The sequence below is a fragment of the Luteolibacter sp. LG18 genome (assembly GCF_036322585.1).
Taxonomy (GTDB): domain Bacteria; phylum Verrucomicrobiota; class Verrucomicrobiia; order Verrucomicrobiales; family Akkermansiaceae; genus Luteolibacter.
Window position 1 is genome coordinate 5,353,134 of the sequence record NZ_AP024600.1, and the last position, 57,671, is coordinate 5,410,804.

The following is a 57,671-nucleotide window of genomic DNA, read 5'->3' on the forward strand; positions in this document are numbered from 1 at the left end:
CCGGTGGCTTTTCATGGGTTCCAACAAGCACCGGAGATCTTGTTTTCATCGTGACTGCCACGGACGGAGCAGCCGTTACCGCGAAGAAGGTGACGATCTCCATCGCCGCCGATCGCGCGGCGGCTCTTCAAAAGGCAGAGACAGGGTATGACCCGAACACGTCCTACGTCCAAACTTCATTGGAACGCTGCAAGGCGCTTCATGACCGGGCACAGAAGGAGCTGAAGTCCGCCGTGGACACAACCTTCTTCCCGCTACTGGTCCAGCTCAAGGAAGCGTTCGAAGGCCTGGAGCCGCTGACGCCCCTCCTACCTGACGGAAGCATGGATTTCCCGAAGCTGGTCGCTTCGTCGAACATCGGCCAGGCCATGAGCCTGCTGGTCGATGGAAACGATGACACCTTCGTGGGCTTTTACCTGGCCCCGGACAATTATCACGAATTCGACTTTGGAGCGGATTTCAAATTCTCCGCCAGCGCCTTCGCCATGGAAGGCCGTGTGAATTTCGAAGACCGCATGGAGGATGCCAAATTTTACGGCTCCAACGATCGGAGAACTTGGACGGAGCTCACCCCGGTTGCCACCCGACGCTCCACGGAACTGACGAAAATCCAAGTACCCGACGACCTTTCGAAATCGACGTTCCGGTTTTTACGCGTGAAGAGGCTTCGGGGCTCCATCTTTGAACCCTCCGAGATGCGCATCTTCGGCCGCCGCCACGAAAGCGGCAACAAGCTGGAAGCGATCTCGCTGCGGGCGGAGAAGAGCAATGGCATCCGGGTCGCCCTGGGACAACCGATTCGATTGGACCTGAAAACACGGGAACCGATCCGGGATCTTCGCGTTCGAATCCAAGGTATCGAGGCCACCACAAAACAAACGGCTGCTTTGACCTATGTCGCGGAAGCCCTCCTGAGCCAAGGCCAGGCAAAAGCGGGCACCGTGGAATTCAGCATCGATTACCGAAGACAGGACGGCACCCCCGGCGACTCCGGCTGCGTGACCACCGACGGTTCCCATCTGATCCTTGTCGATGAATCGCAGCTGATCCGGAACATCCCGGAGATCGCGAAACTCGTGGATCCCAACAGCGGCACGTCAACCTCCGCCACGCCGCGAATTCTGGCCGCGATGTTCGACGATAATCCCGGCACGTTCGCGGAACTCGATCTCAAGGGTCAAGGGGTCGGTGCCTACCTTCCCTTTGATTTTGGCGCGGCGCGTGTCCGGCTTTCAGGAGTGGAGCTTTTGGCACGGCCCAAGTACCGGGATAGAATCGCGGGAGCCATCGTGCAAGGATCGAACGATGGGGAAACCTGGACAAGCCTCACGGAGGAGGCCATCGGCACGGAGGAGTGGCAACGGCCTAAAATGAAACCGTCAACCGAAGCCTATCGTTACCTCCGGATCTTCAACCGGGGCAACTGGCACTGCAATGTTTCAGAAGTTCGATTCCACGGAGACCTGAAATGACCGCCCGCCCCCGCATCCACTTTGAATTCAAGTCGAGATCTCCGTCCCAGCGTGAGATCGCGGATCGTCTCGGCCTAAGCCAGGCCACTGTTGCACTGGCCCTCCGGGAACATCCTGACATTCCAGTCGTCATACGGGCGGAAGTAAAAAGGGTGGCTGACGAAATCGGGTATCGATCGCATCCGGATCTGCGGATTCTCCCCGACCACGAGCGGACAAAACTTCCTCCCTCCCGGCGGCCCTCGTTGGGATGGATCAACGCTTGGCGGGAACCAGCGCGGCTCGCCCGGCACCCAGATTACAGCGGATACTGGAGAGGAGCATGCAAGGCGGCTTCTGAAAGAGGATACTATCTGGAGGAGTTCCGCCTCTCTCCAAAGGCCACGGCGGAGGAACTGGAACAGCAACTCCAGATGAAAGGTTTCCACGGCATTCTACTCCCACCCGATGGTGACCCCACGATACTGAACCTCTTTCCGTGGAAGAACTACCGGATCGTCTGCCTGAGCCATCACACTTTGCCCTTCCCTGCAAATTTGGTTGGCCCCGATCAATTGGGAAACTTCCGGCTCGCCCTCGAAAGAATGCATAACAGTGGCTATCGCCGCATCGGTTTCCTCACCGATCGACGTCCCGAAGCCTCCAACGACAAGCTGTCGATGGCCGCATTCCCCTACAATCAGTGTGACTCCCTCTCGGAAGGACATCTGCCGATTGCCACGACCGCAGAAAATCCTGTTCCCCATCAACTCGCAGAATGGGCAAGAAGCCACCACTTGGATGCCATCCTCACGGACCTGCCCGGGGCAGGCCTTTTACTGAAACGAGCGCGCCTCCGGATACCCGAGGATCTTGGCCTCGCCTTCAGTTGCCGCGGTCAAATCCGGGGTTGGGCCGGTATTGATTGCCACCCGGAGGAAGTGGGCCGCCTCGGGGTCGAGATATTGGCTAGCTCAATCCATGGAGATCTAGATGGGATCCCCAGTATCCGCATCGCCGTGGAGGGCCATTGGCACGAAGGGAGCACCCTGCCTTTGGCCCCTGAAGGGAATTGAAGGCGGCGCGATTCAGGATTTCGGCCTGATCAACACACAAGCTCCGCCGCCGGGCGCGAGCTTAACGCGTATCATCGCGGCTTTATCCACCTCCCGCGTCTCGGCCCGATAGTCTTCCACATGGGTGCGGTAGTCGGATTGAGGGCCGTCCTGAATGACGAGGGCCTCGTATTTTCCAGCGGCCAGAAAGGACAATGGCACGCTCAATTCGCGCGGCGATTCATTGGTGGCGGCACCGATCAGCCAAGCTCCATCCGCTGCCTGCCGGGCCATCACGATGTACTCGCCGATCTCTCCGGCGAGTGTCTTGCTCTCCCGCCACGGCATGCGCTCAGCAGAGATGAAGCGCAGCAATTCAGGATGACGACTGTAGTATTCGGGAATGTCCGGGATGATGGTGGCCCCTGAGAACACGATCAGAGTACGGGCAACCTCGGCGGTGAGTGTGGACGGCACGGGCACACCGTGATCCACACGGCCAGCTTGGGTGAGATCGGCCAAACCGTTGTTCATGTCGATGGGCCCGGCGAGCATGTTGACGAACACGCTGGTCACGAACGTCTTCGGCTGAAAGACCTTATGACCGTCGAGTTGGGACTGGCAATACTCACGGGTGACCGCATTGGGCCACGTCCGCATCTGGCCGTATGGGTGAACCGGCATATCGTGGTAGTCGCACAGCAATTTGTTCTTCGCGCAAAGCTCGGTGATCATGCGGGTACGCTGGTTCTTTTCTCCAGGCGATCCATTCATGAAGCCGTACTTCACTCCCGCTGCACCCCACTCGCCATATTGTTTCAAGGTTTCATCAATGGGAAATTTGCGTCCTCCGATGTCGTTCAGATAAAGCCAAAGGCCCACGTTCCTGGTTTTCCCATAGGCGATGATTTCGCGGACCTGATCGACCTTTCCTCCCTTCACCGGGTCCGAACCGTTGCCGAACTCCGGACCGTACCAATTCGCGTCCAGAACCAGGTAGGGGATTCCATTCTCGGAAGCGAAATCGACCATGCGCTTCCAAGACGGAAGGGACATGTCGTAGCGGAAGCCGTCCACCTTTGCGCCATTGATGCGCCAGTCCCAAACGGCCACACCGGGCTTCACCCAGGAGAAATCCATGCTGGCGGGCGGCGGCGGGTTGAGCAGCTCGATGAGATGGGAGTCCACGAGGGCACCGGGCGAGCGCCCGAACATGATCACCTTCCACGACGCGCTCGGTTTGGAAGCAATCCGGAGCGACATCTTGTCCGGTGTGGCTTCCAAAGCCAACGGTTCGCCTTCGACCAGATCGGCCTCGTGCAAAGCCAAGTAATCGTTGGCGGTGGTTCTGATCGTCATCACCGGCTTCCGGAGTCCTTTCGAAGCGCTGAGTTTTTCCGGCCCGATGTTGTGATTCTCCCCGTTGTAGGACCACGCGGTGTAATCGCCAGCGAAGTTGAAAGCGGTGGCCTCCGCTCCGACCGACCTTGCGCCGGGGAAAACGTAGCGGAACGCCACACCTTCATCGTAGGCGCGCGCCTCGATCTGATAGGATCCCAGATCGATCAGCGCTTCCCGATAGCGATCCGGAACGAGCGTTCGCTTGCCCCACACGGGCTTCCACACCGAGTTTTCATTGCGTCGCTTGACGCTGGCAAACCTCCCTCCGACGAAACCCAGCGGGGAAGGCGAAATCACCGGCTTCGCATCGACTGCAAGTGAATGCGTGACGCCGCCGTCCGGTGCGACCTCGATGGTCAGCTTGAGATGGCTGTCCGGGGAATCAATGACGACGGTCTCGGCGAAAGCGGTCGGATCGCAAAGAAGTGCGACGATGGCAACGGGCACCAGACGAGTTCGTATCATGGTTTGGATGGTTGGAGAAGGATTCCACATTTCCGCCTTCCGAAGCAAAGATGGCTACCAGGGTATTGCGAATGAGCGGACAGCCTTGGCCATTCAGTATCCGCAATGAGAAGCGGCAGGGCACGACAACACCGCGAAGTACGGAAGGGATCGAAGAGTGATGCTCCGAGCATCGTAAAATCGCAGCCCACGTAAAGCACATCCCTCGATTATCCATCGCCCTCCCGTGGCCGGAAAGCAGGGCCTCGGCAAAGAGAGTCGCATCCCCCCTTTGAGGATATTGGGGCTCACAGCAAAACCTGATACGGTCCCCGTTTCCTACAGGCATATGCCTGCTGGCACCCCGCACCCAATGCTCGGTCCGAACCTCGCCGCCATTTGTAGAAGCCGCTCCGCCCGTGAACAAGAGTCACGCGGCCACCAAGCTTCTGCCGCAAATCCACTTCTTCCAGAGGGTATGGCGAGCGCAGTAGGACCAGGACTCCTCCAACCCGGCATTGGCGGAATAAAATTTCCGACCTTGGAATTCCGCAGTCTCTCCCCTCCGTCCTGATCACGCCTTCAACCCAAGGCATGCCCAAAAAAACACCCATACATGAAACCCACAAATCCAATCCGCATCGCCCGAGCCTCCCTGCTTCTGTTTGCCCTCGGGCAACCGCTGGCAGAGGCCTACACCCATCCCTGCATTCCCAATACCCTCGAGGAACTGGACACCATCAAGGCAAGCCTCAACCAACAGCCTTGGAAGCAAGGTTACGCGATACTGACGTCCGATGGTCATTCGCAGCTGACCTACCAGATGCGAGGACCGTTCGCGAATGTAAGCCGCGCGGGCGCTTACGACGCCAATCTCGGAGCATGGCAGAACGACATGGCCGCCGTGTATAACCTCGCACGCATGTGGTATTTCACCGGCAATCCCGATTATGCGCAGAAAGCCCACGACATCCTCATCCAATGGGCGACCACGCATACCAGCTTCACTGGCAACGAATCCGGCCTCGCCTTGGGCGACTATGCCATCTGCTACGGCGGGGGGGCCAGCATCCTGCGCGGCACCTGGTCCGGATGGACGGCCTCAGACACGACCACGGTCCAGAACTATTTCCGGAATGTTCTCGCGCCGGCTTCTCTCGCCTGGGGAAATATCCTTGGGCCTGCCAACAAGGGCGCCATCTATATGGAAGCCGGTATCGCCATCGCCGCTTTCTGCGACGACACCGCGAAATTCGACCAAATCGTCAACCTTTACCGCACCTTTCACGGCAGCGGCCTGATGAACACCCTGTCTACTGGACAGATGGGAGAGACAGGGCGCGACGCGGGACACGGGTTCGGCACCCTCAATGCCCTGGCCTTCGTGGCTGAATGCGCTTGGAAACAAGGCGTGGACCTCTACTCCGAATTGGACAACCGGCTGCTGACCTGTGGCGAATACTACGCCCGCAACACCTTCGCCACGGACAATCCCTACGTTCCCTACGGCACCATTGATTGGGCGTGGTTTAACAATGCGGCCGGCCCTTACACCGCTAATCGCGGCGCGTTTTACATCCTTCAAAACGCCTACAGAAACCGCCGCGGTCTCCCGACTCCCTGGATCGACCGCAAAATGGGAGAACAGGGTATCGACGGCGGCAACTTCATGTTTGCCAAGACGGCCGACTTCACCACCGCCACCGCGTCACCGGCCAGTTTCCCGACGGTTTCCCTGGCCTCGAGCGGCCTGACCCTGACTACCTTCGGCACCCAGACCACGGGCCGCAGCGCCTCGTATTCGAACGGTGTGTGGACGTTGACCGGGCTCGGGAACGGGGTCTGGAACGACACGACCGACGACTGCCAGTTTGCCTGCACCCAGATGACCGGCGACTGCGCCATGGTCGCCAAGGTCAACTCGTTCACCTATTCCGGCTCCAATAACGGCAAGGCGGGCTTGATGATCCGCGACAACCTCACGGCCACCGTTTCGCAGCGCGCCTGGATCGGGATGGTGCCCGCGGCCACCGTGCTAATGGAATCCCACATGCGGGGCTGGACGGAAAACTGGGGCGGGGGCGGATATGCCCAACGTTCGCACTCGTGGACTCCCGGCATGCCCTACTGGCTCAAGATCGAACGGCGGGATAAGCAGATCACGACCTTCGCGTCTCCGGATGGCGCCAGCTGGATGCCCGTGAACTGTACCTATTACGGCAATTTGCCGTCCACCCTCTATATCGGCCTGTTTCTCTGCAGCGGGAATACCACGTCCGTTACTGCCAACTTCGCCAACGTGGCATTCACCGGCGGAACCGGCGGCCTCCTGACCGCTCCCGTCGCCCCGTTGGGCGTGCTCGCCAGCGGCTCCAACAGAGCCATCACCGTGCGCTGGCTCACCTCCTATGGTGCCACCGCCTATGACGTGCTGCGCTCGACCACCTCGGGCTCGGGCTACACCGCTCTCGCCAGCAACCTCACCGGCACGAGCTATGTGGACACGACCGCGGCCGCGGGCACGAGCTACTACTACGTGATCCGGGCGAAGAACTCTGCCGGCACCAGCGGTGACTCACCGCAATTCGGTGCCGCTTTGCTTCCCACCGCCATGGTCAACCTCGCCCACAGCGGCACATCGACGGCCAGTTTCAATGCCACGTCCGTCACGGAAGGCTCTGCTAAGGCCTTCGACAGCGACCCTGGGTCCAAGTGGTATGGCTACAACTCGCCCACTGGCTGGCTCCAATACGACTTCGGCGCGAACAACCCGCAGGTCATCAAGCGCTACACGCTGAACAGCGCCGATGTGGCGACCCGTGATCCGAAAGATTGGACGTTCCTTGGCTCACAAGACGGAACCACCTGGACCACCTTGGATTCACAAAGCAACCAGCTCTTCGCCAATCGCTTGCAGATGAATACCTACGACATCGGCAACACCGCCGCTTACCGCTATTACCAACTCCAAGTCTCCGCGAACAACGGTGCCGCCGGGCTGGCAGTGGCCGAGCTCGGCCTGTGGAGTGACAGCGGACAAACCATTCCCAACGGCACCTATCGCGTCGTTTCCCGCAAGAGCAACAAAGTCCTCGACCTCTTCGGGGGCGGAACGGCCGATGGCACGGACGCTGTCCAGTGGGGCTGGACGGGGGGAGACAGCCAGAAGTGGACGCTCACCCACCTGGGCAATGGACACTACCAGGCGGTGGGCGTGGGAAGCGGCAAGCTGCTCGAAGTCACAGGCGCCTCCACCAGCAATGGCGCGGTCGTCCAGATCTGGCCCTCAAACAATAACAACTGCCAGAAGTGGACGGTCGCACCGGCAGGAGACGGCACCTTCAAGGTCCTGAACGTGAATAGCGGCAAGGCCATGGATGTAAGCAGCGGAAGCACCGCCAATGGAGCCGGCATCATCCAGTGGCCCTATAGCGGGGCAGCCAACCAACATTGGGCGTTTTCCATCGCACCGTAACCCGAAACCACCACCCGGCGGCACGAAACGTGCCGCCGGGTGGTCTTCCGGGTACCCTTCTCGATTTCGGATGAAACGCATCCTTCCCGATCCCCTGCCGTTCTTCGCGCTGCCCATCTAATCACCATTCATCCGCCTTCATCCGCCTTCATCCGCCTTCATCCGTCAAAATATCCAAATGTCCCGCTCCGCTTGGTTCGCCACCTCCCCTTTGCTCCGCCGCCTCAGATGCGCTTCGTCCGCCGTTCTCTCCGCTTGGTTCGCCTGTGGCACTCTCCTGGCTGCCCCTTCACCGATCGGAACCGGATTGAAGGCCAACATCACGCTCGGATCACTGCAGAACCCGGCGGTCATCAATCGCGCCTGGTCCCAGGTCGTGAACTACAATCTCGATCTAGCCAGCTGGCGATACGACGTCTTCGTTCCGGAAGGTTACGATGGAACGAAGCCATACGGGGTGATGGTGTACATTACCTCGGACCCCACTACCGGTGTTGTGCTCCAGGCTCCTTCCAATGAAAAGAATCTCATCTGGATCGCTCCACGCGCCGTCGGCAACGGTGCCAACTCGCCAGACCGTTATGGTGCCGCACTTCTTGCGATCTACCGCGCCAATGAGCTGTTCAACATCGATCCACGCCGCGTTTACCTCTCCGGCAAATCCGGTGGCGCCCGCACCGCGAGCGCACTCGCCTTCTACCACTCGGAGATTGTCCGGGGCGTCGCGCCCTCCTCGGGATTCGCTCTCCCTCGTCTCAATGAGGTCAGTCCCGATTACATTCCCAATACGAGCGGCCAGTCGGACACCTACTTTGTCTATGCGGATCAGCCGTTCTACTTCTACTACCTGAACAACAATTCCCTCCACAGCTCCATCTACACGGCGGCCAAATCGAAGAAATTGCGCTCTTACATCCTGACGCGCTACGACGACTACCGGGAGGATTACTTCGTGGAAGGCTTCCACTGTGCCTTCGAACCGCAAGGCCTTGATTGCTTCCTCTACGACGGGCCCGGGGGCCACACCGACCCCAGCGACACGGAGATGAAGGAGGCGATCGACTACCTGGACCGTGACGACACGTTCCCGGTGAACGCCAACACCAAGGCGGGCCCAGGCGGCTTCTCCGGCATGACGAACATCAGCCAAGCCGGAGCCTCGGCGGTCGAAACCACCGCGGCGGGAAAAACCACCTACACTCTCAATCCGGCGCTCACCTCGGTGGCGGCCGCGAAGAGCACCTCGGCATTCTATTGGGACAATGCCAACGGCTCGACCACCCGCTGGCTCTGGGAAGTCAAGAACCCTACACCGACGAACCAGAAGACCAGCTTCGGCCTCTGGTTCGCCAATGAGACCTGGAGTGGAGGCGTGCCGACCTCGGTGACGGGAGCGAACAACCCCGGTATCCTGATCACGGTCACCCAGAACGGATCGCTGAATCGGATGATCGTCAGCGCACGCCCTGATTCCGGCGGCGAAACCATTTTCTACGACGGCTATTTCAGCTTCGTGCCAGCCTACTCAACCGCCTGGACCACCACGCAAACCGGCTATCTCACCGGTACCGGCTCCCCTGTAGAGGTCCGCATGGATGTCAACAAGAGCCGATGGCAGCTCACATTCAACGGCATCAAGCTCGATGGCACGACGAATGCCATCGCCAGTGGAACGCAAATTTCCCGCGACAACAAGCGGATGCTTTTCGGCTACTGGGATGCGGCGGCCGGTGGCTCTTCGTTTTGGAAGCATGATCCGAACACCGCCGCCCTGAACACCTGGTCGCCATTCACCAAGTCCATCTTCACCGCCTCCACCGGTGCCCTTTCCGCCGGAGGCACAACCCCATCGCCCATGGAGCTGCGCTACGTGATCGCCAGCGATCCCGGCCTGCCGGATCCCCTTCCCCCGGGCCCTACCGGCATCACCGCTTCGGCCGCTTATGGAACGTTGAGCGTGGCATGGAATGCATATCCGGGTGCAACCAGCTACCAGGTCAAGCGCGCCATCACCGCCGGTGGCCCCTACACCACCTTGGCGAGCAGCGTCACCGCCAATTCCTACTCCGATACCACTGCCGAGGCCGGTGTGTTTTACTACTACACCGTTTCCGCGGTCACGGCTTCAGGCTCCACCGCCAATGGCACTGAATCCGGCGCCGGTTTGAACTCTCTGCGCATTCGTAACACTGGTGGCACGGCGAGCGACAGCCTCAATACGACTGGAACAGAAGGCGCGGCCAAGGCCTTCGACGGCACCACCGCGACCAAGTGGTTCAACGGCACCGGCGCGACCGACTGGATCCAATACCGTTTCGCCTCCGGCAAGCGCTTCCCGCTCAGCCAATACAAGATCTCCTCCGCGAACGACGTGCCAGTCCGTGATCCGGTGGCTTGGCAGGTGCTCGGCAGCAACGACGGCATCGGCTGGACCATACTCGACACCCGGTCGGCCCAGAGCTTCGCCGCCCGGTTCCAGACCAACACCTACAGCGTCCCCCTGACTGCCGCCTACGAGTATTACCGCCTCAACATCACGGCCAATGGCGGGGATGCGGGCATCCAGCTTTCTGAATGGCAGATCCTGTCGCCCGACATGACCCCGCCGACGATCGCCACGCCTTCCAACCTCTTGATCGGAACCGCGGGCCAAACCGGTGCGGTCGTGACCTTCAACGCGACCGCCACCGACTACGAAGACGGTCCCTTACCCGTCCTCTTTACCCCGCCATCAGGCAGTGTCTTCCCGATCGGCTCGACCACCGTGGTTTGCCGGGCCAGCGACCTCAGCGGCAACTACAGCCAGACTTCGTTCACTGTGACCGTGAACGACGACACGTTGGGAGACATTTCTCCACCCACCATCACGGTGCCCGCGAACATCACGGTGCCCGCGACGGGCACAGCGGGCGCGGCGGTTACCTTTACCACCTCCGCGGTGGACGCCGTGGATGGAACGCGCCCCACCACCAACACTCCTGCTTCCGGCTCTTTCTTCCCGATCGGCACCAGCGTGGTCACGGCCACGGCAACGGACGCAACCGGCAACACCGGGTCACGCACCTTTACCGTGGCGGTTCAGCCATTTGCCCAGGAGCGCGCTTGGTTGAAGTTCGACGAGTCGAGTGGAAATTCGGCGGCGGACGCCACGGGCAACGGTTGGACCGGCACGCTGGTCGGCAGCCCCTCCTGGACTCCCGGCAAGATCAACCGGGCTGTGGCCCTAAACGGCTCGGCTCAATATGTCACCCTGCCTTCGGGAGTGGTGGGCGGCCTCAATGACTTCTCCATCGCCGCGTGGGTGAAACTGAACGCCACAAGCAACTGGGCACGGCTTTTTGACTTCGGTACCGGCACCAGCGTTTACATGTTCCTGACTCCGAAGAACGGCGCGAACAACGTGGTCCGCTTCGCGATCAGCACGGCAGGAGGCGGCGGTGAACAGAAAATCGACGGCACCGCGGCTCTACCGACCGGCATATGGACTCACGTGGCAGTCACTCTCTCGGGTTCCACGGGCACACTCTACGTCAACGGGTCACCGGTCGGCACGAACGCCAATATGACCCTCAAGCCTTCCAGCCTCGGGTCAACCGGCAACAACTACATCGGAAAATCGCAGTACAACGATCCGTATCTCTCCGGTGCCGTGGATGATTTCCAGATCTTCGGTCAAGCGCTCACCGGCCAGCAAATCGCCGCCTTGGCCAACCCACCAACCGCCCCGGCATCGCTCACGGCCGGAGCCTTGGACACACGGTCATCATTGAGCTGGAGTGCCGCCGCGGGAGCCTCCAGCTACAACATCAAACGCGCGCCCGTGAGCGGCGGTCCCTATGTATTCGTCGCAAACACCACGGTCACGAACTTCACCGACACTAGCCTCACCAACGGCACGACGTATTACTACGCTGTCACCGCGGTGGCGTCGCTGTTGGAGAGCGCGGACAGCGCGGAAACCAGCGCCACTCCATTGTCCGCGCTTCAGCAATGGCGACAAGCAAACTTCGGCTCGATCACAGGCACAGGCAATGCCGCCGACGGTGCGGATCCGGACGGCGACGGATGGACCAACGCGCAAGAGTTTGCCTCCGGAACCAATCCCAATGACCGCGCCAGCCTCTTGAAGCTGACTCAGGTCCAAGCCAACGGAAACGACATGCGGCTCCGCTTTCCAACGGTGAACGGAAAAACCTACCGGGTGGAAAGATCCGATAGCTTGCTTCAAGGTTCCTGGACAATCGTGAAGAACAACATTACGGGCACCGGCGAGGAACTAGAGGTCACGGACAATGGGGGTGCCACCCACCTCCGGCGGTTCTATCGAGCCGTAGTGAATCAGTAGGATTGCATGTCGATTGTCTCACGAAAGAATCGAGGCGAAGAGCGTATGGCCGAGGCCGACGTGGTTACCATGGCCTGCGTTTCCGAACTGAGAACATTCCACCCCTGACAGCTCTTTGACTCCGTCAACCAGCCCTCGATTGTTGAATGGCGCTTCATCGCGCCGCCGCTTGCTGGCCTCCGAGTTCTCCTACGATCACCCCGCGACCGCTGGTTCCGAGATAGACCCGCCCGAACACGCGCGGATCACCGGTAATCGCGTGGATCGCTCCGAACTGATGGCGGTCGTCATTGATCCTCAGCCATGAGGTGCCCCCGTCTTCGCTTCGGAAGATTCCATCGATTCCTCCGATCCGGCCCCAGAGGTAAGCGGCTGGATAGGCATTGGTGGAAGCCGGTCGGCCAAAGCCCACCTGATAGGCCTGCTCCACCACTTCAGCCCGGTGAAATTTGGCTCCGCCGTCCGCGGAACGCCACAATCCGTTTCCTCCCGCCGCATACCACAAATGGCCCGCTCTTCCCGGGACCGATTCAAGGCGCTGCCCGCCTTCGGGCAACTCTCCCCCGGCGGGCGTGAAGGTGGCGGCTCCATCGTCGCTCCGATACACGCGCCGTGTCACGGAATCGAACACCGAAAGCCGCAGCCGGTTCATTCGATCGGCAGCGGGCCGGTATTTTCCCGCAGGACATCCGGCGGCAGGCTTCCAGGTCGCCCCGTCGTCGGAGGAACGATAGGGGACTCCCTCCTTGGGACACAGGAGGAGAACGGCACCGTCCGCGGAAACGGCGATTTGTCCGTTATTCGAGCCCGGTGGCGCTGACGGAAAGGCTTTCCAGGTGCGGGCACCATCGCGCGAGACCGAGCCGCTGGATTCGTGCAGGCGCGCCAGAACTCCGGGAGCCATACCCGCACCGTCGAGACTGTAGGACGTACCATGGGACGGAGAATGGCGACCGCTGATCGGAGACGCATCCAAGTCGTCATGCCGAAAGCCGTCGAAGTCCCCGATCACGCTGATCAATGGCGGGCCGGAAGCAGGGCTGACCAGGCCCAGCGGCACGCTCTCCTCGAGCCCCTTGTTGTCGAAAGACCACGCGGGTTTCTTTGCCGAGACACCAGGGTCCTGGGTCGTGTACAGTCCGTAACCAGTCACAAAGGTCACTCTGCCCGGGTCAAAGGGATCGATCTCCACATCGGTGATCCAATGGGGCTTCACCGAAGCGGCCCAGGGCGCGGAACCATGGTCGAGCGTCGCTTCCGCCAGGATTCCCGTCCAAGTCTGGCCTCCGTCGTCCGAGCGGTAGATCTCGTCGCCGGGCCACCAGCGGTCGAGTGTCGAAACGACGACTCGTCCCGGAGCCCCCGGATCGGTGGCCATCCCTCCGAATCCTCCTCCGCCGCTGGGAACCTGGAGGTCTTTCCACGCGCCTTCCGGAGAAAGTTTCCACACACCCCCTTTGGACACGTTGCTGGGTCCCAATGCGTCATTGAAGGTCACGTAGAGATTGCCCTCTCCGTCGAAGGCGGTCTGATGGGCGATCCATCCTTCAGGCTGACCCGGTACCGCGGCCCAGGAATTTCCGCCGTCCATGGATCTCCACAGGCTGGGCCCGGTGGTTTGCGCCGCACCCGCATACACGATGCCGGCACGCGAGGGATGGAAGCGGACGAAAGTGGTGGATGCCACCGGGAATGCCGGGACACGTTCCCAGTCCGCCCCGCGGCCGGTGCCGCGCCAAAGGCCGTCCTGCGAGGAGCCGATCAACAGACGTGTCCCATCGAATGGATTCACGGCCAGCCGTTCGCCGGTGCCGCGCCCATCCTGGTTGCCCCCGACCTTGAACGGAAGCTCTTTGGTGGTCCAGGTCCCCCCCCGGTCGGAGGAGGCCATGAAGGTGGCGTTCGGAGCCCACCATGCGGTGTATTGGCCACAGGCGAGATACACCCGCCCGGAATCGGCCGGATCCAGCGCCAGGCTCACCACTCCCAGCTTCATGAATTCATTGCGGGTTCCGCCGATCGAATCGTTGAGCGGGATCCACGGGCCGTTCGGCTTGTCCCTGCGGTAGGCTCCGCCCACGTCGGTCCGGACATATGCGAGCCCGGTCTGGCGCGGGTGATACTCGATACCGGCAACATACCCGCCGCCTCCGATCGCCACGTTCCGCCAAGTGTAATCCGCGCCACGGGCCAGAGGCAGGACGAACACCGCACCGCCAAGTGCGCGGAGCAGGAACCGGTGAACGGAAGGAAAGCGCGCGGGGAGGAAGCTCATGAATCGTCTGTCCTATCAACCGGATGCCAAGGATGCGATCTCGCCGACAGGGGATTTTTCACTCCCCCATTCCGGGGAGCCACCTTGCAACACATCCAGAGCCGCGGGCTCACCAGGTGACGACGATCCGATAAAAGCATGTCACGTGGTTCCCTCCCCCGGAGTCGGTGATCTGGACGACATTGCCCGTACCCGGGATTCCCCCGAGCACCGTGGTCCACGAGCCATTGGCCAGCTTCTCTGTTCGCTCGACGCGATAGGTCCTTCCAGACACCGTTGGAAAGCTGACCCGCATGTCGTTTCCGCTCTTCTTCAATTGATCGATTCTCAGCAGGCTCGATGGATTGTTCGGATCGGTGCCAGCGATGAACTCCTGCATATTGGTCCAGGTATCTCCATCGGGGTCCGCGCTATCGGCGGCGATCCCGGCGTTTGCCACCGCGCCGAAATTCCCCAGCCGCCAACTTTCCACCGGAGTGTAGGTGGCCGCGATGATTTCCGCGCCAGTAAGGACCCGGTTGTAGAGCCGCACTTCGTCGAGTGTGCCGTTCAGATAATTGTATCCCGGCTGGAGTCCGCCGATGCGGAGCATGGTCGGCCAGTTGCGCGGACCGGTGGGACCGGTTCCGCTGCCGCTCAGAACGCCGTCCACATACACCCGCATCGCCCCGCTGGTGTTGTCCCTTGTAGCCGCGACATGGTGCCACGTGCCGTCATTGATGGCGGCGGATGAAACCACGGAGGTGTCCCCGTTGGAGGAACCGATACCAAGGACAAACCTCCCGTTGACGATGGATGTGCCCCAGTCGGCCCCTCCCCCGCCGATCTCGCCATCCACCAGCCCCTTACCCGTCCACCAGTGCGCACCGGCGCTGCCTGCCGTGTCGGTGGTCTTGACCCACATCGTCACGGTGAAGTCGTCCGTGACCGGAGGAGGAATGGTGACGCTGGCTCCACTGCCATTGAATTGCGCGGCCTGCGAACCAACCTTGCCCGCCACGTAGGTCACGCCTGACGGGGAACCATGGAAGCCGTTTCCGCTGTTGTCCTGGGCGTTGCCCTCGAAGGCGTAGCGCGCCCGGAAGCCCGGCGGGGTGCCCGCTCCCGGAATCACGAACAAGGTGACGCTTTGGGGCGGAGCGCTGAAGAAAACGCTGTCGTTGGCCACCGGCGCGTCGGCGAGCCGGTTGATCGCGTTGGCGTTGTTCAGTTGCCAGACCTGAGCCGGGGCACTGGCGGCGAAACCGGCGAGATTCACCGTGACAGGCGTGTTCGCGGACAGGCGCTTGCAGATCACCATCACGGTCAGGGCATTGTCGGCGCCGCGCTGGGCCGCGAAGGCCGAGATCTGGTCCGGATTCTGGACGACAGCCGAGACGCTGGTGTCGCCGAAGGTGCTCTTCGCCCCATCGTAGTTCCGATACATCTTGAAAGCGCTCCGGACCGGCTCCCCGGTTCCGAGCGAGCCCCAGAACGTCGCGAGATCGACGCCCTCGCGGCCAAAGATCCCGAGAACATCGGCTTGGGCAATCGCGCCGCTGATGTGGCCTTCCGCTCCCCAGCTATACTCGGTGATGGCGATCCTGGTGCCGGGATAGAAGTTGTTTACCCAGTTCTTCATCCGGGGAATGAGCTGCACCGAGTTACCGATCCAACTGGAGGAAACGTAGGAGGTGTCCCAAAGGTCGCGGGTGCACTCATTGCGTTTGAGCTGGGCCGCCGTGGACGAATCCCCCTGGCTGAACTCGTTGTACTGCGGGTAATAGTGTAGACTGAAAACATCCAGCAATCGCCTGCCGGTGGTGTTGTGACTGGCTTTGAGTTCCTTCAGCAGCCACGGCATGTAGTCCGCACCGCCGTGGGCCGCCCGATCGGCTCCTCCCGGCACCGAGGTGTCATAGGAACTGCTGAAATAATTCGGCCAGCCCCATTCCTCCGGACCGACGATCTGCGCGGAGGCATCCACATCCTTGATCTTCCCGGCGTAGTCCACGATCTTGTTGCGGATCGTGTCCATCGTGGGTCCCACGGTCATGAGGTCCCGGTGCTGGGCGGGCCACACACCGTGCTCATTGCCCATGATGTAGTAGCGCACGCCATTGCCGGACGAGTTGCCGAACTTGTTCACCAGATGCTGCACCCACTGCTGCTGGAGCGTGGAGTTGTTCGGAACGTAGGCGTCATTGGGATCGTTCCATGAGATGATGGCACCATCGCTGGCCCGCACGCCGTTCCCGGCATCCGGGAACCAAGGATCGGTGCCGGTCTGCGGGCCATACTTGGAGACCGGGAACGAGGCGAGGCCGGACCGATTCGGCCCGAGCTTGGCAATCCAATCCATGATGGGGATCGTGATCATGGGCTGGGCTCCCGCCGTCTTGGTGGACGTGATGAAGGCGTCGGCTCCCGCACTGGGAGCGGAGCCATCGGAGTCCGGGAGGCTTTCGAAATACCAATCCGCGGATCGGTTGGTGGCATTCGTCTGCCAGTTGTAGGTCGAGGTCGCGTTCCCTCCCCGGCGGTCGACGGTCAGATTCAGGTCGAGCAGCGTGGCCTGGTCGGCCCAGTTCGCGCCATAGATGAGAGGGCTGATCGTGTTCCGGTTCGCAAAGACGTCCACCTGGATCGTCGCGGCGGGGTTGTCGGCGGAGGCCGTGGCAACCATGGCGGGCAAGACCCCGATCCCGGAGGCGAGCAGCCTCATCACGCGGCCTCGCATCGGCATGGTGCCTCCTTGTTCCACGAAATGAAGCGCGTATCGGTTGATCATGGGGTCGGGATGCCCATCGTCGCCGGGCCTTGTGGATTTCCAGCGATCGATGGGTCCACCCAGCGCATCACAATCGAAGCCTCTGCTCCACTCCGCCGAGGAGTGGTTTTACCCTCCCCCGAACGGGGGAAGCGGTCGGCGTGCGGCGGTTGGCCCCGTCATCCCCCTTCGGTTGATCGGAAGAGCTTTTGGGCGAACTGGTAAAGGTTGCTGGCCCAGGTGGCACCATCGTGGCCGTGATCGTCCACGTTCCAAACATGGGGAACATCGCTCTTTTTCAAAAAAGCCTGCAAGCCTTGCGAGATGTTGATGAGACCGTCCTTGTGGCCGCAGGAAAGGTAAAGGAGCTTCAGCTTTCCGCGGACGGTGGTGGGCTCCTTCACCAGTTCGGCAGGTGGCCGGGTATTCGGAGCCGGCGAAAACCCTCCAATCCATGCGAACGAATCGAGGTTCCCGAAACCGAGGTTCAGCGCCTGGCCGCCCCCCATCGACAGCCCCGCGATGGCGCGGTGTTCCCGGTCCTCTTGAACGGAATATTTCCTTTGGATCGACGGGATGAGGCAGTCCAACAGGTCGCGCTCGAATTTCGCAAACGCCGCGGCGTGCCCGGGCGCATAGATCTCGGCGGGCGGGCTGTCATTGGGAAGCGCGCGGCCGTTGGGCATCACCACGATCATTGGCACCGCTTTCCCATCGGCGATGAGATTGTCGAGGATCGCGGGAGCCTTGATGTAGCCGGTCCACTCGTGCTGATTCCCGCCGATGCCATGCAGGAGATAGAGCACCGGATACCTCCGGTCCGGCGAATAGCCGGGCGGCAGGTAAACGTTCGCTTCCCGGCGGGTGCCGGTGACGGTCGAATCGTAGGCGAAGACCTCCACCCTGCCCGAGGGAATGCCCGGCCGGGGCAGGTTGAATCCGTCAGGCGGATCGGCGAACACCTTCACATCGTCCGGCCCCAGTTGGATGGGCCTCGCGAAATTGGCGCGGGCGCGCTCCGCGGACGTTTGCTCCGGCGTGTCCTGGCCGGGCGAAATCGAAATGGCGGCCATCGCAACGAGCATGGCGATTGGAATGGGTTTCATGGGTGTGTCGGGTGGGATTTGAAAAGAAGCGCCGGATGCATCGTCCGGAAAATGAAGCCCGCGATCAGGGCGGATCAGGGCGGATCAGCCCCCGTTGAATCGAGACCGAAACCGCCTCGGCCCGATCGTGCACATTGAGCTTGGTGAACAGCGACCTCATGTGGGTCTTCACGGTCTCTTCCGAGACGAACATCGCGGAAGCGATCTCCTTGTTGCTCCTCCCGCGGCAGACGAGGCGGAGCACGTCCAACTCGCGAGGTGTCAGGCGGGGCCGGATCATGCGGTCCGCCAGACGGGCCGCGATGGCCTGGGGAAGGTATCGCTCCCCCTGGTGAATCCGGCGGATGGCATCCACGAGTTCCTCCTTCGTCGTGTCCTTGAGGAGGTAGCCGCGCGCCCCGGCTTCGAGGGCCTGGAAGACGTCCTCCTCGCTGAGGTAAGTGGTGAGCACCAGCACTTTTGCCGAGGCATCGCGGGCCAGGAGCGCCTTGATCGTCTGCACGCCATCGCCATCCGGCATCCGCAGGTCGACGATGTAGACATCCGCGGTTTCGGGGGATTTCATCACCTCACGGCCGCTGCCGCATTCGGCGACAACCTTCAGGTCTGGCTGGCGTTCCAGGATCGCGACAAGCCCCGCCCGCAAGGACGGGTGATCGTCGGCCAGGATCAGGCGGATGGGTGCGTTCATGTCGAAAGAGTGACGGAAACCTCGGTGCCTTCGTCGGGACGGCTGTCAATCGAGAGACTGCCACCGAGCGCGGCCACCCGTTCATGCATGCCGGTGATGCCAAAACCTTTGCCGGTCAACCCGGCAACGTCGAAACCGCGGCCGTTGTCGCGCACGCTGAGCGTGACCCAGTCGTCCCCGAAACGAAGCTCCACCAGGATTCTCCTGGCCCCGGAATAGCGGACGGCATTGGTCAACGCCTCCTGCCCGACCCGCAGAAGCGCGCTCTCGTGTTCGGCCGACAAGGACCGCGGTGCGCCCTCGGTTTCAAACTGCGTGGCGATCTCGCCACCATGGGTGAGATCCGCGGCAAAACGCTGCAAGGCGGTCGCCAAATCCGCTTCGCCGAGCGCCAACGGGCGGAGGTTCCAAACCGTCCGGCGCGCTTCGCGCATGCTTTCCCGGACCAGGCGACGCGCGCTTTCAAGGTGAACGAAAGCCCTCTCCGGATCTTCCGTCACCTCATCACGCACACACTCCAGTTGCAGCGAAATGGACGTCAGTCCTTGTGCCAGGGAGTCGTGGATCTCCCGGGCGAAACGACCTCGCTCGGCGAGCACCGCTTCGAAGGAGCGGCGTTCGGCATCCAGTTCGCGCTGCCGCCGGGCATGGTTCCAACCATAGACCGCCAACAAGGTCGCAATGATCGCGGCGGAAGCCATCGCCACCCGCGGAGGCGTCCACCACGGAGGCAATGACAGGATCCGCAGATCGGCCGGTGAACGCAGCAGCAGCAGCAATTTGTCCTCTCCCTGCAGCGGCACGAACGCCCCCACGGAACTGATCCGCGCGATACCGCACACCCGGACCTGGGAACCGGGAATCAACTTCGGCAGGGGGCCGGCCTGCAAATCCAGCAGGGCGCGGAAGACCGTGGTCTTGTTGCGGAGCTCGAGGGTAGTCCCGTCTTCTCCGCGAAATACATCGAGCAACTCCGCTTCCAGCGAGACGAGATCGGCTTGATGTTGCGCGTGGAAAACCTCCCGGCCTTCGAATTCGAGCGGTTGCGGCGGATCCACCTTGCCCACCACGCGCGCGCTGAGCGCCCGCAGGATCGGCTTCATGGGCTCCACGGCGGGCCAGCCGTCGGCCTCGACAATGCTTCCCGGGATGGCCGCGAGGGGCTGGGCCGTCTGGACCCACAACCCTCCCCCATCGGTCCGGAGAAAAAGCCCGCTGCCGGGAATCACCATCGTGACCGCACCGCGCACGCGCACAAAGCGGTCCGGCCCCGCCCCGGTAAAGCGGAACAGGTCGTCCGCCCGCACCACCGTGGGCGTCGAGCGGCGGTCGGGGGAATCGAGCCGCACGACGTCGGCGAGGGAACTCACCCGCAGGAAGCGCCGGGTCATTTGCCGGTTGGTATTGAAAACGGTGGCGGCCACGCCGCGGAGGCGCACGCGGGCCTCGGCGAGATCCCACGGAACCGATTCCGGAGGCAGCGGCCCTTCGATCAAGACGTGGAATTTACAGGGGCCGGTCTGGCACTCCAGCACCACCTGTTCCGAGTTCATCAAAACCTCATGCACCAGGGTCTCCACCTTCACCCAGTCACAGTCGAGGTCCGGACGTTCCAAATCCTCCGCGCCGATCAAGCGCGGCTCGGGGAGGGCTTGGTGGCTGAGGATCTCGATCCGGGGTGCACCACCGCCGGTTCCGCGGACGACCGGAGCAAACAAGCCTTCCCCGGTGACACCGGTGACCTCGATGGAGTCCCCCACCGCGGGCCAAACCAGGTTCCCCTCCTCCGGCTGCTCGACGAAGATCCCCGAGGCTCCGTCGTGCAGAAACAAAGCCCGTCCCTGGGGATGCACGAAAGGAACAAAACCACGGAGCCTGACCGGGCGGGCCTTCGCCGCCTCCCCGGGTGAAAGCGCGCGTATCTCCGCGGCAGACATGAGCGGGGCCTGGGCCCGGGCAGGAACCAAGCCGGACCACAACACCACGGCCACCCGCAGGCAAACCATGAAATTGAAAAGGCCACGCATTCGACCGAACGAGGAGGTCAAGGGCTGGAGGTGGGTTTCAAATCAAGGACCGGACCCTCCTCTTAGCCGAACGAAATTCACGACGCCAGAAGAACAAGTGCTTTCCCTGTTAACGTGAAACATTTCGATCCATCGGAGGAACGTCCCGTTGCTTCGTCTCAAAGCACCCGCCCCTCGCGGATCACCTGCCGGTACCACTCGAAGCTTTGTTTGGGCGTGCGCTTCTGGGTCGCGAAATCCACGTGAACCATGCCGAACCGCCGCGCGTAGCCGTATGACCATTCGAAATTGTCGAGCAGGCTCCACTGGAAGTAGCCTTTCAGCGGATAACCTTCGGCCACCGCACGGCTTGCCTGCCGGAGGTAGGACCGCAAGTAGAGCACGCGATCGAGATCGACCACCTCTCCACCACTGGAAACTTGGTCGTCGGAGGCGCAGCCGTTCTCGGAGATGACCAAAGGAAGGTCCTTCTTTCCGATCGCCTCTCCGATCAGGCGGATCGCCCAATACATGGATTCGGGCACGAGGTTGAGCCAGGGCATCTGCATCTTCGGGTAGCTTTCGGGCATTCCCAGGATCTCATAGCCACGGGAGTTTTCCGCCGCCCGCGTGTATTGGCCGGTGTAGAGGTTGATCCCCAGCACATCCAAAGGCTGGCCGATGATCTCCATGTCCCTCGCGGCAATCTCGGGCGCTTCCGACCCCAGGGTTTCAAGCACTCCCGGGCCATATTCCCCGGTGAGAGCCGGCACCAGGACGGTTCCGTTGTGCTCCTCCGCCAGGAAGGCCTTCTTCGCCGCCGCGATGTTCCCGGGTGTCTCGATCACCGGCACGTAGGTGTCGCAATTCACCACCAGCGCGACCTTGCAGGGCACAGGCGAGGCCGCGCGGATCGCCTGGCACCCCAGGCCGTGGGCCAGCAGCGCGTGGTGGACGGTCTGCTGCACCTCCTTCTTCCGCTTGACCACCGTCCCTGGCGCGTGCTGCGGAGTGCCTCCGACTCCATATCCCATGTAGGTGAAGCAGAAGATCTCGTTGATGGTCATCCAATCCGTGATCCGATCGCCAAGCCGCGAGACCACGGCCGAGCAGTAGTCGGCGAAATCCTTCGCCATTTCCCGGCTGCGCCAGGATCCGTATCGATCCTCCAATGCCTGCGGACTGTCCCAATGGAAGAGCGTCGCATGGGGCCGGATCCCGTGGTCCCGCAGCGTGTCCACCAGGCGCTTGTAGAAGTCGATGCCCTTGTCGTTCACCGCACCGCGGCCGTCGGGCACAATGCGGGGCCAGGAAATACTGAACCGGTAGTGCTTCACGCCGAGATCCGCCATCAGCTTCACGTCTCCGGCGAAGCGCCGGTAGTGATCGCAGGCGACATCACCGGTGTCTCCGCCCTTCACCCGGCCGTCGACCCTGGAAAACGTATCCCACACGCTCGGTTTGCGCCCGTCGTCGGAAGCGGCGCCTTCGATTTGAAAAGCCGAGGTCGCGACCCCCCATTGGAAATCCGGGGGAAAATCGGAGACATTCGGCCGGAGCGCCGTTCCTGCGGACGTGGCTGAAGCCCCTTCACCGGAGCCAGCAGCCAACGAATCGAGAGCCAGCGAGCCAAACCCCAGGGAACCGAGGAACCCGCGGCGGGTAAAAGACGGATGCGTCATAGAAAAGAAAACAAGAGGGCTGAGGAAACTCCAAATCCTTCGGATCGGTCAGAACCTGGATCAAGGAGCTGCGGTGGCTTTGACACGGAGGAAGCCCTTCGCCCCCCGTGACAGGGGGCCGTCAAGCCAGCCATCGAGCCGGAAGGTCCGATACGTCCATCCCGAGTGGAGCGTCGGCATCTCCGGCTCTCCGGAGAGCGCGGGAATGATTTCGTAGACGCTCTGGTCGAAAGTCACCAGATCGTTCGATCCTCCGATCTCATAGGCGATCCCGTCGCTCGCCACGGTGGCGGTCGCCGGGGCGGCACCGGTGAACGACGCGCCATTGCGAACCGGCAGAGTGACGACCAATGCCCGGTCCCCTCCCACCTGTTCGATGCGGGTGCGCATCTTGCCGGTGGCCTTTCCCTCCTCCGGGTTGCCGTCGAGGGCGAACTCCTCGATGTTGGTGGCTCCGTCATGATCCGGATCGGCACCCTTCCCGGCATCGCTCCCACTGAGAGCCGCGAACTGGGAAATCCACTGGAGATAAGGATCGGGAACGACCACCAGAAAGCCGCTCCCGGTGATTTCGGCGCGTTCAAACTGGGCACCCGAACCCTGGGCCCCATAGATTCCCGCCGCCATCGATTGGGCACCGATCTTCAGCCCAGCCACCTGGTCCGTCGCGGAGTATAAAAGATCCAATGTCGCGCCGGCGGCAATCTCGACGGAGGATCGGTCATTGAGGGTCGGAGTCTGCAACCTTAGCACACCCTCCAGAACCCGGGTCGATCCGGTGTAGGTGTTGGCTCCCCTCAGCAGAAGCGGCCCGGCACCGCTCTTGGTCAGTGAACCGGAGCCGCCAACAGCAGACGTAACGTCGAGCAAAGCGGGGGATTTGTTGCACCAGATCTGATTCGCTCCGAGAATGATTCCGCCCGTGGCGATCGTCAGCCCGCTGGCCGCCCCATCCAGCCAGATACCCCCCTCTCCAATCGTCAGGCTCTGGGCCCCGCCGATCACCACCAGTCCCGTCCCCGCGGTGACCACCACGGATTTCACATGCTGGTTCGCCCCGATCACGTTCGACAGGTTGGCGGCCCCGCTGGCAGCGAAAGCGATACCGGCGGAGCCATCGGTGGGCAGCGCTCCACCGGGGACCGAGCCATCCATGCTCGTGGTCCAGTTGAGCGAAGTCCATTGCTCGTCCACATCGCCCTTCCAAAAGAAGTTCGAGACGGGACTGGCCGTGGTGGTGAAGTTATCGACGTAGAACACGGCCTCCGTCGAAGTGGAGCCACCATTGCCATAACCGAATCTCAGGACGATCTGGCCCCAATTCCCGCTGGCCATCGCAGAGGCTTGGGACGGGGTGAGCGGAAAGGACAGCGTTTGCGGGGAGCCGTCCACCGCCACCGTGCGGGTCGCCAATCCGGTCCACCCGACGTTCTCGCCCTGGATGATGACCTCCACCTCGGGATTCGCCCACCATGAAGTGTAGCCCGGATTCGGATAGAAGACATCCAACCGGAGCTCCGTGGCGTTGGTGAAAAGAGCCTGGCGTTGCCCGGGGGACAAATTGACCGTCGTGCCGACGTTCCACCACATGCCGCTCATCGGCTGGGTAACCGCGAGGGACTTGACTCCTTCGGTCGCGCCGGTCGTGGAGGTCGCCACGGAGTTTGGCGAATCCGCGGACCACCCTTCGGTGCCGGACTCCCAGGTGAAAAGAGGAGCCGCGGAACCAATGGAGGCCGCGCACGCCGCGGCGAGGAAACAGATCGAAGCCTTGGACTTCATGGGTATTTTCGGGGGTTAGGACGATTGGGTTTTTCGCGAGGAATCGGGTTCATCCGACGCGGCGGGGCGCGTGATGAATGCCGGGAAAGCAGGTCTCGACACACGGAGTGACGACCGGTCTTCCAAATGTGGCTTATCCGGTATGGGAACACAGAGTTCCGGGGCGGTCCACGTCGCCAAGGAGTGGTTTTTATCCCCCCCGATCAGGGGATGCCCGCCCGCGTTCGAAGGGACCTCAAGGAAGAGATCTCCCGGATCACACGTCTCCCATTGACGCGGACGGGCCGGGCATGCGGGGATGGGGATGGAGCCTTGACCCGGACGCAGGCGGAGGCACCACCGTGATTCTCGCCCGGTTCCGCGAACTCGCCGACCCTCACCAGCCACATCCGAAGACCGACGGCTGGAAACAAACCGTTTTCGCATACATCAATGCGAATCCTCACACCTTCCGGCAGAATGCCATTCTAGCCATCCCCACACCGGTTCCAGCCGAATTCGAGCCGGCATTGATGAAAGCCCTGGAAGACCCGGACTGGGGCGTCCTGCGCTCCGCCTGCGAGGTGGCGGGAAAGTCAGGACGCACGGCATTCATCCGGCCGCTCTGCCGCATCGTGGAAACCACCCATGAAACCTTCGTCCAATCCGCCGCGAGCTCCTCCGCCCAAGCCCTCGGAGCGCGGGTGGAATTGTGGGAAGCCTGGTGCGAAGTGATCACCGATCAGGACTTCATGTCCGAGGCCCTGACGCAACTGGCCCTTGGGCCCCTCCATCTGCCCTCGAAATCCAGCAGTGGAAACAGCAACTTCACCCGCGAGCAACGGTTCGCCATCCGCAATGCCTGGCGCAAGTTCGTCCGGAATCGCCTAGGGCGAACGGCTGCCCACCGACGATCTCACCGTATCCCCTGCCCTGACAGGTTCTGATTTCGATGCCACCGATCCCGCCATCCGCTTTTCCCTTCCCGATGGAAAGTCGTGGCCCCGCTCTCCTGTCGGACGTGAGGCCAGCCATTGACTCTTAGAAGGAGAAGGCCTCGTTGGGGAACTTGCCCACATTCAAACGCTCTATCGGGAATTGAAAGCTCTATGCCGCCGAAGGAAACTCCGGCGGATCGTCAGTTCGCGATTGCCATGTCAATCGACCAATCCCTCATCGGACGACCACGATCTCACCAGGCCGGGTATCCCTTTCGATCATCGCGCCGTCTTTCGGATTCAGGAGCCGCAGTTTGCCACCTACCGTGGATTCGACACTCAAGCGGACCACCTCCCCTCCCTTTTGCTCCGCACTGACCAGGAATCCACCCTGTGCGCGTAGTTTGGCGAAGGCCGCATCCTGGTCTTTCGGCCATGCGGGGAATACCCGAATGACATCGCCCACGCTTTGCAACAGAAGCTCGCCCGTCAGCCCGGCGAAAGCCCAGCTCTCCGCTACATACGAACCATGGCCGGGCCACTTGGCGAAAAGACCGTTCGGCGTCAGCAATTTTGAAAAATACTCCCTCGATGCGGTATAGGCTTCCGGCATCGAGAACCGTGCACGTGCTACATTGACCATGATGTGTGCGTTGTCGTCGCGATATTTGATCCAACGTAACGTCCGTTCGAAGCGTTCCTTTTCCGCGACCGGCGAGAACCAGGTGATCTGGTCGGCGGGAAAGACCGGCACGGTGGGTGACGCGACATTGTGCTGCTTCACTGCATCCGCATCCGCGCCCCTCCAGTTGGCAATGATGGTGCCCTCCGGAATCGAGGTGCTCTCGTAGTCCGGCACACGGGCCAACTGATTACCCCAACGCTTCGCCAGCTTGGCATCACGACCAAGCAAACGGGCCGCTTCCGAGGCCGTGGTGAGAAGAAACCTGAAATAGGCTATGTCCACCGGGTTGTTGAACGAACCGAACGAACCATGCTCGGGATTGTAACTGGGGCCGAGTTCTCCGGCGCGGCACTGTTCCAGCACGTTGGCGTAGAACTCCGCACCATCCCGCAACAGTGGATACACCGATTCCAGGTATCGTCGATCCGGTGAGTATTTGTATCGCAACCACAGGTTTTGAAGCCCCCAGCCGGTGCAGCCCAGAGTATAGGTCCAAGGCACGTAGCAGATCTGCCGGGCATTATGGCTCTTGGCCGCCTCGGGCCGGACCAGATGCTCCGGCCCGAACAGATTGAGAGGAAGGAACAAACCTTCAACACCATAGGTTTCCTTCGCCAGCCACCGGCCACGCGGCGCGTAAGACTCGAGAAAACGCACGTAGGGCTCCATTTCGTCCACATGATTGGAGACGAACATGGGCCAGAACGTCTGCTCGAAATTATAATTGAGCGTGGGTGCACCGTGCCAACCGGTCTTATCGCTGGCGAGCCCCGCGAACAAGGTCACCGGCATGGCTGTGCCCGCCCTACAGAAGCAACGCATGTAATAGAGGTTCCGATACCACGCGTCCTGGAAAAATCGATCGCCCAACTTGACGCCCGAAGCAGACCAAAATTTCGTCCATACTTCTTCATGGTTTAAGATCAAATCTCCTGCCAAAGCTTCGCGGGCCGAGCCGATGGCCTTCTCAAGCACGGGACCCTTCACATCGAATGACGTCACCATCGATACAGCCTTCCGGTTGCCATGGGTCGCCACCGCCAGGGCGTATTCCATTCCCATGTAGTCCACGTCCCCCGGCATCGTCATGTGCAGCCACCTCACGCCATCGGTCTCACCGGACTTCGCCAGCGGCAGTTGTTCAGCTTTCACTTCCTCCAACAAGACGGGGTCCGGAGTATCGATGAGGATGACGTTGCGGTCGGCCAAAACGCGCACCTGGGTGCCATCGACGGTGGCGACCGCCCGGCGCAGGTCGAGGCGGGCATTGGCCACGCAGCGTCCGGGTACCGGAGTCCCGATCGTGATCACCGCCGCACAACGGGGTTGGGGATAAGGATGATTCGACCAGCTCGGCACCTTGTTGGTCCCACCGGTCCAAGTGCGCTCCCGGAGATCCACCTTCAGAAGCGGTGGATCTCCTGAAGTGTCGATCCGGGCATCCCACAGATCATTTTTCGAAACCCGGAGGCAAGGCACCCCGCCACGATCCCACAAGAGCGCATTCAGATCTCCATTGCCCAGCGGCAGAGCCTGAGTCGCGATGTCATCGAATCTGTCCTGCACCACCGCGGCGTCATCAAGGACTTCGGGAAACGGCAAGGGTTCCGCGGTCAACAAGGCCGCGGTGGCCATGAGGCAGGTGAGGGTGGATAGCCAATGGATCATCGCTGGGGAAATTGGTGTATTCTCCAGATACGCACGCTTTCCCGCCCACGATCTCCCCATCCGGTTTCCGTGGTTAACACGACGTCCCTTTCCCGGGAAATCGAGTGGGACGGCTCCACCTTTCAACCTGAACAAAAACCAGCCCGCATCTATCCCATGGCTTCTGCAGGAGCTAGTTAATTGGCTGTAGCGTGGACTTCGGCAAGACCAGCAAGTCGCTGGGGGCAAACCGCGGCGTTCACGCCGAGCTTGATGATGACCAGCACGGAGCCGTCCTTCTGAAGTTTGGTTTCATATTCCACCCGCACGGTGGTGCGGCCCTTGCGACGGAACTCCACGGAGTTTAAGATACCCATCACCTAAATGTCCCGCCGGGAATAGTGAGTTCCCGGCGGGACATTTTCCCACGGTCGCGCCAGCGACCCTCCCGGAATCGAGAGCGTGTTGGGACTCCCCCCGGAACCCTCAGCCCCCAATTCAAGCCCAGAAAATCACAGCATCATTTCATTTCAAGGCACTTTGCATTTATCGACATCCAAACCTTTCATCGTGAAGTCATTACCTCTTGGAAAGAAGCCGGGCAGCGACAGCGCTCTGGCGAACGGCAGCTTCCCCTAAAAAGCCTCGTAGGCGAACATGGACATGCTTGCGTCGGTTTTCCATCCCACCGCGGCCCCACCGAGATAAAAAAGAATAGGCCCCCGCCGGAGCTTCCTCCGGCGGGGTGGCGGGATTCGTTGGAGATGGGAGAATTTTGGCCGATCTATGGCTGCTGCAGCACGTAGTCGATCAACTGGAGCGTCGGCTTCGGCAGCACCAGCACGTTGATCTCCTTGCACGTCGCCGAGGTGGAACCGCGGCGCTCTTCCACGCCGAGCTTGGTGATGACCAGCGCCGAACCGTCCTTCTGCGGCTTGGTTTCATACTGCACCACGGCGGTGGTGCTGCCTTTGCGGCGGAACTGCACGAAGTTGAAGATCCCGATGCCCATGTCCCGCACGGAGTGGTTCGGCGGAGCTTCGCAGCAGTACTGCAGGGCCACCACTTGGTCGAGCGGGTCGGTCACGATGTAGAGCCGGTTGAAGGTCACGCCGGTCATCCCGACCGGGAAGTCGAACGAACCATCGTAGGAGTGGTAGTAGAAGCTCTTCTTCGGGAAGCCGGGCATGCCAACCGGCACCCGGGCCTTGGCGGGCTTGAGCCCTTTCAACTGCGGCACCGCATCCACGAAGGTCGGCAAGGCCGTAAGGTAGGGCTGCGAGAGGATCGTGCTGCCGCTGCCGAAATCGGACTGGGCGTGAGGAGGCAGCTTCCACGTTCCCACCCCCGCCATCACCGGGCGCAGGACGGTGGCAAGGTCCTCGGAGGCGGTCTTGTATTCCTTGTTGTCCGCCCAGCCGGGATCGAGGCTAATGCGGGCGTAGTCCGCCGGATGTTGCAGGAAGTTCTTCCGCACCTCAGCCAACCGGGTGGACTCGCCTTCGATCAAAGGCGTGAGGGCGGGCGCGGCTCGGCCCAAGCGACTGGCAGCAGACTGAGGATGACGAGGAAGGAGGAGAAACGGATCATGGTGAAATGAGGGTGAGAATGAAATGCGGCCACCGCGGGCCGCGGACAGGCAACGGAGCTTCGTGACACACCAGCGACGGGGACCGTCAGGTCGGCGGAGCCATGCCGAAGAACTGCCACAGCGGAATCCAATCGGCCGCCCTTCATGCCACACCAAGTCGGGAGGGCAGTAGCAGGCCGCCTTGCAACATGGAGCCGACTTGGTCGGTGGTGAATGGCCCCGCCTGCTTGCCGTCCTTGCCGATGAAGAGGCTCGGAAGGTGATTGGCTTGCGGCGGCACGCATACCGGAGGAGCAACCGCCACCGGGAACGGCGGCGGTTGCGCTGGCTGGGGTGGAGCGGCAGTAACCCGGCGAGCGGCTGTCCGGCGGGAGGGCTTGGTCAGCGCCCACGGAGTCACCACCAAGCGCCCCCTTCATGAACTGCGCAAGGAGGTCGGCGGCTTCGTTGTCACGCCGACATCCGCACCACCGCCGCCCACAACCGCGACAGGAAGCGGAAAGCCCTGGATCCCGTGGAATGATTGATCTCGTTTCAGCCTACCCATCTTGCCCCTTTTCCGTATTTGGCAATGTGGCGATAGAGGTCCGCGGCAGGCCCTACCGGAGACGTCGAAATGATTCGGGAGCACCAGGTGGATTATACCACTGGAAATCGACGCACGCCGAACATCCGAAGACCCTTTGAATTTCCTGTTTCCCAAACAGTTTCCATTTCCAAAAGGCCCGCCATTGAGATAACTGCAAGATTGATCACCCCATCTGTTGTCCATTGAAGCCCAGCGTCCATTTTTTCCGCTATTTCGGAGAAATCCTGCTCTGCATCGCTCTGGCCGAGTTTGCAGTCATGCTGCTCCTGCCGTTGTTGTTTCCATCGATCGACGGAGTGGCGGAGGCGATGCTTGATACTGTGCTGCTCACGCTTCTTGCCGGGCCCCTGATCGTCTGGCGGGCACGGGCCACGCGGGCACCATTCGAGGCGGAATCGCCCACCCTCTCCTCCAGGGGTTTGGAAATCACCTCCATCTCGATCCTGATCGTGGGCGCGGCCCTGACCTTCACCGGAGCCTATTTCACCCATCGGCATTACCATGAGGTCGCCCGGCTTCGTTACGAGGCGATGACGGACAAGGTGGTGTCGGAGCTGGCCAGAAAGATGACTCTTCCGGTTTACGGATTGAAGGGTGCGCGGGGAGTATACGCCGCGAGCCAATCGGTGGAACGGCGGGAGTTCAAGGCCTACGTCGCCTCCCGCGATCTGGAGCGCGAGTTTCCCGGAGTGCTGGGTTTCGGGTTCATCGAGAAAGTCCGGCGTGACCATCTGGCGGACTTCATCGCGGCCGAGCGGGCAGACCATGCTCCGGATTTCGAGGTGAGGACGGCGGGCAGCGCCCCCGATCTTTACGTGATCAAATTCGTCGATCCGCTGGAGACCAACCGGAATGCCTGGGGATACGACATCGGCTCGGAGCCGATCCGGCGCGAGGCAGCCGAACAGGCAGCAGCTTCCGGCCAGCCGACCCTGACCCACCACGTCCGCCTGCAGCAGTCGGATCATCCCGAATGCGGCTTCCTGTGGCTCGTGCCGGTCTATCGGAATGGAGAGGACACCACCACCCCCGGAGCCCGCCTGGCGGCGCTCCAGGGTTTCGTTTACGCTCCGGTGGTGCTGGAGAAGGTCTGCCAGAACCTTCTCGCGGAAACCGCCGGGATGGTGGACGTGGAGATCTACGAGGGTGACCAGCTGACCTCCGCGAACCGGCTGCTGGATGCCGATGGCATCCCGGTCACCGGAGAGGATGCACCGGGGGACCGCCCTCATGGAGGCCGCCCATTCTACAATGTGAAGACCCTCGACATCGGCGGACGCAGATGGACCTGCGCGATGACCGCCACCGGAACATTCGACCTGTCCGGCGAAGTCGGAGGACCGTTGGTCGTGACCATCGGCGGCCTGATGGTCACGGCGTCCACGTTCTTTCTCGTGCGGACACTCGGGGCCAGGCGGTTCGAAGCCGTTCGGCTGGCGGAAAGGATGACCGAGGACTTGCGCCGGGCGACCCGGGAAGCGGAGTCCGCGAGCCGCGCGAAGAGCGAGTTCCTGGCCGTGATGAGCCATGAAATCCGCACCCCCATGAACGGCGTGATCGGCATGACTTCCATGTTGATGGATTCCTCGCTCGCTCCCCAGCAGCGGGAATACACGGAGATCATCCGTTCCAGTGGAGAAACATTGCTGGCATTGATCAACGACATCCTCGATTTCTCCAAGATCGAATCCGGCCGACTGGATCTGGAACAGGCCCCATTCAGCATCTCCCCTTGCGTGGAAAGCACCTTGGACATGCTCGCCATGACCGCCGGCAACAAGGGAGTCGACCTGCTATACGAAATCCAGGACAGCGTGCCGCGGGAGGTCCGCGGGGACATCACCCGCTTCCGCCAGATCCTCATCAACCTGGTCAGCAACGCACTCAAGTTCACGGAGAAAGGAGAGGTGGTGATCGCCGTCTCCGCCCGCCACCTGGTCGGCTCCATGAAGGAGATCCACGTGTCGGTCCGGGATACCGGCATCGGGATCTCACCACAGGCACACAGCCGCCTCTTCCAGCCCTTCACCCAGGTGGACGCCTCCACGACCCGCAAATACGGCGGCACCGGCCTGGGCCTGGCCATCAGCAAACGTCTGGCCACCCTGATGGGAGGCGACTTGTGGCTGGATAGCGAAGTCGGCAAGGGCTCCACGTTCCATTTCACGGTGCGCTGCGAGGCCGTTTCCGCGAAGCCGAAGCGCCCGACATCCCTGGCTCAGCTCAATCTCAAGGACCGGCGGCTCCTGTTCGTGGACGACAATCCGACCAACCTCCGGATCCTTGGGAACCTCGCTGCCAAATGGGGCATGCCGGCGGAAGCCGCCGAGTCCGGTGCCGCCGCTCTGGAGAAAGCCGCCACCTCCTCCTTCGACTTCGCGATCCTCGACATGCACATGCCGGAAATGGACGGCATCACGCTCGCCCGGGAGCTGCGGGCCCGCTTGAAGGACTCCTGCCCTTCCCTGATCCTGCTGTCCTCTTGGGGGGATCTTTCCCCGGAGGAAACCGATGGCTTGTTCGACGCGGTGCTCACCAAGCCTGCCAGACCGAGCACGATCTTTGACACGCTGGTCCGGATCTCGAGCGAAGACTGCCCCACTGCAATCGAATCTCCCGCCCCCGGCACGGCCGCGCCGCCCCATGAAGGTCCCTTGATCGGCGGCATCCTTCTGGCAGAGGACAACGCCATCAACCAGCGCGTCGCCCGCTTCCTGCTAGGGCACATCGGCTACCAGGCAGACGTGGCCGCCAATGGGCTGGAGGTCCTGGATGCCCTGGAGCGCCAAACCTATGAGGTGGTCTTGATGGACGTGCAGATGCCGGAGATGGACGGCTTGGAAGCCACTCGCCGGATCCGCCAAGCCACCGGAAGCAAGGCCGGCCAGCCTTGGATCATCGCCTTGACCGCGAATGCATCCGACGAAGACCGGGAGCGCTGCCTGCAGGCCGGCATGAACGATTACCTGAGCAAGCCGCTGGTCAAGGAGGCGCTGCTCGTGGCCCTCGAACGTGCCTTCTCCCGCCCCACCACCGGAACACAATCCTCCTTTCCCTAAATCCCTTGAACTATCTCTTTTACGATGACAGCCCGGTCTTCGGAGGCCACGAAGTGATGACTCTCCTCGGCGTGGAAGCCTTGCTCGCACGCCCCGGTGCCCGGGTCCAGTTCATGGCCTCCGCGGACAATGCCACGCTGCTGGAGAAACTCCGCTCGATGGCCACGCGGCATCCCGAACTGGAGATCCACGTGATGCAGCGGACATCCACCAAGCTGGAAGCCCTCCGCAACCGGCTCGCCCCCTCCCGTGTGGCCGGGCTCGCCGCCGAACTCGCCGCGCATCACCCCGATCTGGTGGTGGCGGTGCAGGGAAACATCGAGCACTCCTCGTTATCCCTGCTGGCGGCACGGCGGGCGGGACTGAGATCCGCGAGCTATATCCCCGTGCCCCACTCGAACGCTGAGATGGGCGCTAAGCTCGGCTGGCTGCGGGACCGCTTCACCTCCGGCCTGTTCCAGGCGGCCGATCACTTCGTCACCATCACCGATGAGATGGGCGCGAAGCTGCGCGCCCGCGGAGCCACCTGCCCGATCACCGTCGTTTACAACGGCGTGGACACCACCCGGTTCATCTCCCGGCCAGCGGCCGAATGCCGGGGAAAACTCGGCCTGCCGGGAGACCGCGTGTTGATTGGCATGGTCGGGCGTATCGAGTTCCGCCAGAAGCAGCAGCACCTTCTCCTCGATGCCATCGCCTCGGAACCCGCCCTGAGGAATGCGTGCCACCTCGTTTTCGCCGGTGGCGGTCCCGATCAAGAGGAACTCGCCACGCGAGCGGGCAACCACGGAATGGCCGACACGGTGACCATCCTACCTTGGTGCGATCCCGCGGATCTCTACCCGGCGCTCCATGCGCTGGTGATCCCCTCCCGCTATGAAGGCCTTCCTCTGGTCATGCTGGAGGCGCTCTGCTGCGGCACCACCGTGCTCGGCAGTGACCGGGATGGAATGAAGGACGTGCTTCCCGCCTCCCGCCGCTTTCCTCCCGGCGGCCCCCGTCCGCTTGCCACAGCCCTGCGCCGCTTCCTGGACGATGGAGCCCCCGCGGCGGAACCGGCCCTGACGGCGCGGGTCAGGGACACCATGAATCTCCCCGCGTTTTCGCATGCCTTCCGCCGCGCCATGGAGAAAGCCGCCGCGCAGCCGAGATCGGACCTTGCCACACCGGAAACGGAATCATATCTTTAACCAAACTGAAGCAATCAGAGCCGATCGCACCGGAGTTCCTCCGACCGCATGAACCCCACCGCCCACAACGCCTCCCGAAATTCATCCCGAGAGGACCGGGCGGGGCGCGGCGGCGGCTTCAAATTCCCCCTGCCTTTCGACCCCGTCCGGCTGCTCGCCGGAGCACTGGCGGGATGGCCATGGATGGCCGGATGCGGGCTGGCGGGACTCATCGCGGGAGCCACCGCCGGGATGGCCCTCAACAAGCCCTCCTTCACCACCTCCGCCTCCCTGCTCAAACGCAAGGTGCCGCAAACGGTGCAAGCCAGCGAAACCGGACAGTCCTACCGGCCGGCCGATTTGAACGACGCCACCCTCTTGGCCACCCTCTTGGCGGCCGACCCACTGGAGAAAGCAGTCGCCAGGACAGGCAACGGTCTGGATGCCAAGGCCGTCCGGAAAATGGTGGAAGCGTCCCAACAAAAGGGCACCGACATCTACTATGTCACCTATCATTCGCCGCTGAGCGCGGCGGACGCGGAGAAGTTCACCCGAATCTGGTCGGAAGAAATCGAGGAATACACCAAACGCCTCCAGCAATCCGACGCGCGCGCCGTCCGTTCCATCCTCCAGAACCAGGTGGCGGACATGGAAAAGGGACTGACCGGGATCAACCGGCAGATCATGGATTTCGCACGGGAGAAGCAGTACTTCGGCACGGACACCCAGCTCACGGCCACCCTCAACCGGGTGGGCCAGACCACCCTGGAGCTGGAAAACGCCAAGGCGAGTCTCTCGGCAAAGGACGACCAGATCACGGCCCTCACCGCCGAACTCCGACGTCAGAGCCCGATCGAATTCCAATTGAAGGATGCCCGCGAGGAGCTCGCGAAGCTGAGGGCAACCTACACGGACGAGAACCCGCTGGTGAAGGCCAAGCTCCAGGGAATCGCCTATCTGGAAAGCAAGCTGAAGGAGTTCGAGGAACAAGGCCCCGCCTCCCTCGAGTCCTATACCGGCACTCCGCTGGGCAACCAGTTGTTCCTCGACATCCTCTCGCTCCAGAACCAGCGCACCGAGTTCCTTGGGAAGATCAAGTCCTACACCGAGCTGCTCCGCACCGAGGAAGAACGGCTGAAGGAGTTTCCGGCCATCGTCAGCGGTTACCGTGAACTGGACAAATCCCGGGAAAGCATGATGGCCTCCCTCACCCTGCTGAGCAACCGGCTCAAGGAGACGGAAATCTTCGCCTCTTCCGCACCGGGTTACTGGGTTTTGTTCGAAGGACCCGAGAACCACCCGGCGGCACCGGCTTCGAAGCTCAAGGGACCGGCCCTGCTGGGAATTGCCGGCCTGGCGGTGGGAACGGGAGGAGCATTCGCCCTTCTCCTGCTGTGGAGCCTGCGTGACTGCCGCCGGAGCGTGCTCGAGTGCTGCTCCGCGACGAATGCCCCGCTGCTATTGGAATTCCATCCTGACACCCCTTCCGAGGCGGTTTTCGACCTCCTGTGGCTCGGCAGTCTCTCGGCGAAGATCACGGAACAAACGCCGATCCTATGCTGGACCGCCCTCGTTTCCCCGGAAGACGAGCGGACGTTCTGGAAACATCTGGCGATGGCTGCCAAGCGGGATGGCAGCACCCTGCCGGAAGTCGTCGATCTGAGCCCGGACGGCCTGTGGGAAACCACCCCACCGGACGGCCTCCGGTGGACTCGGACGCCCTCCACCGGTGCCCTTCTCCATCGCGCCTCCTCCTTGCCTCCCGTACCGGAGCGTCCGGTGCTCGCAGGGATCCAATTCACCTTCGCCCTCGCCAGCGGGGAGTCCCCGATCCTTGGCCGCGCCCAGACTCTCCATGAACTCACGGCGGCCTATCTGCCGCCGATCGATGGCACCATCGCCTCCGTGCGCTCTCCGGATGGCTGGACTCGCCGGGCAGGTGATCAGGTTTCCCGGTTCCTCGCCCGTCACTTCAGCCGCCCATCCACCCCGCCTCCCCAGCCCACCACACCATGAAACGGAGCCTTGCGATCCTGTTCCTGACCGGGTGCTGCGCCATCGCCCAGGAAAACCCCACCCCCGGAAACCACGCCCCGGCCTCGGGAACCTCGTGGAGGAAACGCTACGAACTGGGCCCCGGGGACGTTCTGAACTTCAGCCTCTACGGCCGCCCCGAACTCAGCCGCAAGGGCCTCCGGATCGCGCCGGACGGCACCGTCAGCTACCTGCAGGCCCAGGGAGTGAAGCTCTCCGGATTGACCATCGACGAGGCCCGCCTCGCCATCGAGGGCAAGCTCGGAGACCATTTCAAAAACCCACGCGTGATCCTCACTCCGGAGGAAGTGGGCAGCAAGCGCTTCACTATCCTCGGCAAGGTCATCAACAAGGGCGTGTACACCCTCGAACGCCCGATCACGCTGGTGGAAGCGGTGGCCAATGCGGGTGGGATGGAAACCGGATTGTTCGAACAGAACACCATCGAGCTGGCGGACCTCGACCGCTCATTTCTCTCCCGCAATGGAAAACCGCTGGAGGTGAACTTCCGGCGGCTCTTCCTGGAAGGAGACATGCGTCAGAACGTGGAGATCGAGCCCGGGGATTTCGTCTTCATCGCCTCGAACATCACCAATGAATACTACGTCCTCGGCTCGGTGAAGACCCCGGGCCGCCAGGGCTTCTCGCCCGGAGCCACCGTGGCCACGGCGATCACCAGGCGGGACGGATTCTCGGACAAGGCTTGGCTCGACCGCATCCTGGTGGTGCGGGGCAGCCTCCAGAAACCGGAGGTCCACGTGGTGGATCTCAAGAAGATCCTCGCCGCCGAGGAGAAGGATTTCCCCCTTCAACCCCGTGACATCATCTACGTGTCGGACAAGCCGTGGAGCAAGGCCGAGCAGATCCTGGGGCTGGCCACCGAGGCCTTCATCTCCAGTGCCACGGCCAGTTGGGTGAACCTGAACGTGAATCCCGCGTCGAAGACCAATTCCTCCTCTCCATGAACGGCGCATCCCTCCTGCGGATCGCGCGGCCGCCCGTCGTGATGCTGGCGGCCTGCGTCCTCGCATCCTGCCAGCTCAAGATCCCGCGCAGCCAATTCGACGCGCGCAAGCCAACCGGCAACCTCGCCTCGCCGGCCTTCGAGTCCGTGCACCGCCAGAGCCGGATTGATCCAACGTGGCTCAAGCCACCGGCGGAAGCCTATCGGCTGGGTCCGGGGGACCTCGTGGAGATCGAGGTCGCGGAGGTGTCCGGCACGCTCGCCCGCACCTTCGTGATGCCGGATGGCATGGTCTACTATGATCTGGCCGGCGGGGTGAAAGCCGAGGGCCTCACCCAGCAGGAACTCGCGGAGAGCCTCAAAGCCGCGCTGAAAAAGGATTACGCCGATCCGCTGGTGAACGTCAGTCTGGTGGAGGTCAAATCCCGCCGCTACTGGATCCTCGGCCGGGTCTTCAAGCCAGGCATCTTCCCGCTCCGGCAGCCGACCACCCTTCTGGAAGCCGTCTCGAATTCCGGAGGTCTCTTTACCTCCCGTTTCTCCGGCACCACCGAGGAACTGGCGGACCTCGGCCACAGCGTGGTGATCCGGGACGGCAAGGTGCTGCCGGTGGACTTCGAACGCCTGATCCACAAGGGCGAGACCTCCCAGAACATCTATCTCCGCCACAATGACTTCATCTACATCCCCTCCTCCCAGAACGGCGGCGTGCTGTTGCTGGGGGCGGTGAAGGTGCCACAATCCGTGGGCTTCAAGGACCACCTTTCCCTGGTGGAGTGCCTGGCCACCGGGCGCGGGCCATCGGAGGGAGCTTATCTCAAGAAGGTGGTGATCGTGCGCGGCTCCACCACCCAGCCGAAGGCCGCCACGGTGGACGTGCAGGACATCCTCACCGGAAAGGCCACCGATGTGGCACTGATGCCGGGAGATATCGTATGGGTGCCACGTAGCCCGTTCGGACTGCTTTCGGAGGGGGTCGAGCTGGTACTGCGGGACGCCGCACGGACCATCGCCGCGAACGAGGGGGCGACGCTCGTCGGCTCCGACCAACGCTCCCAGATCACCCTCCCCATAGGCGGCACGACCTCAGCGCCCCCATAATCCCCGGGATCATAGAGTGGCATCGGCCGCACCCGGCGGCAGCCGTTTCCGCCAAGTGTGGACCCGCGCCGCCACCCCGACGAAGATCATGAGCGTGGTCAGGTTCTTTGTCTGTGTCAGCACCCGCTCCACTCGACCGTGCAGGTAGCTGATGGTGAATGAGACCAGCAGCCCCGCGAGGAACAAGCCGAGCGGGGACTTCCAATGCCGGAACAACCCGCGCAGCAGGAACCAGAGGGTGACCACCTCGAAAAGCATGAAGGTGGTGAAGCCCGCCCATCCGGTCTCCGCCAGCACCAGCCAGTAGAGGCTCTCGGTGAGTGGATTGGCCTGGAATTGCTCCGGGTAGATGGAGTGCCCCCGGTTCGCCTCCCATGCTTCCAGGATCTCGGAATACTGGGTGCCGAGCGGCCTGCTGTTGGCCAGGCCGAAGTTGTTCCACCCGATGCCCGCCACCGGATGATCGGAGAGCATGGCGGCGGACTGGCGGTTCAACACGAAGCGCAGGTCGTTTTCCGCGGAATCGTCCCCCGCCCCCTTCATGCGGGCGACCAGGGTATTCATGGCCATGGCCAGCGCCGCGACTCCTCCCACGGTGATGATCGAGGTGAGCAGCACCCGCCGCAGGGTGATCCCCTGCAGGAACGACGCCACCATCACCAATGCCGTGCCGACGATGTAGGCCGCGAGGGCGGCGCGGGACACCGTGAGAATCACCACCAGACCGGCGGCACCGAACCCCGCGAGGTGCAGGATGAAATCCCTGCGGGACGTTTCCTTCGCCATGGCCAGTCCTAACAACGGGAACGCCAGCATGTAGGACCACATCGCCATCGGATTCTGGTGCTCGAACCAGCCGATCACCCGGAAGGCCCCCTTCACGTAGCGGAAATAGAGGCAGACGAACAACTGGAGGACGAGCGCCCACGAGAACCCGCGCATCAGCGCGCGGATGTCCTCCACGCCATGGACCGCATGGAACACCCCGGCGGTCACGATGGCGATCTTCAGGAACTTCCACGCCGGCATCCAGACATAGAGCGGCTCGATCGCACCGGTCACGGAAAGGCACGATGCCGCCACCCACAGCACCCACAGCCCGAGGGCGGGCACCCGCCACCGGAAATCCTTCCGTTTCTCCATCATCGCCGCCAGCGACAATCCGAGGGCGATCGCCTCCAGGAAGTTGAACTCGAATCCCTTCGTATGGCCGCGGTACTCTTCGATCGAATAAAGTGTGAGCGTGAAATCCGACCGGGGGCGCACCAGCCACCAGGCCAAAAACCCGAGCATGAACCGCCTGCGCCCGTCCTGCCCCCGCGTCCACCGCGCGATCGCAGGCGCCCCGCCCGCGTAAACCGCGAGGATGACCAGGACCTTGAACAGTGTTTTGACGATATCCATGGGAACTCAATGGAAACCCATCGCGGGAAGCACCGTCCGCCTGACCTTCTGCCAATCCACACGCTCGCCGGGAAGCGTGCGGCACACCACCAGCACCGGTTCCCGTCCGCCTTTCCCGAGCGTGATACGCCGCCAGCTGGTTCTGGCCCAGTAGGCCAGCGGCGAGGTATACTGGCGCACGCCATCATCGTAGAAGCACAGGGCCTCCGCCGTCTGGCCATCTTTCCGCACACTCAGCGCGCAGGCCTCCCCGGAGGGCATCGGCACCGCCGACTTCGCTTCGGTGGTCCAGCCCGCACCGGCGAAGCAATAGGTGGGGTCGTGGACCGCGTGGCGATTCCGTGTCCCATCGATCACGGTGAAAACCAGCCGTGTTCCATCGTTCATCGCGATCATCTTGCACACGGCCTCGGCATCCCCCAGCAACTGTTTGTCCGCATCTCCGAGCGGCATGGTCCGGGCGCTGAAGCCCGGGCCGGATTCCGGCAGCGCCGCCAGCCGAGCGCCAGCCGAATCCAGCGGCATGAGCGGCCAGACGACCATCAGCAGGACCGCGATGAGCAGCCCACCGGAGATGATCCTGCGTTTGACCCGGTCCGTCATGGCATCAGCGGTTTCCGATGGCCGGCGAGAAAGAAGACGCATACGCCCGCTGCGGCGACCAGCGGCCTCTCCCACCCCGCGACTCCGCCTTTGAGCACCCGGCTGACGAACCACCCCGCGGCCGGCAGCCAGGAAAGCGCCGCTGGAGCCCACGCCAGTTGCCAACGCCGCGGCCGGGCGATCGCGCCGATCGCGGCAGCCAGGGAAAGATGGTCGAATACCCACAGCGAGGACACGGCACCCGCCACGCCGAATGCCAGCGCCAGCAACATCCATTGAAATCCCGTGCCGCGCCCCTGGTCCCCGCGAATCCGGTAAAGCGCCGGGATCATCCAGATCACCGCCGCCACCAGACCGCCGCGGGAATACACATCCGTGCGCCATGCTTCCACCAGTCCCGGCACAGCCCGCCACGCCACAAGCGCGAGGACCGCGAGCGGCAGAAATCCGGAACCGGTGCTGGTGATCGGAGAATCCTTCATGTCACGTATCTACGAACCACGGTCTTCGGTTCAAGGACAGCGGCGAATCCCCGCGTGGACACCAGCACCAAGAGAAGCACCAGCAGGGCAATGGGCGTGTGCAGCGGACCGGAGGCCACACCAGCTCCCCAGGACAACCCGGCCACCGCCAGCAGGAAGATCCGGACCGAATTCGCCAGCCACGCGACCAGCGGCAAGGCCCCTAACAGGATGCCAAACCTCGACGTGCGCCGTAGATCCACGGCACCGGACGCGAGCCCGGTGAGCAAGCACAACTGGAGCAGATTCCATCCCGCACAGGCAGCCTGGACCTCCACCGGCATCCCGACGACCTCAAGGGTCACGCCGTCCCTGGACACCGGCATCGCCAGAACCGAGAACACCTGCTCGACGAAGGCCGCGCCGGAAAGCCGATAGGCCCAGCCGATCCCCGGCCAGTCGATCACCAGCCATGGAAAGGACAGCAGGCCGATCCACACCAACCGCTGCTTGCCATGGGTGGGAACGAATCCACGCTCCATCCAACATCCCGCGAGCACGGCCCAACCCGCCGCCATGGACGTCAGCATCGCCGTGGTCCAACCGAAACCCAACAGCCCCCCTCCCACCAACCATCTCCACGCGGCCACCGGCCGCGGCACCTCCGAGATGCACCACGGTTGCCCGAGGAACGCCATCAATGGCAGCCCGAGCATCAGCGGCAGGGTGTCCGCGGGAGCCAGCATCCACTGGCGGTCCCGCAGCCAAATCGCCGCGGCGAGTCCGGCCAATGCCAGCCCGCCAGCCCAGACCGACGAACGGTGGCTCACGGCGCCCCCTTTCCCCGTGCCTCTTGGATTTTCCGGAGGTTCTGCCTGAAGCCGGGCTCCTCCGGGAAGCGATCGACCAACTGGCGGGTGAGGGACTCCGCTTCGTCGTAGCGACGGGCGGAGAAAGCCTCCTTGGCCAGATAGATCATGGCATCGGCGGATTCCCCGCTGATCCTGCGATAGATGGCCTCGGCCTCGGCCCTCTTGTCCTCCAGCAGGGCCGCTCGCGCCAGCAGCTCGCCGCCGCGTGCACCGGAGGCCAGTTCGGGATCGGACTCCACCGCCTTGCGGACGGCCGGAGCATCCCCTTTCTCCAAAGCCTGGAGGGCCAGCGTCCAACGCGCCCGGCCCGCATGCGGGCCACCACCTCCGGCGATCCGGGTGAGCACCTGCAATCCCGCCTCCTGCTGGTGATCCGCGAGCAGCAGCTCACCGAGCAGCAGTTCGCTCGCCTCGCCGCGGGCCGGGATCCGCTCCAGCCAGCTTCGGGCCACAGCAGCTCCATCGCGCTGTTGAAGGGCCTTCGCGTAGCCGAAAACCAGCCACTCCGGAGGCGCTGGCGCTGGCGCGAAGGCCCCGGCACCCGCCAGGTCCAGAGCCGCCCCCGGCCAACCGGAGGCAAGCAAGGCACCGATGGCCGAGTCCGGACGCGCCAGCAATCCCTCGAACGCCTTATCCTCCGCATCGGAGGACGCGTGGGCCATCCAGGCCCGGAACTTCCCGGCGAATTCATGCTCCGCCCCCGTCGGCCGGATCTTCTCTGCGGAAACCACCGCCAGACGCGGGTCCTTTCCCTGGGAAGCCATCACGCACGCGGCCAGCCGCTCGGCCAGCTCCGGCCACAGCGCGCGCGCCTCCGGTCCCACACCCTTCTCGACCGCATCGGTCATCTTCGCTCCATTGCCGGACTTGAGCGTTTGCAAGAAAGCCAGCCACGCGCCCTCGGGGCGCTTCTGTTTCCCGGGCAACCGGGCCAGCGCCCCTTCGAGCTCCACGCTGGAAAAGTCTCCCGCCGGAACCCTGCCAATCGCATCCATCACCTCATGCCAGCCCAGCTGCCGGCATTCCGCGGGCTTCCGCACGGGCCGCTCACCGGAGACCTTCTCCCAGAACCAGGCCTTGAATCCATAGACACCGAGACCGGTCTTGTCCGCAGCATCCCGCCAGGTCTCCACGGCCTCGCCAAGCCGACCCATGCGGCGGTAGAAATTCGCGAGCGCCTCGTGGTGAAGCGGATTGCCCGGCTCCGCCAGCACCGCCGCCACATAGCTCAGGCGCGCTTCCTCCGGCTTTCCGAGGAGCTCCAGAAACTGGCCGCGGAAGGCCAGCAGATCCCCGTTCCGCGGGTCCGCCTTGAGTCCCTCCTCGATCGCCCGCCAGGCGCTGGCAGGCTCCTTCGCCTGGAGCAGGGCCAGCCGCGCCAAACGATAGGCATCGTCGGAACCTTCCAGTTTCCGGCCGCCCAGCCATTGCATCGCCTCGTCGCGGTGGCCCTCTCCAATCAGCCGATCCTCCTCCAGCAGATACCATTGGTTGGGCATAGCTCCGGCGTCCTTCCACGCGGAGACCAGTTTCTCATAATTGCCGGGCTCCTTTGCCTGAAGCGCATGACGAGCCAATATCAGCGCGGCACGCTCGCGTTCCCTCGCGTCCAGCCACGTGGCCCCATCCCCCCCCAAGGCAGCCTGAAGCAGGTCCGGGTCCCGCACCTCCAGGCCATGGGCCAGCTCCTTGCCGCGGATGCGGTGTTCGAGCTCGGTCCGCTTGCCCTCATCCCCGATGGACCGCAGCAAGGCCCGGGCGCTGACAAAGTCCTTCGTCTCCAACATGCCGTCGATCACCTGCCCCGCCTCCGCCTGATGGCGCTGCAGGACGGAACGGCGCCAGACGAAAAGACCGGTGGCGGCAAGCACCGCCACCAGAACGGAAATCCCCGCGACGCGAATCAATCTGGATCGCATATCGATCGTATCTTGTTCATCCCCTTCCACTCATCCTGTCATCACGGATGGGCTGCATCCATCCAGCGGGTCAGCTCCTCGGCCGTCCGGTCCCAGCATTCGTGGATGCCATCGATGATCGGTGCGGGATCGGTGCCGACATCCGGCCATTCGATCTCCAGCTCACCGATCCGGCCCGCGATAGTGGTGCAGCCGAAGTTGAGAAACATTCCCCTCATCTCATGCACCACGGATCTTCCCCGCTCCGGATCGCCAGCCACCAAGGCATCCACGACCCGCTGGATCATCGAGGGTGTATCCGCGAGCATCTCCTCCACCAGATCCCTGATCTGATCGATTCCGATGTCTTCGAATACCTTCAACTGCTTTTCATCCAGCAGGGGGCTGAATCGGTCTGAAACGGGATTGTTCATGATATTAGCAAGGGTGTCCTTCATACCTCGCCGACGAGAGAGCGGCCTGCAAGGCATCAAGGGTCACTGGTTTTGACAGATAGTGGTCCATTCCCGCCTCGAGCGCGGCCTCGCGGTCCTCGCGGAAAGCATTCGCCGTGAGAGCGATGATGCACAGCCGGCCCGGTGGCGGATCCCCAGAGAGAATCCTCGCGGCCTCAAGGCCGTCCATGACCGGCATCTGCACGTCCATGAGGATGGCGTCATAGGGGCGCTCCCTCGCCGCCTGAACCGCCAATTCACCGTTCTCCACGATGTCCGGATCGATACCGAGCTGGCGAAGCAACATGCGGAGCACCTTCTGGTTGTTTCGATTATCTTCGGCCACCAGCACCTTCATGCCATGGAGACCGGCGGCAGGCCTGGCAGGCCCTGCCCCGGGTGCCAGCCCGCCCGATCCGGAGATCCCCGCGAGCAGTGACTCGACCGAGGCCGGCCAGATCGGCTTGGATACGACCCCATCGAACAACTCCCGGACCTCGGGACGATACGGATTCTCCGAACCGATCAGGAGGAACTTGCAACTCTCCGCACCCGGCAGCGCGCGAAGCCGTTTCACCGTCTCGGACCCGTTCGCATCCGGCATATGGTAGTCCAGGATGGCGACCTCGAAGGGCCCCGCTCCATTCCACCGTTCCACCGCCTCGCCGGCACCCGCGGCCTCCGTGCAGAAGATGCCGAGCCGGGCGAGGATCTCCCGCAGTATCCGGCGGTTCACGTCGTTGTCATCCACGATCAACGTCCGCGGTCGCCAACCATCCGGCAGTCTGTAGACGCGGGACTTCGAAACCACCTGCTCGCGCTCGACCGGGAGGATCACCGAGACATGAAACGTGGAGCCGGCCCCCTGGGTGCTGGACACCGAGATATCCCCGTCCATGAGATCGACGAGCCGCTTGCAAATCGCCAGGCCGAGGCCGGAGCCTCCGAAGCGCCGGGTGGTGGACGAGTCTTCCTGCGTGAACGGTTTGAACAGCCGTTCGATCGCCTCGGGAGCGATGCCGATGCCGGAGTCCGACACCTCGAAATCCAGGTTCCATGCACCGTCCTTCGCCGGTCGTCCCCGGACCGCGAGGGTCACATGGCCCTTGCTGGTGAACTTGAAGGCATTGCCCAGCAGGTTGACCAGGATCTGTCTCAACCGGGCTCCATCCCCTCGGAAGGCGGGCGGAAGAGCGGGATCAATCTCACAGACGGCCTCCACCATCTTGTCCCTGGCGCTGCCCTTGACTACGTCGAATGCTCCCTGGCAAATGTCCATTAGGACAAAGGGAGCGTGATCGAGTTCGATCTTCCCGCTCTCGATCCGCGAGTAGTCCAGAATGTCATTGATCAGCTCCAGAAGGAAATGGCTGGAGTGCAGGATCGTCTCGGCCTGCTCCCGCTGGGAGGACGAGAGCGGCGTGGTCTCCAGCAAGGATGCCATCCCGATCACCGCGTTCAGCGGAGTCCGGATCTCATGGCTCATGGTCGCGAGGAAAGTGGTTTTCGCCCGGTTCGCGCGGTCCGCCTCGGCGGCGGCCTTCCGCGCCTGGTCACGGGTCGTGCGCAGGACGTCCGATTCATGTTCGGCGGCCAGGCGCAGCCCCACGTTCGCGGCCGCGGACTTGAGGAGGGCGATTTCCCAGTCCTCCCACGTACGATGGGGATCGTAGGAATCCAGCCCCAGCACTCCCCACAACTCCCCGCCGGCGAACACGGGCAGGAGGATGATCGAATGAACCCCACGGGCTTCCAGCACACGGCGCTGGGAGTCGGGGAACGAGGCGGCCACCCCCTCGATCTCCGAGCCGCGGGACAGGAGTTCCAGCCAGGCAGCGAGGTCATGCTCCGCCAACAGGGCCTTCTGGGTGCCTACCGGGGGCGTTTCCAGACCATTCCAGCTGGCCTGCCATTCCGCGATCCGGATCACCTTGCCCCCGCCCTCCGGCCGAATGAACTGGCACAAGTAGCCGCAGCCGGTACCGGTGGCCCGCACGAGACGCTCCAATACCGGCCTCCAGAGCGCCTCTCCGATTTGGACCGAGGACAGCAAGGTGGTCGAAACCGCGGCCACCGCCTCCAGCAACCGGGCCGAGCGGCGGGAGCGCGTGACGTCCCGCCCGATGGCAGCAAAACCGGCCAAATGCCCGGACGCATCCGCCAGCGTCTGGCACTCGATCGCCGCGATGAAGGGGCGCCCGCCCTTCGCGTAGTTCATGATTTCACACTCGAACCCGGCTCCAGCAGCGATCCGCTCCTCCATCATGGCGGCAGTCCGGGGATCCGAGTCCCGCCCCTGAAGGAGACCGGCCAGGGGAAGTCCCACCACCTCCTCCCGTTCGTAGCCGCTGGCTCGGGAAAAGCTCTCATTCACCCACTCCACCCGGCCTTGGGAATCCGCGAGGACCACGGTGTTGTCGGTGGAGGTCGCCACCAACGCCAACCGGGCCGCCTCCTCGCGACTCGACCTGAGTTCCTGCTCGGTCCGACGAACCGAAGTCAGATCCACCAGCGACACGATGGAGCCGATCCATTCCCCGGCCTCCCGCAGGTCGGTTTTGGAGGCCCGAACAATCACCGGGGAACCACATCCCTCTCCGGCAAAGGGGATCTCCGTGCCACCGGGGTCCAACTCCGCGAATCCGGGGATGAGTTCCCGAATGAATTTACCGACCAAGGCTCCAGGCAAAAGACTGGCCAAGCCCCCAAACGCGGAATTCGCGTAGCTGATGACCCCCTCGATATCCACTGCCGCAACGCCGACCGGCACCGCCTCCATCACCTTTGAAGCGAAACGCCGCTGCTTCTCGATTTCGAGCCGGGCGCGATGCTTAGAGTCGATGTTCAGAATCGTGCCGGTCAGCCGCCGCCCATGCCCGCGCGCATCCGATTTCACCACCCGGCCCCGTACTGAATACCACACATACTCCCCGCCGGAGATCGCGAGACGGATCTCCACCTCATGGAAGTCACGCCCGGAGCGGGATTGGCGAAACAACTGACGCACGGCGTAGCGCTCCGCCGGGTGAATGCTGCGCCAGATCCGAAGGAACGGAATCCGGTTTCCCGGTCGATGACCTCCGATCGCCGCCGCCATCCGGGATCCCGTCACCACGGTCCCCTCGCTCACGATCCATTCCCAGATGTCCATGTCCGCGGCCGCCAGCGCATCGGAGAGGTTCGCGGACAACTGATCGACCCGCCCGTCCTTCTCGGAGGCGATCAGGGCAAAAGCCAGCAGTGCCAGAAGGAGGAAGACCACCATCAGAGTCACGCCCATCGCCGCGAGACGCCGGGCAGCGATCGGCTGGAGCCACTGGCTGGCGGGATAGTCCACCCCCAGCGCCGCCACGATCTTACCACTCGCCGGAGACTTGATCGGCAGGATCGCGGTGAACCAAACGCCCCATGGGTCCGCATCCGGACCGCCAAAGTGCTCCTTTCCCTCCAAGGCCTCCCTCCACTTCTGCGGCTGGTATTCGTAGAGCATGCCGGGAGGGGAAAAATCCGGGGACGCGGGATCCTCGGCATCCACCAGGAACACGATATGGCCATTCCGCTGCCCCACCAAATAGACAAAGCGCGTTTGCGGCAGGGCATCCGCGAGATTCCCGAGCTGGGCATGCTGCGAGCGAAATGTATCCGTGGTGACCTCGGCAGCGGTTCCCTTGAGCGTCTCGATCTCGGCGTCATCCAAACCGAGAGCACCCAGCCGCATGGTCTTGAGCAATGCCGTCCGCTTCTCGTCCAGCGCCAGATTTCCCAGCCAATAGGACAGAACGGCACCATAAGCCAGCGACAGCCCCACCGCCACCGCCACCAGCCGGAAACTCAGGCCGGAACGACGCGGTGACCGCTCCCCCATCCGGCGCACCAATATACACCAGACGCTCCACGCGACGAAGGCCGCGGCACCAAGACCCGTCCAGAGGGCAACGTCCATCCAAAGCTTCGGAACCGCCGCGTTCGCGGCACCAATCCCAAGGGCGCCATCGACCGCATCCGGAAGTAACTGGACCAATGCCACCACCCCAAGCGCCACGCCCATGCACCACCGGGTGCCGCGGGCCATCCCCAGTGCGGAGGCCAAAGCCCATCCTCCCCCGATCGCGCCGAATGCCATCGGCACGAGTCCCCATGCCCGCGCGTCATCCCGAGCACCCGCAACCACCGCGGCGGTAGTGAGAATCAACGGCGGAACCCACAGCATCCATTTTCTTGGGCTCTCCCAGAGTCCCGGAGCGATCAATTGGAAAACCCCGAAGGCCACCACCATCAGCGTGCCCGCCGCCCATTTCACCAGCGGCATCGGCATACCAGTGCCGAACGCGAAATCCACGAGGCCCAGCCACCCGGGCAAGGCAAGCGCCACCAGCCCTAGCGCCACTGCCATCCCCCCCCTCCCCTTGCCGCCGCGGCGCAACAGCACCAGCGCGCACGAGGCTGCTACCAGCAACAGCGATGTAACGAAAATGAGATAGTCCATGAGTGGTGCTTCACCTCGACAAGAGCATCATTTTTCTGCCGCCCTGACTCCCAGGATGGCCCGCAGGTGACCGATGGTCAACATGATCAAAATACATCCAGCTCTATAACTTCATTGATACTGGAAGGGATGCATTGAAGCAAATCCAATAGATCTCGACGACCTGCGGAATCGCGGTATTGTCGCGACTCCCATGAAGAGAGGATTGTTTCATCCGCTTTTCTGCTTCCCTGCGCTGGCGGTGGCCATCTCCGCGCTTTGCCATGGGTCGGATGCATTCGACGCCATTGACGGGCTGGCCGGGGAACTGCCACTGCCCGGTTTGAACGCGGCCCGGCTGCTGGCTCCCGATCTGATCGAGTTGGGCCGGATCAATACCCAGCCGCAAGGCGGGCCGCCGGACTCGTGGAATTTCATCGCCACGAACGGCACCTTCACCCCGCCCACGGGATTCGAAGTGCGGGTGGCAGGCGTCGTACAACCTGCCAACGTCCTTTCCTTCCGGCGGCGGCCGCTTTACGCCCCCTTGGCAATCCGCGACCTGCGGATCGACAACCGGCTCTACATCTCGCTCTCCTCCCCTGTTCCGGACGGAGCCGTGATCACTCTCAGCACCAATGGTTGGGAAGGTGCCGGAATGGTTTCCTATGAGATCCCCGCCACCCTTCTGCGGCGCAGCCCGGCGATCCATGTCAACCAGGAGGGATATGGCACGGATGCGCCCAAGCAGGCACGGGTCGGCTACTTCTTGGGAAACGCCGGGGAACTACCGGTCCCGGCAACGACGTTCTCGTTGGTCGACACGGCGGACCAAACGGTCTTCACCGGACCGCTGGCAGCGCGGCCGGACACAGGCTACCTCTACACGCCCGCCCCTTACCAGCAGGTGAAGCTCGCGGACTTTAGCCCGTTCACGGCACCAGGCGTTTACCGGGTGATGGTTCCCGGGCTGGGAACCTCGCTGCCCTTCCGCATCGGTGACGGGCTCCTGATGAACTTCACCCGGACCTATGCCACCGGCCTCTACCAGCAGCGCTGCGGTCAGGCGGTGGATCTGCCCTTCAGCCGTCACACCCACCCGGCCTGCCACACCGCGCCCGCCAGTGTTCCGGTCCCGCAGTCATCCTTCGCCAACACCTGGAGCTTCATCGCCGCCGGGAACAACGATTACGCGAACAATCCGCGCCACACCGCCCCGCGTCTGGCCAACCAGGCGGCCCAGCTCTACCCCTTCGTCCGCACCGGCCCCCTCGACGTTTCCGGAGGCCATCATGATGCCGGGGACTACAGCAAGTACACGATCAATTCCGCCCAGTTGATCCACCACCTCGTCTTCGCCGCGGACTCCCTGCCCGACGTGGGCACGCTGGACAACCTGGGAATCCCGGAAAGCAGCGATGGCAAAAGCGACCTCCTGCAGGAGGCGAAGGTGGAGGCCGATTTTCTGGCGAAAATGCAGGACGATGACGGCGGCTTCTTCTTCCTCGTCTATCCCCGGGACCGGAAATACGAGAGCAACATCCTCCCCCAGAACGGTGATCCACAGGTCGTATGGCCGAAAAACACCTCCGCCACGGCAGCAGCCGTGGGCGCGCTGGCCGAGATCGGCTCCTCGCCGCTGTTCCGCCAGCAGTATCCGGCGGAAGCCACCCTGTATCTCCAGAAGGCGACGGCGGGCTGGAATTTCCTGCTCAGCGCGATCGCCACCTATGGCAAGGATGGCAGCTACCAGAAGATCACCCACTACGGGGACGTGTTCATGCACGATGACGAGCTGGCATGGGCGGCGGCGGCGATGTTCGCGGCGACGGGCAATACCACCTGCCATACGAAGCTGCTGGCGTGGTACGATCCCTCCTCACCCGCCACCCGCCGCTGGGGGTGGTGGCGGTTGTTCGAGGGCTACGGCTGCGCCGCGCGGACCTACGCCTTCGCCGTCCGCTCGGGCCGCCGGACCACCGCGGAGATGGATCCCTCATACCTGGCGAAGTGCGAAGCGGAAATCACCGCCGCCGCCGCGGACGCCCGCGACCGGGCATCGAAGTGCGCATATGGAAGCTCCTTCGAGCTCGAGTCGAAACGCCAGCGCACCGCGGGCTGGTACTTCTCCAGCGACCGGGCATTCGACCTGGCCGCGGGCCAACAGATCAGCCCGCAGGCAGGGAATGCCGAGGCGGCGATGTCCAACATCAACTACGAGCTCGGTTGCAATCCGGTGAACATCTCCTACCTCGCCGGAGCGGGCCAGCGGCAGCAGCGCGAGATCGTCCACCAGTATGCCCAGAACGACTGGCGGACACTGCCGCCCACCGGCCTCCCGGTGGGCAATATCCAGACCGGTTTCGCTTACTTGGGAAACTACGGCTACGATCTCTCCAACCTCACCTACCCTCCGGATGGAGCCGCCACCGCCCCTTATCCCTACTATGACCGGTGGGCGGACACCTACAACACGACCACCGAGTTCGTCTGCCCCCAGTTGGCGCGCGCTCTGGCGGGCCTGTCCTCGTGGGCGGCCCCCACGCCTGCGGCCGGGTCCGCGTGGAGCAGCGCGGCGGCATCGCTGGTCCTGCCGTCCGGCTACCTGCCGGTGGGACAGCCGCTCGCCGTCACCCTTTCCTGCCCGGGCGTGGACTTGAGCGAGGCACGGGTGACTTGGGAGAGCAGCGATCAGGAGCCATGGATCGGTGGCTCCTCGTGGACCTTCACGCCGGTAGCCGTGGGCTCCCACACGATCGAGGCGGAAGCCGCCCTGCCCGATGGCCGCCGCGTCCGGGCGGCGGCCACCTTCTCCACCCGTGCGGCGAACGGCGGCACCGAATTCACGTCCGACGCGAACACGCTGGCACTCTATCATTTCAACGGAAACTACCAGGACTCCAGTAATTCCGGCTACCATCTCACCCCTGCAGGAAACACCCAGCGCGTCTCCACCAACACCGGCTGGATGGCCGCCCCGTGCGGCGAGGTCGTCCGCTTTTCCGGCCTGGGAGACGCCCTCACCGCCACGCTCCCGGACTCCGCCGTTTCCCCCGGCTCGTCCACCACGCCGCTGACGCTGGAGGCCTGGATCTACCCCCGCGCCTACAAGGCCTGGTCGGTGGGAAACTACCCGGTGATCTCCCTCTACCAGCAGTGGGACAGCAGCCTCGAGGTGGTGGACAACAAATGGAACAGCCCGGGTGTGCCGCTGGTCCGGACCGGTTCCGCCACGATCCTCTCCTCCGCCCAATGGCAGGGAGCGGTGACACCCGGCACCTGGCAGTTGCTCCGGATCACCCGCGACGCGAACTCGACCTACAACTGCTGGATCAACAACGTGCTGGTCTCGACCGTGACTTCCCCGCCGAACAACACGCGCACCAACGCCTGGACGCTGACGCTGGGCAACATCGACGCGGACATGGATGAAGTCCGCGTCAGCAACGTGGTGCGATGACCGGAGGAAGATCAAAGGACGGTTGATCCGGCACGATCTTTCCCTCATCTTGTTTCCATCCCGGCCCACCGGTGCCATATCCCGCCATGGAATCCAAAGCCTTCCACATACCATCCCTCGACGGCATCCGGACCCTCGCCTTCCTGATCGTGTTTTTTTCCCACGCCGGGCTCGAACGGATCGTCCCGGGGGGATTCGGCGTGACCATTTTCTTTTTCCTCAGCGGCTTCCTGATCACCACCCTGCTCCGGCGCGAGTATCACCGGACCTCCTCCATCTCCCTGCGTGGATTCTACCTGCGCCGGATCACGCGGATCTGGCCAGCGTTCTACACCGTGCTCGCCCTCTCCTCCGCGGCCACGCTGGCAGGACTGCTGCCGGGCACCCTCCAGCCGGTTCCGCTCCTTTCCCAACTGCTGCATCTGGCGAACTACCAGCTGATCTTCCACGGACCGGAGGGAATGCCCGCAGGCAGCGGGGTTTACTGGTCGCTGGCGGTGGAGGAGCACTTCTATCTGGCGTTCCCGCTGCTCTATCTGCTGCTGATGATGAAGGCCCGGGTGAAGCCCGCGGCCCAAGCGGGTATTTTCCTAACCGGGTGCCTCCTCGTTCTCGCCTGGCGGTGCCATCTGGTGCTCGGCCACCACGTGGACGAGCACCGCACGTTCTACGCCACGGATTGCCGGCTGGACAGCCTGCTCTTCGGCTGCGCGCTGGCCGTGTATGGCAATCCGATCCTCGATCCCCCGCTGGGATCGGACCGTTTGTGGAGAGGCCTGCTGCTGCCGGCCGGACTGGCGGTGCTCCTGTTTTCGCTGGTCTACCGCCATCCGCAGTTCCGGGAAACCTTCCGCTATACCTTGCAGGGGATTGCCCTGATCCCGGTATTCGTGGCCGCCATCCGGTTTCCGAAAAGCCTGCCTTTCGCGATCTTCAACTGGAAGCCCGTGGCCGCGTCCGGAGCACTGACCTATCCGCTCTATCTCGTCCATTTCACGATCCTGGTGGCCGTGTGGAAGACGGTGCCTGGCTGGCACCCAGCGTTCCAGGGCACCTTGGCGTTCACCGCATCCGTGTTCGTGTCCTGGCTCATCCACCGCTTCATCGAACGACCGGTGGCGGCGCTCAGGCGGCCGGCGAAATCCCCGGCTCCAGCGGGACTGGAAACCTCCCGCCCCTGACCCAGGGCAGGGAGGTTTCCAGGGGCCACCCGCATGTCCATGCAAGCGGCCCAAGCTTTTCAGGCCACCCGCCAGCGGCGGCGGTAGCCGCAGAGAATCGAGGCTCCGGCGATCATGCTGCCGAGCGCCAGCGAGGGCTCCGGCGCGGCCAGGCTGGCCACGTTGGCGTGCCCGATTTCCACGGCGAAAACCACGTCGTTGTAATCCCGGTCACCACCTCCGTACAGGTCCTCGAATCCGATCAGGAGGAAGGCCGAGCCATCCGGCGCGAGACTCACGGAGTGCACGAGGCCGTCACGATTCGCACTCCGCTGGGTCGAGAAGACCTCGCGGCCACCGGCAGCCCCGTTCGCGATGAGAAAGAAATCCAGGTTCGATCCCGCTGAGAGGGTGCCGAGATCCACGAAATCCCCGGCCAGCAGCGGCGCGCTGGAGGTACGCTTCGCAGCTCCCGAACCGCCGTATCCCGAATTGCTGGAGGCATCCGGAAAGACCAGCTCGGCATCGCTGCCCTTCACCCCGCTGCCGGCGGTGGAAAATCCCAGGGTATTGCGGTATCCGGCGCCTTCACCCACGAAGTAAGCCCTCACGTTGGCGTCGTACTTGAGCGTCATCTTGGAGGGGTCCAATTGCATGGCGGATACATCCCCGGCGGAACGGGCCTCGGTGAGGCGCTCGTTCATGATCTTCAGGAAACCGGGCAGGACGTTCGCCTGAAAATCCGCGGCGCGGCTGTCCGAGCCGGCCAATTGCACCGGTTCGGCGATATCCAAGCTGTAGGGACGGGCCGCGGACTGCACCGGGCTGGCGTCGGATCGGGAATCAATGGCTCCACCCTCACTGCTTTCGGCGACTGCGGGGGAGACAGCGGCAAACATGAACGGAACGGCAAGCAGTGCTATTCTCATGGCCGAATTTGAGCACCTTCACCGCCCCCCTTCAATATCAACTCTTCACGTGATCACGTGACCTCCGAACATAGATCATCGCGTAATCGACTTCAGTGTTTTCATCCCAAGCGCGACCAAGGGCACTCCGGCCACCGCACCGCGCCACGCCAGCTGGAAAAACCCTCCCCCCGCGGGAAACGGCACGAAAACCGCGAGACACGCGAGCACCACGCCGAATCCTCCGAGCGGAAGAGCCGTGCCATGGAAATGCTCCGCCACATATCTCCATAAGCCCAGCGAGAGACGCCGGAGTGTTAGAGGAATCACCGCCAGCCAGCCGAATGCCACGGTCGGGATCATCGTCCCCACCGCCACCCCGAGCACCCCCCACTTCCAAGCCAGTATGATGCTCAGAACAAGGTTCACGAACGCGTCCCCGATGGAAATGAGCAGCAGGATCTTCTCATCCCCGCACATCATCAGCATGCGCTTCGAGCAGCTGTTGGTGAGCTGGGAGCTGTAGATGGCCAGCAGCAGCACCTGCCCGATGCACCACGTCTCATGCGGCACTTCCTTCATGCCGGTGAGCACCCGGATCAGCGGCTCCAGGTACACGGCGGAAAGGGCGTAGGCGGGAGTGACCAGCAGGAAGGTCAGGCGCGAGCTCCGCAGCAGCAGTTCCCGCAATCCATCCGAATCCCCGCGCGCCTTCAGGTCGGCGGCGGCGGGGGAAAGCGCGGCCTGCAATTGCACGCTGAAGAGATTGAGCATCTCCGCCATCTTGTATCCGGCCTGATAGACGGCCACCGCGCCCACGCCGACGACGAGCGAAAGCACGAGTTGGTCGCTCTTCGACATCACGAGATTGCTGAATGTGATGAGGTAAGCCGCCACCGAAAACCCCATCTGCGCGCGCACCGTCCGCCATTCGAAAAGGCGGGGCGAGAGCGAGAGTCCCGGAAGCCGCCGGAAGGCCATGACCACCGCCCCCAGGTTCGGCAGGGCGCTGGTCGCCACGCTGATGCCCATCAGCACGCTGAAATCCCACCCGGCGTGGAGCCCCCAGCTCAAGGCCGCGAAGTTCAGCAGCGTGCTTCCCAGGCTGATCCAGTTCGCCAGGTCGATCCGCTGGAGTCCCCGCAGGATCTCCGGAAACACCCCGAGCGGAAACATCACCGCCATGCCCACGAAGAAGACGGTGTAGGCCCTGGCAAACCGGTCGTGATGCGCGGCGGCGACATCCACGCCGCGCAGGAACGGCTCCTTGCAGGCCAGCAGCGTCACCATCATGACGATGCCCAGAATGACAAAGGTCCAGAAGATCGTGGCCAGCAAGCGGCTGAGCCCGGCGATGTCTCCGGTGGCGTTCTTCTCCGCCACCGCCTTCTGGGCCGTGAAACCGAAGCCGAAATCAAGGAGGATGCCGTAGCCGAACAACGACCAAAGAAGCGACCAGAACCCGAACTCGGCCTGGTCGAACGTCTGGAACATGGTGCGGAACAGCACCAGCCCCGTGAGCATGCGCACCACCACCCCGGCGTAGCTGCTGGCGGTGTTCGACCAGAATCTTCTCTTCCACTCGGCCATGGGATCGTCGGGTTGGAATCAGGACCGGGTGCCCTCCACAGCCAGGTGATAATTGGCGACGGCATCCCGGGCGTGAGCTTGCCAGGTGAATCTCCCCGCCCAGGCGGCCCCCTCCCGCTCGCGGCGGGCGCGCTCCTCGGGAGCCATGGTGGCGAGGCGCACCAACGCGGCGCGGATCGAAGCGGCATCCAGGCCATCGAACAGCAGACCGGCAGGACCGATCACCTCCGGCAGGCTGGTGGAGTCCGCGGATGCCACCCGTGTCCCGCAGGCCTGGGCTTCCAGCAGCGGCAGCCCGAAGCCCTCCATGAGGGAGGGAAACACCAGCGCCTCCGCCGCGGCATACCAGAGTGGCAGGTCCCGGTTGTCCACGAATCCTTCCAGCCGGATGCGTTCCCGCGCGGGACTCGCGGCCACGGCTGCCTCGACGACCTCCGCGCCATGCCACCGGGCACCGGGCAGGATCAGTTCGCCATCGAATTCCCCCGCCGCCACCAACCGGCCGAACGCCTCGATCAGACGCACGTGGTTTTTCGCCGGATGTTCGAGCCGGGCCACATAGAGGAAAAAGGGCCGGGTCAGGTTCATGCGTTTCCGGAAGACCTCCACCGCTTCCGCGGACTGGGGCCGGAAGGCACCATGGTCGATGCCATTGTACACCGTCACCACCCGCTCCGGCGGCACGGCCATGAAACGGACGATGGCGTCCCTGGTGGTGTCGCTCACCGCGAGGATACGAGGCACCCGGCGCGCGATCCAGGGCACCAGCATGCGCCCAAATACGCCGCGCAGAAAATCGTATTTCTCCCGGAGAATGAACGGTGCGCAGTCATGGATCGTCGCCACTTGCCGAACCGGGGAGAACGCCAGCATCCGGCGGTAGCTGGGGATGTGGACGACGTCCACGCGCTCCCGGCGGAGCAGTTTCGGCAGGCACACCTGGTGCCACAGCAGGTTGAGCGCCCCACCACCGAAGCGGGCGGGTATGGAAACCCAACGAGTGTCCGGAATGAAGGGAAAGCAGCGGCGGTCCTGTTCCAACCCGGCGACGTGCAGTTCGATCTCCGGATGACCGGAGGCAAGGGCCTCCGCCAAGCAGATCACGTACCGCCCGACTCCGGATCGCCCGCCTTGGATCATCCCGGCCGAGAGGAGCACCTTCATGCCGCCGCCTCCCATTTTTCAAGGATCGCATCGAGCCGCAGCAGTTTGAGAATCTGGCTCACCTCGCCACTCACGCGGTCCAGATAAAGCGCGCCGCCCTTGGCGAGCATCTTCTTGTGGTAGCGGATCAGGACGCCCACCGCGCGGCTGTCGATGAAGGGCACGGCGGAGAAATCCACCACCAGCGACTTGCCCGCCCGCGATTCCGCGTCCTCCAGCGCCGAGGTGATCTCGTCGAGGTGCATGGCATCCAGCGGATGATCGAACGCGACCCGCGCAATGCCTCCGTCCACCGAGGTCCGGGTGCAAACCGCGGTTTTCCCGATGGTCTCCAAGGCGGTGGATTCATCCGGGACGATGGTAAGCATGGTGTCCAGCTTGCCCGCGGCGAGGGCATGACGCACGAACCCGGATGCCGCTACCAGGAACAGCTCCTGCCCGGAGGCACGGCAGCGGCGCAGCAGCAGGGCGAGGCGGCCGAGGCCACCGCTGTCCATGAAGGACACGGCGGAAGCATCCAGCAGCACGGGACGATCCACCTGATCCGGCACGGCGGCCCCCTCGTAGCTTCCCTTTTCCAAGGCTCCGACCCAGCTCAGGCGGATGACATTGGACGCCGTCCGCGCCACCGCCGGCATGCGGGAAACATCGATCTTGTCCCGCTTAGCGGACAGCATGGCCTGACGGAGGGCGGCCCCCGCCAGGAAGTGGAAGTCGTTCGCATACCGGGAAACGAGCCGCTTGGGATTGCCCGCCATCCGCCAGAACCACTCGAGCCCGACGCGCTGCATCCACTTTGGCGCACGCTTCTGCTTTCCGGTGATGAAGTCGAGGCTCGCCCCCACGCCGATGCTGAGCGGGATGCCGGTGTCCCGGTGGTGGGCGAAGATCCACCTCTCCTGTTTCGGGCATCCCAGGCAGACGAGCAGCAGGGAGGCACCGCTGGCCTTCATCCGGGCGCAGATCCCCTCGTTGTCCCACTCCACGACCGCTCCCATGGGAGGAGCCTCGCA

The 57,671-nt window shown here is 63.1% G+C and carries 34 protein-coding genes (2 of these 34 cut by a window edge); 12 read left to right on the forward strand and 22 right to left on the reverse strand.

The window, feature by feature from the left end; translation table 11 throughout:
- Nucleotides 1–1,472 carry the final stretch of a putative Ig domain-containing protein gene (locus tag llg_RS21315; RefSeq protein ID WP_338287077.1) on the forward strand. It extends 1,870 nt beyond the left edge of the window, so the window shows 1,472 of its 3,342 coding nt (coding positions 1,871–3,342); its start codon lies off the left edge, out of view; its stop codon occupies nucleotides 1,470–1,472.
- Nucleotides 1,469–2,527, forward strand: a complete 1,059-nt coding sequence (locus tag llg_RS21320) for a hypothetical protein (protein ID WP_338287078.1) — start codon at nucleotides 1,469–1,471, stop codon at nucleotides 2,525–2,527. Before llg_RS21315 ends, llg_RS21320 begins: the two co-directional genes overlap by 4 nt.
- Nucleotides 2,528–2,539: 12 nt before the next feature.
- On the opposite strand, the gene llg_RS21325 is transcribed toward llg_RS21320, so the two are convergent.
- Complete coding sequence (locus llg_RS21325; protein ID WP_338287079.1) at nucleotides 2,540–4,372, reverse strand: glycoside hydrolase family 97 catalytic domain-containing protein; 1,833 nt, start codon at nucleotides 4,370–4,372, stop codon at nucleotides 2,540–2,542.
- 595 nt (nucleotides 4,373–4,967) lie between these two features.
- Between llg_RS21325 and llg_RS21330 the strand changes: the two genes are divergently transcribed.
- Together llg_RS21330 and llg_RS21335 are read left to right on the forward strand one after the other, a co-directional pair.
- Entirely contained in the window at nucleotides 4,968–7,826 is a 2,859-nt protein-coding gene (locus llg_RS21330; protein WP_338287080.1) for an RICIN domain-containing protein, read from the forward strand.
- A gap of 307 nt (nucleotides 7,827–8,133) precedes the next feature.
- Entirely contained in the window at nucleotides 8,134–12,171 is a 4,038-nt protein-coding gene (locus llg_RS21335) for a LamG-like jellyroll fold domain-containing protein (RefSeq protein ID WP_338287081.1), read from the forward strand.
- Between the two features lie 154 nt (nucleotides 12,172–12,325).
- Here llg_RS21335 and llg_RS21340 read toward each other — a convergent pair whose 3' ends face one another.
- The 7 genes from llg_RS21340 to llg_RS21370 all read right to left on the reverse strand — a co-directional run bounded on the left by llg_RS21340 (nucleotide 12,326) and on the right by llg_RS21370 (nucleotide 24,462).
- On the reverse strand, nucleotides 12,326–14,446 hold the full coding sequence (locus llg_RS21340; RefSeq protein WP_338287082.1) for a hypothetical protein: 2,121 nt from the start codon (nucleotides 14,444–14,446) through the stop codon (nucleotides 12,326–12,328).
- A 109-nt stretch (nucleotides 14,447–14,555) separates the two neighbouring features.
- Complete coding sequence (locus llg_RS21345) at nucleotides 14,556–17,216, reverse strand: glycoside hydrolase family 44 protein (RefSeq protein ID WP_338287084.1); 2,661 nt, start codon at nucleotides 17,214–17,216, stop codon at nucleotides 14,556–14,558.
- Nucleotides 17,217–17,374: 158 nt separating this feature from the next.
- On the reverse strand, nucleotides 17,375–18,301 hold the full coding sequence (locus tag llg_RS21350) for an alpha/beta hydrolase-fold protein (RefSeq protein ID WP_338287085.1): 927 nt from the start codon (nucleotides 18,299–18,301) through the stop codon (nucleotides 17,375–17,377).
- A gap of 64 nt (nucleotides 18,302–18,365) precedes the next feature.
- Nucleotides 18,366–18,992, reverse strand: a complete 627-nt coding sequence (locus llg_RS21355; RefSeq protein WP_338287087.1) for a response regulator transcription factor — start codon at nucleotides 18,990–18,992, stop codon at nucleotides 18,366–18,368.
- On the reverse strand, nucleotides 18,989–20,710 hold the full coding sequence (locus llg_RS21360) for a sensor histidine kinase (protein ID WP_338287089.1): 1,722 nt from the start codon (nucleotides 20,708–20,710) through the stop codon (nucleotides 18,989–18,991). Before llg_RS21360 ends, llg_RS21355 begins: the two co-directional genes overlap by 4 nt.
- Nucleotides 20,711–21,177: 467 nt before the next feature.
- The gene (locus llg_RS21365) at nucleotides 21,178–22,680 is read right to left on the reverse strand and encodes a GH1 family beta-glucosidase (RefSeq protein ID WP_338287091.1); all 1,503 of its coding nucleotides are present in this window, start codon (nucleotides 22,678–22,680) and stop codon (nucleotides 21,178–21,180) included.
- A gap of 60 nt (nucleotides 22,681–22,740) precedes the next feature.
- Complete coding sequence (locus llg_RS21370) at nucleotides 22,741–24,462, reverse strand: autotransporter-associated beta strand repeat-containing protein (protein ID WP_338287092.1); 1,722 nt, start codon at nucleotides 24,460–24,462, stop codon at nucleotides 22,741–22,743.
- A gap of 341 nt (nucleotides 24,463–24,803) precedes the next feature.
- Here llg_RS21370 and llg_RS21375 point away from each other — a divergent pair, with 341 nt between their 5' ends.
- A complete protein-coding gene (locus llg_RS21375) occupies nucleotides 24,804–25,388 on the forward strand; it encodes a HEAT repeat domain-containing protein (RefSeq protein WP_338287093.1) in 585 nt (194 codons plus the stop codon).
- A 226-nt stretch (nucleotides 25,389–25,614) separates the two neighbouring features.
- On the opposite strand, the gene llg_RS21380 is transcribed toward llg_RS21375, so the two are convergent.
- The 3 genes from llg_RS21380 to llg_RS21390 form a co-directional block, all read right to left on the reverse strand.
- Nucleotides 25,615–27,699 (reverse strand): hypothetical protein, encoded by a 2,085-nt coding sequence (locus tag llg_RS21380; protein WP_338287094.1) that lies wholly within the window; start codon nucleotides 27,697–27,699, stop codon nucleotides 25,615–25,617.
- A gap of 209 nt (nucleotides 27,700–27,908) precedes the next feature.
- Nucleotides 27,909–28,070 (reverse strand): hypothetical protein, encoded by a 162-nt coding sequence (locus tag llg_RS21385; protein WP_338287095.1) that lies wholly within the window; start codon nucleotides 28,068–28,070, stop codon nucleotides 27,909–27,911.
- 425 nt (nucleotides 28,071–28,495) lie between these two features.
- A complete protein-coding gene (locus llg_RS21390; RefSeq protein ID WP_338287097.1) occupies nucleotides 28,496–29,251 on the reverse strand; it encodes a hypothetical protein in 756 nt (251 codons plus the stop codon).
- A gap of 897 nt (nucleotides 29,252–30,148) precedes the next feature.
- On the opposite strand from llg_RS21390, the gene llg_RS21395 reads away from it, so the two are divergent.
- The 5 genes from llg_RS21395 to llg_RS21415 are packed head-to-tail and all read left to right on the forward strand — an operon-like array spanning nucleotide 30,149 to nucleotide 38,218.
- On the forward strand, nucleotides 30,149–32,950 hold the full coding sequence (locus tag llg_RS21395; protein WP_338287098.1) for a CHASE domain-containing protein: 2,802 nt from the start codon (nucleotides 30,149–30,151) through the stop codon (nucleotides 32,948–32,950).
- Nucleotides 32,951–32,955: 5 nt separating this feature from the next.
- On the forward strand, nucleotides 32,956–34,140 hold the full coding sequence (locus llg_RS21400; protein WP_338287099.1) for a glycosyltransferase family 4 protein: 1,185 nt from the start codon (nucleotides 32,956–32,958) through the stop codon (nucleotides 34,138–34,140).
- A 48-nt stretch (nucleotides 34,141–34,188) separates the two neighbouring features.
- A complete protein-coding gene (locus llg_RS21405) occupies nucleotides 34,189–36,135 on the forward strand; it encodes a hypothetical protein (RefSeq protein ID WP_338287100.1) in 1,947 nt (648 codons plus the stop codon).
- Nucleotides 36,132–37,118: a polysaccharide biosynthesis/export family protein gene (locus llg_RS21410; RefSeq protein WP_338287101.1), complete on the forward strand. Its 987-nt coding sequence runs from the start codon at nucleotides 36,132–36,134 to the stop codon at nucleotides 37,116–37,118. Before llg_RS21405 ends, llg_RS21410 begins: the two co-directional genes overlap by 4 nt.
- Nucleotides 37,115–38,218 carry a polysaccharide biosynthesis/export family protein gene (locus llg_RS21415; RefSeq protein ID WP_338287102.1) on the forward strand — a complete coding sequence of 368 codons (1,104 nt, stop codon included), beginning with the start codon at nucleotides 37,115–37,117 and terminating at the stop codon, nucleotides 38,216–38,218. Before llg_RS21410 ends, llg_RS21415 begins: the two co-directional genes overlap by 4 nt.
- 9 nt (nucleotides 38,219–38,227) lie before the next feature.
- Here the strand turns inward: llg_RS21415 and llg_RS21420 are convergent, their stop codons facing one another.
- The 7 genes from llg_RS21420 to llg_RS21450 are packed head-to-tail and all read right to left on the reverse strand — an operon-like array spanning nucleotide 38,228 to nucleotide 48,397.
- The gene (locus llg_RS21420) at nucleotides 38,228–39,622 is read right to left on the reverse strand and encodes an O-antigen ligase family protein (protein WP_338287103.1); all 1,395 of its coding nucleotides are present in this window, start codon (nucleotides 39,620–39,622) and stop codon (nucleotides 38,228–38,230) included.
- A gap of 6 nt (nucleotides 39,623–39,628) precedes the next feature.
- Complete coding sequence (locus llg_RS21425; protein ID WP_338287104.1) at nucleotides 39,629–40,225, reverse strand: hypothetical protein; 597 nt, start codon at nucleotides 40,223–40,225, stop codon at nucleotides 39,629–39,631.
- On the reverse strand, nucleotides 40,222–40,707 hold the full coding sequence (locus llg_RS21430) for a hypothetical protein (RefSeq protein ID WP_338287105.1): 486 nt from the start codon (nucleotides 40,705–40,707) through the stop codon (nucleotides 40,222–40,224). Before llg_RS21430 ends, llg_RS21425 begins: the two co-directional genes overlap by 4 nt.
- Nucleotides 40,704–41,516: an archaeosortase/exosortase family protein gene (locus llg_RS21435; protein WP_338287106.1), complete on the reverse strand. Its 813-nt coding sequence runs from the start codon at nucleotides 41,514–41,516 to the stop codon at nucleotides 40,704–40,706. Before llg_RS21435 ends, llg_RS21430 begins: the two co-directional genes overlap by 4 nt.
- Nucleotides 41,513–43,477 (reverse strand): hypothetical protein, encoded by a 1,965-nt coding sequence (locus tag llg_RS21440; RefSeq protein WP_338287107.1) that lies wholly within the window; start codon nucleotides 43,475–43,477, stop codon nucleotides 41,513–41,515. Before llg_RS21440 ends, llg_RS21435 begins: the two co-directional genes overlap by 4 nt.
- A gap of 41 nt (nucleotides 43,478–43,518) precedes the next feature.
- Nucleotides 43,519–43,914: a hypothetical protein gene (locus llg_RS21445; RefSeq protein ID WP_338287108.1), complete on the reverse strand. Its 396-nt coding sequence runs from the start codon at nucleotides 43,912–43,914 to the stop codon at nucleotides 43,519–43,521.
- A complete protein-coding gene (locus tag llg_RS21450; protein ID WP_338287110.1) occupies nucleotides 43,895–48,397 on the reverse strand; it encodes a response regulator in 4,503 nt (1,500 codons plus the stop codon). The genes llg_RS21445 and llg_RS21450 overlap by 20 nt, the downstream gene beginning before the upstream one ends.
- A gap of 193 nt (nucleotides 48,398–48,590) precedes the next feature.
- Between llg_RS21450 and llg_RS21455 the strand changes: the two genes are divergently transcribed.
- Nucleotides 48,591–51,836, forward strand: coding sequence for a glycoside hydrolase family 9 protein (locus tag llg_RS21455; protein ID WP_338287111.1), 3,246 nt, complete (start codon nucleotides 48,591–48,593; stop codon nucleotides 51,834–51,836).
- Nucleotides 51,837–51,922: 86 nt separating this feature from the next.
- A complete protein-coding gene (locus llg_RS21460) occupies nucleotides 51,923–53,017 on the forward strand; it encodes an acyltransferase (protein ID WP_338287112.1) in 1,095 nt (364 codons plus the stop codon).
- A gap of 59 nt (nucleotides 53,018–53,076) precedes the next feature.
- Here the strand turns inward: llg_RS21460 and llg_RS21465 are convergent, their stop codons facing one another.
- From llg_RS21465 to llg_RS21480, 4 genes are all read right to left on the reverse strand, one after another.
- A complete protein-coding gene (locus llg_RS21465) occupies nucleotides 53,077–53,895 on the reverse strand; it encodes a DUF4114 domain-containing protein (RefSeq protein WP_338287113.1) in 819 nt (272 codons plus the stop codon).
- Between the two features lie 105 nt (nucleotides 53,896–54,000).
- Entirely contained in the window at nucleotides 54,001–55,494 is a 1,494-nt protein-coding gene (locus llg_RS21470) for an oligosaccharide flippase family protein (protein ID WP_338287114.1), read from the reverse strand.
- A gap of 18 nt (nucleotides 55,495–55,512) precedes the next feature.
- Nucleotides 55,513–56,658: a glycosyltransferase family 1 protein gene (locus llg_RS21475; protein WP_338287115.1), complete on the reverse strand. Its 1,146-nt coding sequence runs from the start codon at nucleotides 56,656–56,658 to the stop codon at nucleotides 55,513–55,515.
- A protein-coding gene (locus llg_RS21480) for a WecB/TagA/CpsF family glycosyltransferase (protein ID WP_338287117.1) crosses the window boundary here: on the reverse strand, nucleotides 56,655–57,671 show its 3' portion. Its footprint extends 408 nt past the window's final position; 1,017 of the gene's 1,425 nt are visible here — the last part of the coding sequence; its start codon lies beyond the right edge, outside the window; its stop codon occupies nucleotides 56,655–56,657. The genes llg_RS21475 and llg_RS21480 overlap by 4 nt, the downstream gene beginning before the upstream one ends.

Excerpts from the sequence above, each read along its gene's own strand:
- llg_RS21420 (WP_338287103.1), bottom strand. The coding sequence starts at position 39,622 with ATGGATATCGTCAAAACACTGTTCAAGGTCCTGGTCATCCTCGCGGTT.
- llg_RS21475 (WP_338287115.1), bottom strand. The coding sequence starts at position 56,658 with ATGAAGGTGCTCCTCTCGGCCGGGATGATCCAAGGCGGGCGATCCGGA.
- llg_RS21465 (WP_338287113.1), bottom strand. The coding sequence starts at position 53,895 with ATGTTTGCCGCTGTCTCCCCCGCAGTCGCCGAAAGCAGTGAGGGTGGA.
- llg_RS21470 (WP_338287114.1), bottom strand. The coding sequence starts at position 55,494 with ATGGCCGAGTGGAAGAGAAGATTCTGGTCGAACACCGCCAGCAGCTAC.
- llg_RS21380 (WP_338287094.1), bottom strand. The coding sequence starts at position 27,699 with ATGGCCACCGCGGCCTTGTTGACCGCGGAACCCTTGCCGTTTCCCGAA.
- llg_RS21425 (WP_338287104.1), bottom strand. The coding sequence starts at position 40,225 with ATGACGGACCGGGTCAAACGCAGGATCATCTCCGGTGGGCTGCTCATC.
- llg_RS21445 (WP_338287108.1), bottom strand. The coding sequence starts at position 43,914 with ATGAAGGACACCCTTGCTAATATCATGAACAATCCCGTTTCAGACCGA.
- llg_RS21395 (WP_338287098.1), top strand. The coding sequence starts at position 30,149 with ATGCTGCTCCTGCCGTTGTTGTTTCCATCGATCGACGGAGTGGCGGAG.
- llg_RS21410 (WP_338287101.1), top strand. The coding sequence starts at position 36,132 with ATGAAACGGAGCCTTGCGATCCTGTTCCTGACCGGGTGCTGCGCCATC.
- llg_RS21455 (WP_338287111.1), top strand. The coding sequence starts at position 48,591 with ATGAAGAGAGGATTGTTTCATCCGCTTTTCTGCTTCCCTGCGCTGGCG.
- llg_RS21340 (WP_338287082.1), bottom strand. The coding sequence starts at position 14,446 with ATGAGCTTCCTCCCCGCGCGCTTTCCTTCCGTTCACCGGTTCCTGCTC.
- llg_RS21325 (WP_338287079.1), bottom strand. The coding sequence starts at position 4,372 with ATGATACGAACTCGTCTGGTGCCCGTTGCCATCGTCGCACTTCTTTGC.
- llg_RS21440 (WP_338287107.1), bottom strand. The coding sequence starts at position 43,477 with ATGCGATCCAGATTGATTCGCGTCGCGGGGATTTCCGTTCTGGTGGCG.
- llg_RS21355 (WP_338287087.1), bottom strand. The coding sequence starts at position 18,992 with ATGAACGCACCCATCCGCCTGATCCTGGCCGACGATCACCCGTCCTTG.
- llg_RS21405 (WP_338287100.1), top strand. The coding sequence starts at position 34,189 with ATGAACCCCACCGCCCACAACGCCTCCCGAAATTCATCCCGAGAGGAC.
- llg_RS21345 (WP_338287084.1), bottom strand. The coding sequence starts at position 17,216 with ATGATCAACCGATACGCGCTTCATTTCGTGGAACAAGGAGGCACCATG.
- llg_RS21330 (WP_338287080.1), top strand. The coding sequence starts at position 4,968 with ATGAAACCCACAAATCCAATCCGCATCGCCCGAGCCTCCCTGCTTCTG.
- llg_RS21450 (WP_338287110.1), bottom strand. The coding sequence starts at position 48,397 with ATGGACTATCTCATTTTCGTTACATCGCTGTTGCTGGTAGCAGCCTCG.
- llg_RS21430 (WP_338287105.1), bottom strand. The coding sequence starts at position 40,707 with ATGAAGGATTCTCCGATCACCAGCACCGGTTCCGGATTTCTGCCGCTC.
- llg_RS21320 (WP_338287078.1), top strand. The coding sequence starts at position 1,469 with ATGACCGCCCGCCCCCGCATCCACTTTGAATTCAAGTCGAGATCTCCG.
- llg_RS21370 (WP_338287092.1), bottom strand. The coding sequence starts at position 24,462 with ATGAAGTCCAAGGCTTCGATCTGTTTCCTCGCCGCGGCGTGCGCGGCC.
- llg_RS21365 (WP_338287091.1), bottom strand. The coding sequence starts at position 22,680 with ATGACGCATCCGTCTTTTACCCGCCGCGGGTTCCTCGGTTCCCTGGGG.
- llg_RS21460 (WP_338287112.1), top strand. The coding sequence starts at position 51,923 with ATGGAATCCAAAGCCTTCCACATACCATCCCTCGACGGCATCCGGACC.
- llg_RS21350 (WP_338287085.1), bottom strand. The coding sequence starts at position 18,301 with ATGAAACCCATTCCAATCGCCATGCTCGTTGCGATGGCCGCCATTTCG.
- llg_RS21415 (WP_338287102.1), top strand. The coding sequence starts at position 37,115 with ATGAACGGCGCATCCCTCCTGCGGATCGCGCGGCCGCCCGTCGTGATG.